This window comes from Crocosphaera chwakensis CCY0110 (assembly GCF_000169335.1).
GTDB lineage: Bacteria > Cyanobacteriota > Cyanobacteriia > Cyanobacteriales > Microcystaceae > Crocosphaera > Crocosphaera chwakensis.
This window is the reverse complement of sequence record NZ_AAXW01000040.1, coordinates 1-46,155: the sequence shown is the minus strand read 5'-3', so window position 1 is coordinate 46,155 and position 46,155 is coordinate 1. Positions and strand designations below refer to the sequence as shown.

Annotated in this window: 42 protein-coding genes and 2 pseudogenes; 20 read left to right on the top strand and 24 right to left on the bottom strand. The window is 35.9% G+C overall.

The window, feature by feature from the left end; all coding sequences use genetic code 11:
- Positions 1–698: pseudogene (locus tag CY0110_RS31450) on the bottom strand (serine/threonine-protein kinase); the annotation flags it as partial.
- A 46-nt stretch (positions 699–744) separates the two neighbouring features.
- A complete protein-coding gene (locus CY0110_RS31445) occupies positions 745–1,167 on the bottom strand; it encodes a serine/threonine protein kinase (protein ID WP_008277297.1) in 423 nt (140 codons plus the stop codon).
- A gap of 201 nt (positions 1,168–1,368) precedes the next feature.
- Here CY0110_RS31445 and CY0110_RS19700 point away from each other — a divergent pair, with 201 nt between their 5' ends.
- The 3 genes from CY0110_RS19700 (at position 1,369) to CY0110_RS19690 (ending at position 6,041) form a co-directional block, all read left to right on the top strand.
- Entirely contained in the window at positions 1,369–2,550 is a 1,182-nt protein-coding gene (locus CY0110_RS19700; RefSeq protein ID WP_008277296.1) for a sensor histidine kinase, read from the top strand.
- Positions 2,551–2,682: 132 nt separating this feature from the next.
- A complete protein-coding gene (locus CY0110_RS19695) occupies positions 2,683–5,379 on the top strand; it encodes a cation-translocating P-type ATPase (RefSeq protein WP_008277295.1) in 2,697 nt (898 codons plus the stop codon).
- A gap of 17 nt (positions 5,380–5,396) precedes the next feature.
- On the top strand, positions 5,397–6,041 hold the full coding sequence (locus CY0110_RS19690) for a DedA family protein (protein WP_008277294.1): 645 nt from the start codon (positions 5,397–5,399) through the stop codon (positions 6,039–6,041).
- Between the two features lie 168 nt (positions 6,042–6,209).
- Here the strand turns inward: CY0110_RS19690 and CY0110_RS19685 are convergent, their stop codons facing one another.
- Entirely contained in the window at positions 6,210–7,454 is a 1,245-nt protein-coding gene (locus CY0110_RS19685; RefSeq protein WP_008277293.1) for an FAD-dependent hydroxylase, read from the bottom strand.
- Positions 7,455–7,475: 21 nt separating this feature from the next.
- Entirely contained in the window at positions 7,476–8,234 is a 759-nt protein-coding gene (locus CY0110_RS19680; protein WP_008277292.1) for a TerC family protein, read from the bottom strand.
- A 220-nt stretch (positions 8,235–8,454) separates the two neighbouring features.
- On the opposite strand from CY0110_RS19680, the gene CY0110_RS19675 reads away from it, so the two are divergent.
- On the top strand, positions 8,455–9,402 hold the full coding sequence (locus tag CY0110_RS19675; protein WP_008277291.1) for a hypothetical protein: 948 nt from the start codon (positions 8,455–8,457) through the stop codon (positions 9,400–9,402).
- Here CY0110_RS19675 and ppk1 read toward each other — a convergent pair.
- The 3 genes from ppk1 to CY0110_RS19660 form a co-directional block, all read right to left on the bottom strand.
- Positions 9,399–11,570: a polyphosphate kinase 1 gene (gene ppk1, locus CY0110_RS19670; protein WP_008277290.1), complete on the bottom strand. Its 2,172-nt coding sequence runs from the start codon at positions 11,568–11,570 to the stop codon at positions 9,399–9,401. The genes CY0110_RS19675 and ppk1 overlap by 4 nt on opposite strands.
- A 152-nt stretch (positions 11,571–11,722) precedes the next feature.
- Entirely contained in the window at positions 11,723–12,451 is a 729-nt protein-coding gene (locus tag CY0110_RS19665) for a peptidylprolyl isomerase (protein WP_008277289.1), read from the bottom strand.
- A 106-nt stretch (positions 12,452–12,557) separates the two neighbouring features.
- Complete coding sequence (locus tag CY0110_RS19660) at positions 12,558–13,109, bottom strand: photosystem I assembly protein Ycf4 (RefSeq protein ID WP_008277288.1); 552 nt, start codon at positions 13,107–13,109, stop codon at positions 12,558–12,560.
- 220 nt (positions 13,110–13,329) lie between these two features.
- On the opposite strand from CY0110_RS19660, the gene CY0110_RS19655 reads away from it, so the two are divergent.
- A complete protein-coding gene (locus CY0110_RS19655) occupies positions 13,330–13,593 on the top strand; it encodes a hypothetical protein (protein ID WP_008277287.1) in 264 nt (87 codons plus the stop codon).
- A gap of 140 nt (positions 13,594–13,733) precedes the next feature.
- Here CY0110_RS19655 and CY0110_RS19650 read toward each other — a convergent pair whose 3' ends face one another.
- The 4 genes from CY0110_RS19650 to CY0110_RS19635 all read right to left on the bottom strand — a co-directional run bounded on the left by CY0110_RS19650 (position 13,734) and on the right by CY0110_RS19635 (position 17,507).
- Positions 13,734–14,699 (bottom strand): ACP S-malonyltransferase, encoded by a 966-nt coding sequence (locus CY0110_RS19650; protein WP_008277286.1) that lies wholly within the window; start codon positions 14,697–14,699, stop codon positions 13,734–13,736.
- Between the two features lie 489 nt (positions 14,700–15,188).
- Positions 15,189–15,671, bottom strand: a complete 483-nt coding sequence (locus CY0110_RS19645; protein WP_035800090.1) for a chemotaxis protein CheW — start codon at positions 15,669–15,671, stop codon at positions 15,189–15,191.
- A 105-nt stretch (positions 15,672–15,776) separates the two neighbouring features.
- Positions 15,777–16,136, bottom strand: coding sequence for a response regulator (locus CY0110_RS19640; protein WP_008277284.1), 360 nt, complete (start codon positions 16,134–16,136; stop codon positions 15,777–15,779).
- A gap of 120 nt (positions 16,137–16,256) precedes the next feature.
- Positions 16,257–17,507 carry a response regulator gene (locus tag CY0110_RS19635; RefSeq protein WP_008277283.1) on the bottom strand — a complete coding sequence of 417 codons (1,251 nt, stop codon included), beginning with the start codon at positions 17,505–17,507 and terminating at the stop codon, positions 16,257–16,259.
- Between the two features lie 613 nt (positions 17,508–18,120).
- Here CY0110_RS19635 and CY0110_RS19630 point away from each other — a divergent pair.
- Positions 18,121–20,637, top strand: coding sequence for a DNA gyrase/topoisomerase IV subunit A (locus CY0110_RS19630; protein ID WP_008277281.1), 2,517 nt, complete (start codon positions 18,121–18,123; stop codon positions 20,635–20,637).
- A 152-nt stretch (positions 20,638–20,789) separates the two neighbouring features.
- Positions 20,790–20,972 carry a hypothetical protein gene (locus CY0110_RS19625; RefSeq protein WP_008277280.1) on the top strand — a complete coding sequence of 61 codons (183 nt, stop codon included), beginning with the start codon at positions 20,790–20,792 and terminating at the stop codon, positions 20,970–20,972.
- Positions 20,973–21,003: 31 nt separating this feature from the next.
- Here the strand turns inward: CY0110_RS19625 and CY0110_RS19620 are convergent, their stop codons facing one another.
- Both CY0110_RS19620 and cofH read right to left on the bottom strand, forming a co-directional pair.
- Complete coding sequence (locus CY0110_RS19620) at positions 21,004–22,164, bottom strand: FtsW/RodA/SpoVE family cell cycle protein (RefSeq protein ID WP_008277279.1); 1,161 nt, start codon at positions 22,162–22,164, stop codon at positions 21,004–21,006.
- A 110-nt stretch (positions 22,165–22,274) separates the two neighbouring features.
- Positions 22,275–23,429: a 7,8-didemethyl-8-hydroxy-5-deazariboflavin synthase subunit CofH gene (cofH, locus tag CY0110_RS19615; RefSeq protein ID WP_008277278.1), complete on the bottom strand. Its 1,155-nt coding sequence runs from the start codon at positions 23,427–23,429 to the stop codon at positions 22,275–22,277.
- Between the two features lie 84 nt (positions 23,430–23,513).
- Here cofH and CY0110_RS19610 point away from each other — a divergent pair, with 84 nt between their 5' ends.
- Entirely contained in the window at positions 23,514–25,163 is a 1,650-nt protein-coding gene (locus CY0110_RS19610) for a glycosyltransferase family 39 protein (protein WP_008277277.1), read from the top strand.
- 227 nt (positions 25,164–25,390) lie between these two features.
- On the opposite strand, the gene CY0110_RS19605 is transcribed toward CY0110_RS19610, so the two are convergent.
- From CY0110_RS19605 to CY0110_RS19580, 6 genes are all read right to left on the bottom strand, one after another.
- Positions 25,391–26,086 carry a PEP-CTERM sorting domain-containing protein gene (locus CY0110_RS19605; protein WP_008277276.1) on the bottom strand — a complete coding sequence of 232 codons (696 nt, stop codon included), beginning with the start codon at positions 26,084–26,086 and terminating at the stop codon, positions 25,391–25,393.
- 319 nt (positions 26,087–26,405) lie between these two features.
- Positions 26,406–27,806, bottom strand: coding sequence for a ferredoxin:protochlorophyllide reductase (ATP-dependent) subunit N (locus tag CY0110_RS19600; protein WP_008277275.1), 1,401 nt, complete (start codon positions 27,804–27,806; stop codon positions 26,406–26,408).
- Between the two features lie 3 nt (positions 27,807–27,809).
- Positions 27,810–28,181 (bottom strand): DUF5331 domain-containing protein, encoded by a 372-nt coding sequence (locus CY0110_RS19595; protein WP_008277274.1) that lies wholly within the window; start codon positions 28,179–28,181, stop codon positions 27,810–27,812.
- A 95-nt stretch (positions 28,182–28,276) separates the two neighbouring features.
- Positions 28,277–28,654, bottom strand: coding sequence for a DUF5331 domain-containing protein (locus CY0110_RS19590; RefSeq protein ID WP_008277273.1), 378 nt, complete (start codon positions 28,652–28,654; stop codon positions 28,277–28,279).
- 155 nt (positions 28,655–28,809) lie between these two features.
- Positions 28,810–29,679 carry a ferredoxin:protochlorophyllide reductase (ATP-dependent) iron-sulfur ATP-binding protein gene (gene bchL / locus CY0110_RS19585; RefSeq protein WP_008277271.1) on the bottom strand — a complete coding sequence of 290 codons (870 nt, stop codon included), beginning with the start codon at positions 29,677–29,679 and terminating at the stop codon, positions 28,810–28,812.
- 487 nt (positions 29,680–30,166) lie between these two features.
- Positions 30,167–30,442 carry a hypothetical protein gene (locus CY0110_RS19580; protein ID WP_232285756.1) on the bottom strand — a complete coding sequence of 92 codons (276 nt, stop codon included), beginning with the start codon at positions 30,440–30,442 and terminating at the stop codon, positions 30,167–30,169.
- 227 nt (positions 30,443–30,669) lie between these two features.
- Here CY0110_RS19580 and CY0110_RS19575 point away from each other — a divergent pair.
- Positions 30,670–31,305: pseudogene (locus CY0110_RS19575) on the top strand (Uma2 family endonuclease).
- On the opposite strand, the gene CY0110_RS19570 reads toward CY0110_RS19575, so the two are convergent.
- Positions 31,306–31,821 (bottom strand): pentapeptide repeat-containing protein, encoded by a 516-nt coding sequence (locus CY0110_RS19570; RefSeq protein ID WP_008277267.1) that lies wholly within the window; start codon positions 31,819–31,821, stop codon positions 31,306–31,308.
- Positions 31,822–32,038: 217 nt separating this feature from the next.
- Between CY0110_RS19570 and infC the strand changes: the two genes are divergently transcribed.
- The 6 genes from infC to CY0110_RS19540 all read left to right on the top strand — a co-directional run bounded on the left by infC (position 32,039) and on the right by CY0110_RS19540 (position 39,177).
- The gene (gene infC / locus CY0110_RS19565; protein WP_008277266.1) at positions 32,039–32,590 is read left to right on the top strand and encodes a translation initiation factor IF-3; all 552 of its coding nucleotides are present in this window, start codon (positions 32,039–32,041) and stop codon (positions 32,588–32,590) included.
- 137 nt (positions 32,591–32,727) lie between these two features.
- Positions 32,728–33,711: a GTPase ObgE gene (gene obgE / locus CY0110_RS19560; protein ID WP_008277265.1), complete on the top strand. Its 984-nt coding sequence runs from the start codon at positions 32,728–32,730 to the stop codon at positions 33,709–33,711.
- 49 nt (positions 33,712–33,760) lie between these two features.
- The gene (gene pgsA / locus CY0110_RS19555) at positions 33,761–34,297 is read left to right on the top strand and encodes a CDP-diacylglycerol--glycerol-3-phosphate 3-phosphatidyltransferase (protein WP_008277264.1); all 537 of its coding nucleotides are present in this window, start codon (positions 33,761–33,763) and stop codon (positions 34,295–34,297) included.
- A gap of 25 nt (positions 34,298–34,322) precedes the next feature.
- A complete protein-coding gene (crtH, locus tag CY0110_RS19550) occupies positions 34,323–35,843 on the top strand; it encodes a carotenoid isomerase (protein ID WP_008277263.1) in 1,521 nt (506 codons plus the stop codon).
- A 262-nt stretch (positions 35,844–36,105) separates the two neighbouring features.
- Entirely contained in the window at positions 36,106–37,482 is a 1,377-nt protein-coding gene (locus tag CY0110_RS19545) for a sensor histidine kinase (RefSeq protein ID WP_008277262.1), read from the top strand.
- A 12-nt stretch (positions 37,483–37,494) separates the two neighbouring features.
- Positions 37,495–39,177, top strand: a complete 1,683-nt coding sequence (locus tag CY0110_RS19540; protein ID WP_008277261.1) for an ABC1 kinase family protein — start codon at positions 37,495–37,497, stop codon at positions 39,175–39,177.
- A 31-nt stretch (positions 39,178–39,208) separates the two neighbouring features.
- Here the strand turns inward: CY0110_RS19540 and CY0110_RS28055 are convergent, their stop codons facing one another.
- Positions 39,209–39,952 (bottom strand): formylglycine-generating enzyme family protein, encoded by a 744-nt coding sequence (locus CY0110_RS28055; protein ID WP_008277260.1) that lies wholly within the window; start codon positions 39,950–39,952, stop codon positions 39,209–39,211.
- Between the two features lie 156 nt (positions 39,953–40,108).
- Here CY0110_RS28055 and CY0110_RS19530 point away from each other — a divergent pair, with 156 nt between their 5' ends.
- Together CY0110_RS19530 and CY0110_RS19525 are read left to right on the top strand one after the other, a co-directional pair.
- On the top strand, positions 40,109–41,602 hold the full coding sequence (locus CY0110_RS19530) for a TM0106 family RecB-like putative nuclease (RefSeq protein WP_035800086.1): 1,494 nt from the start codon (positions 40,109–40,111) through the stop codon (positions 41,600–41,602).
- A 264-nt stretch (positions 41,603–41,866) separates the two neighbouring features.
- Positions 41,867–42,103, top strand: a complete 237-nt coding sequence (locus CY0110_RS19525; protein WP_008277258.1) for a hypothetical protein — start codon at positions 41,867–41,869, stop codon at positions 42,101–42,103.
- A 109-nt stretch (positions 42,104–42,212) separates the two neighbouring features.
- Here the strand turns inward: CY0110_RS19525 and CY0110_RS19520 are convergent, their stop codons facing one another.
- On the bottom strand, positions 42,213–42,413 hold the full coding sequence (locus tag CY0110_RS19520) for a hypothetical protein (RefSeq protein WP_008277257.1): 201 nt from the start codon (positions 42,411–42,413) through the stop codon (positions 42,213–42,215).
- 143 nt (positions 42,414–42,556) lie between these two features.
- Here CY0110_RS19520 and CY0110_RS19515 point away from each other — a divergent pair, with 143 nt between their 5' ends.
- Together CY0110_RS19515 and CY0110_RS19510 are read left to right on the top strand one after the other, a co-directional pair.
- Positions 42,557–43,225: a Fe2+-dependent dioxygenase gene (locus CY0110_RS19515; protein ID WP_008277256.1), complete on the top strand. Its 669-nt coding sequence runs from the start codon at positions 42,557–42,559 to the stop codon at positions 43,223–43,225.
- Between the two features lie 384 nt (positions 43,226–43,609).
- Complete coding sequence (locus tag CY0110_RS19510) at positions 43,610–44,248, top strand: ABC transporter ATP-binding protein (protein WP_035800083.1); 639 nt, start codon at positions 43,610–43,612, stop codon at positions 44,246–44,248.
- Between the two features lie 4 nt (positions 44,249–44,252).
- Here CY0110_RS19510 and CY0110_RS19505 read toward each other — a convergent pair whose 3' ends face one another.
- Both CY0110_RS19505 and CY0110_RS19500 read right to left on the bottom strand, forming a co-directional pair.
- The gene (locus CY0110_RS19505; protein ID WP_008277254.1) at positions 44,253–44,873 is read right to left on the bottom strand and encodes an ImmA/IrrE family metallo-endopeptidase; all 621 of its coding nucleotides are present in this window, start codon (positions 44,871–44,873) and stop codon (positions 44,253–44,255) included.
- A 3-nt stretch (positions 44,874–44,876) separates the two neighbouring features.
- Positions 44,877–45,224, bottom strand: a complete 348-nt coding sequence (locus CY0110_RS19500; protein ID WP_008277253.1) for a helix-turn-helix domain-containing protein — start codon at positions 45,222–45,224, stop codon at positions 44,877–44,879.
- 174 nt (positions 45,225–45,398) lie between these two features.
- Between CY0110_RS19500 and CY0110_RS19495 the strand changes: the two genes are divergently transcribed.
- A partial coding sequence (locus CY0110_RS19495) for a hypothetical protein (RefSeq protein ID WP_008277252.1) occupies positions 45,399–46,155 on the top strand: 757 nt, incomplete at its 3' end.

The window sequence follows — 46,155 nt, the reverse complement described above, 5'->3', positions numbered from 1 at the left end:
GCTTCTAATTGTTCAATCTGATTATCTTTTTCTTGCACTGTATCTTCAAGTTCAGCAATTGTTTGATTATTACTATCAATTGCTGCTTTTAGTTCTGTGAGCATATTGGTTACAAAATAGCTACCAATAGCAACACCAAGAACAATAATACCTCCTAAAAAAAATAAAGATACTTTTTTAAAATTTCCTTGTTTTTGACTCTCATTAGATACCGAATTACTGGTATTAATCGGAGGAGTGGGATCAATAACAGTCGTTGGTAATGGAGGTGTGGGGGGTTGAATATTTTGATGATAATCTAGACCATTACCAGCAATTTCAGTTGTTTTGATTGACTTTTTCGGTTGGGATGAATGCAAATCTTGATACATTTCATCCGCCGTTGTATAACGATGACTGCGATCGTCTTTTATTGCTTTATCAAGAACTTTTTCTAAAGTTGGATCTAAGTTAGGAATAGATTTTTTCCAGTCTAAGTCCCCCGTTTTTGGATCAGGTTGAAATTCTACGGGTAATTTATTCGTTAAAGCGTAAATTAGAGTAAAGCCTAAAGCGTATAAATCGCTACTAAAAATAGGACGACCCACACTTTGTTCGGGAGACATAAACCCTCTAGTTCCAATAATCACAGAACTAATGACTGATCCTGAAGATCGGCGCACTTTTCCCATAGAATCTTTAACCGCACCAAAATCAATTAATACAGGTAACCCATCACTGCTACGGATGATAATATTTTCTGGTTTAATAGTCGCGATGAATGAGTCCTTTATCTTGTATGTATTGTAAAGTTCTCAATAGAGACGTAAGAATAGAAAAAGCTTGTTCTTGAGAAATGGGACTAATATCGGCTAGGGTTTGGCCTTCAATGTATTCTTGAACTAGATAAAAATTGCCCCCATCTTCAAAATAGTCATAAAGTTCAGGAATATTGGGGTGATTGCGACCTATTTCTTCTAGAATAGATGCTTCTTTTAAAAAAAAGTCTTCAATAATTTTATGGTCAACTTTATCTGTATTACTGGGTTTTAGCTTTTTGATAACGACAGTTCTCTGGGAAGGCATTCGGGTATCCTTAGCTAAAAAAGTGACACCAAAGCCACCGCTTCCTATCTCTTTTTCGATCTGATAGCGATCGAGTAAGGGATGAGATCCCACTTGATTCATCTTGGTTATCTCCTTATAAAATCAATATTGTACCCATAGATTAAATCGGGTTAAATAATTGGCTCACTCCCCTGTGACACTTTTTCTCGATGTCACAACAACTATTTCTTAGATAACCTTAATTAATTGAATTGTCCAGAGCGTAGTAAAATTACTCTAATATCATAACGAACGCACATATTTTTAATCATTTTTTGAGAAATGAATGACATCGGCTATGCCTTGCTGACTAAAATAGAAATAATTACCGATGATTGGATCGGAGCTATTCGTACAGATATCGAGATAGAAAGTGCCAAAGGTCTTGCTTATAAATCAGTTCGTAATAGTATTCCTTACGTTGTAGAAGCTCTGGCTAGTTTACTCTCTGAATCTCTAAAAGATAAACCCAAAAAGCTAGAAAGAAAGGGGTTGGATCATGGCATCATCAGAGCAGAGCAAGGTTATGATGTGGCTGAGATAGTACGAGAATATAGTTTATTAAGAACAGTTATTATTAGTGTTTTAAAATCCGATTTGCTCTCTGGTTCCCCAGAAGAAATATTATCGATGATTGAAGTGATTGATTCAGTTATCGATCAGGTTATTTGTTGGTCTTTAGACAGTTATATTGAACAGCGATTAGAAGAACTTGAACAGGTACGAACTCAGCTATTGCTTACTAATGAAGAATTAGAGCGCCTAATAGCAACGCAAAAGGAAGATATTTCTGAGTTAGCACACGAATTAAAAACACCTCTTAATTCGATTATCGGTTTTTCTAGATTGCTACAACAACAGCAACAACAAGCAAATCAAGACCCGGATACTTCTTTAAATTTAGAGCTTACCCAAAAGGTAATTAACAACGGGAGACAATTACTTCGTTTAATCAATAATGTTCTTGAAATATCTCGCTACGAAGCTGGAAAAATATCCCTCAATTTAGAACCGACTAACTTGCGTTTTCTGGTTCAAGCTGTGGTTGAAATTTTAGAACCCAGTGCTACACAGAAAGACTTAGACATCAGATTTGACTTTGACCAAACTCCCGAACAGATAATAACCGATTCGCTAAGATTGAGGCAAATCATTACCAATTTAGTAAGCAATGCCATTAAGTACACTGACTCAGGAACGATTGAAATAAAATGCCAGACAGAAAACGACAATCAATGGTCACTCATTGTCACTGATACAGGAATTGGTATTTCACCAGAAGATCAAGCTCAAATTTTTAAACCTTATTATCTAGTTAAGTTAAAAAATAGAAACTTATCTGATCGTACTGGTTTAGGATTAACTATTGTTGATAAGTTAGTCAAACTGCTTCAGGGGGAAATTAACCTAGTTTCCACGCCAGGAGAAGGATCGACTTTTACGTTAACCTTCCCAGTATCTTAACAGTCTACTTCCTGGCTTTTTTTCAAAATTACTCTTTTAATTGGCTCTGTCTAAACTTAATACTAAAGAAGGATTAAATAAAGATAAATCTGCGACAAAATTTAAGCAAGCATTAAACAATGAATTGAAGATATGAGTCAAGTCGCACCGAAAGTAGACCTAGAAGAAGCCAGTTCTCTACAAACCAATGATGTTCTTCAACGTTTATCTGTTGATATTAAACAAGGATTAGATTCATCAACAGTCAAAAAACGACGTAAAAAATACGGCGAAAATCGTCTCCAAGAATTTCAACGTCGTAGTGCTTGGCAAATTCTCATTGCTCAATTCAAAAGCCCCATTATTGCTTTATTAGCCGTAGCTGCGGTTCTTTCCTTTGCCTTTCAAGAATGGATTGAAGGGATCGCGATTATTATTGCTATTCTGCTCAATGCGATCATTGGCTTTGTAACAGAAACGAAAGCCGTTCGCTCTATGGAGTCTCTGCAAAAACTGAGTAAAACTAAGGCGAAGGTGCGACGAAATAATCAAGTACAAGAAATAGATGCCGAGCAATTAGTTCCAGGGGATATTGTTATCTTAGACGGTGGGGACTTAGTCGCAGCCGATTTGCGCTTGTTAGAAGCCTCAAAATTACAAGCAGATGAATCGGCCTTGACAGGGGAATCCGTTCCCGTTAGTAAAACCATAGAACCCCTCGAAAAAGAGCTAGAAATCGCTGATCGCCGTAATATGGTCTTTAAAGGAACTGCAATTACTCGCGGAAGTGGTGAAGGGGTAGTAGTCAGTACCGGCATGGACACCGAACTCGGTCATATTTCCTCTTTAACTGCTCAAGCAGAAGAAGAAATTACCCCCTTAGAAAAAAGATTAGATAGTCTTGGGAAGCGGTTAATCTGGATTACTCTGTTAATTGCCGTTGTTATTGCCGGTGTGGGGATTGTTAGTGGTCGTGATCTCTATACAATGGTAGAAACCGCGATCGCTTTATCGGTGGCTGCTGTCCCTGAAGGTTTACCCATTGTGGCTACCGTAGCCCTGGCCCGAGGAATGTGGCGCATGGCCAAACGCAACGCTATTATTAACCGTCTCTCAGCAGTAGAAACTTTAGGGGCAACCAGTATTATTTGCACAGATAAAACGGGAACCTTAACGGAAAACCGTATGACGGCCAGAGAAATTATGTTATGGTCGGATTCTATTGAAATAACAGGGGAAGAACAAACCAAAGGTCAATTTCGCCGTGATGACCAAACCATTGACCCCTTAGATAATTCTATTCTTAGGAATCTCTTAAATGTTTGTGTGTTGTGTAATAATGCCACTTTAGCCGTAGAAGAAGGGGGGAAAGAAAATCAAGATGTGGGAGATCCCACCGAGATCGCTCTGGTTGCTTTGGCTGCTAAAGCTGACTTAAACCGTAATAAACAGCGAGAACAAAAGCCAGAAGTACGAGAAGAGGCGTTTGATACTCAAACTAAAATGATGGCCACCTTTCACGAGGTAGAAGGTAGATATTGGGTAGCGGTTAAAGGGGCCCCGGAATCCGTGTTACCCGTTTGTTCTCATTACGCAACTATAGATCAAACCCAAGAGATGGACACGGAAACCTATCAAACTTGGCAAGATAAATGTCATTCTTTGGCTCAAGATGGACTAAGAATTTTAGCGATCGCTCAAAAAACCGTTGATAACTCAGATAGTGAACCTTACCAAAATTTAACCCTGTTAGGAGTGGTAGGATTACTCGATCCTCCCAGAGAAGCGGTGAAAAAAGCCCTCAAAGCTTGTCATGAGGCTGGTATTCGTCCCATAATGGTCACCGGCGATCAACCGGTTACGGCTCGTAATATTGGCTTGGCCGTGGGCTTAACCACCGAAAAAGAACGGGATGCCCAACTCGGAAAAGCCCTCAAAAATCCTGATGATATACCCTCAGACCAACAAGAAGCCCTGCGACAAGTGCCAATTTTTGCAAGGGTCAGTCCGGAACAAAAACTTAATTTAATTACCCTCCATCAACAAGCTGGGGCTGTTGTAGGGATGACTGGGGACGGGGTAAATGATGCCCCGGCCTTGAAAAAAGCCGATATCGGTATCGCGATGGGCCAGCGAGGGACTCAGGTGGCTAAAGAAGCAGCAGATATGATCTTGCAAGATGACGCTTTTTCTACCATTGTGGCAGCCGTGGAACAGGGAAGGGCGATCTTCAATAATATTCGTAAATTTACCATTTATTTACTCTCTGGTAATGTAGGGGAAATTATGGCGGTGGCCTTTGCTTCTTTAACCGATGCACCCTTACCGTTATTACCGTTACAAATTCTCTTTTTAAATGCGGTGAATGATGTCTTTCCGGCTCTAGCGTTAGGGGTAGGTGAGGGAAACCCTCATTTAATGGAACATCCTCCCCGTGATTCAAAAGAGCCTATTTTGACTAAAGGACATTGGTTAGCTATTGTTCTTTACGGTTTACTAATTTCGGCTCCAGTGTTGGGAATATTTTTCTACGCTTTTTATCGGTTGGGGTTTGGGGAACGACAAGCGGTGACTATTTCTTTCTTGGCTTTAGCATTTGGCCGCTTATGGCACGTCTTTAATATGCGTGATACCGATGGGGGTTTAATTCATAATGAAATTAGCCAAAATCCTTATATTTGGGCGGCGTTGTTGATTTGTACAGGATTGTTGTTATCTGCTGTTTATTTACCCGGACTTTCTGGAGCCTTACAAACCGTTGACCCTGGTGTGAAGGGTTGGGCAATGGCGATCGCAGCGAGTTTTATTCCTGTGATTGTTGGCCAAATTGTCAAATTGATTCGTAAATAGTTTATTTTTAGAGTATTATGCTTGATTGGATTGTTAATATCGTCGATGGATTAGGATATGTTGGAATTGCTTTATTAATGTTGTTAGAAAATGTTTTTCCTCCCATTCCCTCAGAGTTGATTATGCCGTTAGCGGGGTTTGTGGTGACTCAAGGTAAATTACATTTTGTTTCCGTGGTTATCGCCGGGGTGATCGGTTCGGTGTTGGGGGCATTACCTTGGTATTATTTGGGAAAATCTCTCAGTTTGAAGCATATTAAAGGTTTAGCGGATCGTTACGGACAATGGTTAACGGTTTCGAGTGAAGATATTGACAGAGCCAAAGATTGGTTTGAGCGTCGAGGGGAAATCGCTGCTTGTGTCAGTCGTTTGGTTCCGAGAGTACGCACCTATATTTCCGTGCCTGCCGGGTTGAGTAATATGGCGTTATTGCCTTTTCTTTTCTATTCAACTCTAGGAACGGCTATTTGGGTGAGTTTATTGACTTTCGCCGGGTATATTTTAGGAGCTAACTATGACCGAGTTAAAGAGTTTCTCGGGCCTTTTAGTATTGTTGTGGCTGTTGTGATAGTTGTGGTTTCTGTTGGTTGGGTGATTCGACGGAAACGAAAATCCTCAAGGCAAGAGGCAAAAGGCAAGAGGCAAAAGTCAATAGATAATTAAGCTTGGCTGAAAAAGTGCAAGAGTAAGAATAAGAATAAGCAAAAGGCAAGTGTCAACTTTAAAGAATAATCCCTCTAGTCTAGTTCATGTGTCCTGTTTACGTTTCCTAAATCTCCGTCGAACTCAGGTTTGATAATAGCTGCTGTCATAGATTCTAACGTTAAATTCTTAAAAATTCACTGATAAGGGGCGTTTTCCTAATAACCCTGTCATCAACTGCAAGGCTAACTTTTTAAATGGTGGTAATCCCATCATCAACCGTAACCCTAACCGACGAATCATCATTATCGGTAATATCTGGTTAGAAAAGAAGCGATCTAAAAAGTCCGTAAACCCTAAAATCACCCAATTCTCCCATCTTCGCCAACGTTCATACCGTTTTAAAACCTTAATATCTCCAATATCTTCACCATCTTCATAAGCTTTTTGAATCACTTGGGCTAAGGCTGCAACGTCTCTAATGCCTAAGTTTAATCCTTGTCCTCCCACCGGATGACAACAATGGGCTGCATCTCCCACTAAAGCGAGACGAGACTGGGTATAATGGTCACTCTGCATCAATTGTACAGGGAATAAATAGCGATCGCTGTCTAAGGTAATCTCCCCTAACGATCCTTGGGTTCGTTCTTGTAATTTTTCTAAAAATTCTTTCTTATCTAACTCTAACAATTCTTGGGCTTGGGCGTGGGGGGCTGTCCAAACGATCTGACAACGATTTCCTGGTAAGGGTAAAATTCCCATGGGTCCACTGTAGCAAAACCGTTCAAACGCTATGTCGTTACGGGGTGCCGTATGTTTAATGGTAAAGGTAATGCAAGACTGCCAATATTTCCAGCCTTGGGTTTTGATCTGGGCCAGAGAACGAATGAATGATCGTGGACCATCAGCCCCAATGACTAACTTGGTGTGTAAAGATTGGGTCATACCGTCTTTTTCTACCGTTACGATCGCTTCTTTCTCACCATATTTTACATCCACTACCTTCGCTGGACATAACCATTCAATGTTAGGGCAATCTGCGATCGCTTTTTGTAGGGTGCGTAAAATGACCCCGTGATCTCCGACGTATCCTAAATAATCTGTTCCGAGATCGGCGGTTTCAAAAGTTACCACTCCTGGGTAATCTGCATCTGAGAGGCGGATATGACGAAATTTGCCAATCTGAGGCAATATTTCTGACCAGACCCCAATCGAATCAAAAATCTTTCCAGACAGCAGAGAAAGGGCATAAGACCGCCCTCTAGAAGCCACTTTTTCTAGGGATTGCACCTCAATAAGCTTAATTTTCAATCCTGAATCTTTCAGGGTTAACGCCAAGGTTGCCCCAACGATACCACCACCAACGATGGCTAAATCACAGTTTAAGGGGGTAGTCGGATCAGTTTGGGGTAAACTAATGGTTTCTACAGTCATACTCAAGATAACGGTAACTATCTACACTTCGGAGGAAATTTTTTTGGGTTCAGAGCTAATTTTATTGTCCACAGATTCGCCAAGAATTTCAACGTCATCTTCACTGTTTGGGTTACGCTTAGAAAAACCCCAAACAAAAATCGAAGCAATTACCCCAATCATTAACCATTCTGGGGGAACCCATTCAGGGTTAATTACTCGAACTAATAAGCGTAATCCTACAAAACCAACGGTAATAAAACCTGCATCTTCGAGATGAGTATATTCTTGTAACCAACGAATAAATAATTCTGCTAAAAATCTTAGGGTAATTACGCCAATGGTTCCCCCTGCTAAAATTAACCAAATTTCATCTGCTAAGGCGATCGCTGTGGTTACACTATCTAAGGAAAAGGCCAAATCTGTAACCGCAATCAGAGGGATCGCTTGCCAAAGAGAGGTAAACGTTGGGCCATGATGCTCATCTTGTTCATTCTCTTCGGAGGTAAAATAATTAAATACTAACCACAAGAGATAAGTTGCTCCTAATAGTTCAAATTGCCAATATTGAACCACCCAGGTTGCTGTTAAAATTAAGGACATTCTTAGAACATAAGCCACCACTAACCCTACATTTAGGGCGGATCGTTGCAATTTTGGATCTTTTAATCCTCTGGCAATGGCAGCCAAAGCGATCGCATTATCGGCCGATAACACCGCTTCTAAGGCAATTAAAATAATCAGTAAAATCGGGGTTTTGAGACTGAGAGCGAGAGAAGAGTCAAGAATCTGGTCTAACATTCAAAATTTAGGGATGTATAAGTGCAAGCAACAAAATAACGACAGTAAAAATGTCGTTACTATGTTATGGTCTGAGGATTCCTTAAATTAATGATAATGTATTTAACAAAATCTCGTCAGATTTCTCATTTTTCTTTGATGGTAGTCTAGAATTTTTTGAACTCATCGGTTAACATACTCTCAAAACTTTTCTTTGAATGGACTGAGATAATCAAACAAGATGAATGATAGTTCCCAATTTCCTAATCCGATGCAACCTTTTAATGCCAAGAGGATCATCACTGGTGCATTGAGATTATATAGGGATCGTTTTAAAGCATATTTTTGGGTATCACTACAAGTTACGCTTTGGTCTATTCTCCCTTTCATTTCTTTTTTAGGCTTAATTATTCTTTTTACTTCTTTAGTATTTTTATTTGATATTAATATCATCAACGCTGCCTTAATAGCTTACATATTGATTATCATTGTAACTCTAATTCTTTGGGCATTATTTAGTGTTTATTGTTGGTGTCATGGGTCTAAAAATTCAGCACTAATATCCCGTTTAGCTTTTAGAGAAATCATTTATCAACCAGAAACAACTAAACAGGCTCAAGAAAATATTAGAAAATTTTGGTCTTTTTATGGATTACAAGTCGTTATTAGTCTAATTATCTCAGGAATTAGTATAATATTATCCATGATTCAATGGATAGCTATTGACTTACCAAGTTATTTCATTAACCAACCTATTATTACTGATCTATTGCGATTAATTGGAACTATATTATATTCAATTGTTTATCTCTGGTGTTACAATCATTTTTTTATTGCTGAAACTATTTTTGTTATTGAAGACGACCAAGAAATTATCAATTCTATTAAAAAAAGTTGGAAACTAACTAATCCTTACATTTGGCCTATTTTATTAGTTATATTTTTGTCTTTTTTAGTTACTCTTCCCGTTTATTTAATCTCAGCTATTCCCATCTTATCAGTCATCCCATTTTTCAATATTAATGAAAACACTGACTTTACTTTTTATGGGATAATTGCTTTGGGATTTTTGGGTTCAATCTTCTTATTTTGCTTACTAAATCTTATTACTTTACCCTTTTGGCAAATAGTAAAAGGCATTATTTATTATGCCCTTACTATCAATAAGAACCATGAAAATACTAACTAAATAGCGTCTTTTGCAGATTGTAACGCCATCTCCCTAAACGTTTTTTGAGAACTTTGCTCATGATTTTTATTTTGAGGTTGACGTTGAATATAACTACCATCCGTTTGTAATTCCCAAGCTTGACGATTATCAGATAACATCACCCCTAAAATTTCTTGTAATTCCTGAGCAATGTTAACATCTTCTACTGGTGTAACCGCTTCAACACGACGGGAAAGATTGCGCGTCATCCAGTCTGCACTACCAATATAAACTTGTTCTTCTCCTCCATTATGAAAGTAAAAAATTCGTGAATGTTCCAAAAAACGTCCAACAATACTAATCACATTAATGTTGTCACTAACTCCCTCAATACCAGGTCTTAAACAACAAATTCCCCGTATAATTAAATCAATTTTTACCCCTGCTTGGGAAGCTTGATAAAGGGTTTCAATAATTTGAGGATCGACTAAAGAATTCATTTTAGCAACAATACGACCACTACCTCCATTGCGACAATGTTCTGCTTCTCGATTAATCATCGATACCATACGATCGCGCATATTTACAGGAGCAACTAATAGTTTGCGGTAAGATTTTTGACGGGAATAACCTGTTAAAAAATTGAATAAATCTGTTAAATCTTCCCCTAATTCTTCTCGACAACTAAATAGTCCTAAATCAGTGTATAATTTTGCTGTTTTTGGATTATAATTTCCTGTTCCAATATGTACATAACGCCGAATTTGTTTACCTTCTCGGCGGACAATTAAAATAATCTTTGTATGGGTTTTTAATCCTACCAAACCATAGACCACATGAACCCCTGATTGTTCTAAACGACGGGCCCAAATAATATTGTTTTCTTCATCAAATCTGGCTTTTAATTCTACCAAAGCGGCCACTTGTTTTCCGTTGGCTGCAGCAGCAATTAAAGCACTAACAATGGGAGAATCTCCTGATGTTCTATATAAGGTCATTTTAATGGTTAAAACATCGGGATCATAAGCTGCTTGAGTAATAAATTGTTGAACAGAAGAACTAAAAGTATGATAAGGATGATGAACTAAAATATCCCCTTGACGAATAATCGAAAAAATATCCTCTCCTTGCCGTTGAACTTTTCCTTCATCATTGTCATCTACTATCTTTTTTACTGATTGTAATGCAGGAGGAATCACTGCACTCCAAGGTTCATCTTTTAAGTCTGGACAAGGAAGGGACATAAAATAAAATAGGTCTTTTAATCCTAATAATCCCTCGATATCATAAACATCAATTTCTTCTACGTTTAAATCTTCTATAAGTTGATTTCTAATCGGTTCGGGGGTACTGGTATGAATTTCTAACCGTACTGCCGATTTACCAATATGTCGCTTTCTTAATTCTTGTTCGATGGCTAATAATAAGTCATCGGCTTCATCTTCTTCTACCGATAAATCAGCATTTCTTGTCACTCTAAACGGATGACATTCTTGAACAATCATACCAGGAAATAAAGCTTCAAGATTATGGGCAATGACTTGTTCTAAAGGAACTCCAGTCCAAATAGCAGTTTGATCATCTTCTTGATGTCTTAATTCTGAAGGCAGTGCAACAAAACGGGGTAATACACCAGGAACTTTTACCCGTGCAAAATGTTCTTCGTTTGTGTCAGGATCACGTACTACGACCCCTAAGTTTAAACTAAGATTAGAAATATAAGGAAAAGGATGAGAAGGATCAACTGCTAAAGGCGTTAAAACAGGAAAAATATTATCATCAAAATACTGATGTAAATAAGTCCGTTGTTCTTGATCAAGGTCTACATAATTAATTAAATAAATTCCCTGATTAATTAATAAATTTCTTAAAGTGTATTCAAAGAGATGATCTTGTTCTTTGACCAAAGGGCGTAGCCGATCGCTAATAGCGATTAATTGTTCTAAAGGCGTTCGTCCATCGGCGGTTAACTTGGTTACGCCTGCTTCTACTTGTTGTTTTAATCCGGCTACCCTGACCATAAAAAATTCATCTAAATTGGAGCTAAAAATAGCAGCAAATTTCAGTCTTTCTAATAAAGGAGTCCGAGAGTCTAGGGCTTCATTTAAAACACGATAATTAAATTCTAACCAACTCAATTCTCGATTAATATAATACTGAGGATCTTTAATATTAATGTTGGTTTCTTTAGCTTTTGTCTGTGCCATAATTTTAGTGGTCTCCTAACTCATAGACTCCTAAGATTTAGGTTTGTTTAAAGAGGGTGTCAGGTATGAAGTTTATGATAGTAGTAACTGCTCTCGATTTTAGCTTAAGTTAGCATCGAGAGCTTTATTATTCGGTTAAGGAAAAATAGTGCCTATTTTTTCAAATTTTCCAAACCAGAAACCACTTTAGCTGAGTCGATGCGATCGCCTTGTTGAATGCTATCAACCACGTCCATTCCCTCGGTAACTTCCCCAAACACAGCATAGTCTCCATTGAGAAATTCTAAATCTGATAGGGCAAAATAGAATTGAGACGAAGCGGAATCAGGCATTCCTGAACGCGCCATAGCCACGGCTCCCCGTTCATGTTTAAGAATCACGGGTTGAGACATAGCAGTACGGTTTCCTTGTTGTCCGAGTGCTTTACTATAGGTGGGTTTTTCGTCTTCTTCTAGCTTAATTTCTAGGGGAATGCGTCTTTCTTGTTTAGTTTCTGGATCAACAAAGCCACCCATTCCGGTTCCTTGAGGATCACCCCCTTGGGCTACAAAGGGTTGAGGATCTTTAACCACACGATGGAAGGTTAACCCATCATAAAAACCCCTCTGAACTAAATCCACAAAATTTCCGGCGGTAATGGGGGCATCTTCTCCTTTGACTTCGATGGTGACAGGAGAACCATTAATGGTCATTTCAACCACAGCATTACCTTCTAATCTAGGATAATTATCCATATTTAATTGACTCACTTGTTGATTTTCATTTGGACTAACGACAGTCTCAGAATTACTATCGGTATTAGAACACCCACTTATCATGAACCCAGAGACTAAGATAAGACAGGCTAAAGTTGTTAACCAACGTTTTTTTAGATTTCTCATAGATATCTTTAAGGTTAATCTTGGTTTGAGTCTTCTGTGTACTTCTCAATGTTACTGAGTGGGGTGTGACTGGGAGAAAATATATAGGTGATATCTCTTAGTCTCCTTACAACCCTTCTAAGGGAACCCCCATGAAACTGGCTAATTCTGCCCCTTCATTTTCTAATTCTGAAAGGGACATGGGTTGGCCAATACGGGTTAGGGGAACATCGCGTTTTTGTTTAACCTTTAAGTAGAGTTTACGTTTGGTGTTTAATCCTTCTTGAATCTCAGCCTTAACTGCTTGGACATCTTCTAAGGGACAGGTGAATTCAACTCGGCGATTTTTCCCAGGAAATCCCCAACGAAAAATCTTAACTTGATTGGTTTGCTTATTGAATTCGTTATAACCTCCACCAACATTCAAGATAATCATCAACCATTGATAGGATGCCAAAAGAGACCCGGCTATCCCATAGAATAGTAAAGCGACTCCTTGAGGGATAAATTGAAGGGAAGAGGTATCGCTGACCATGAGTATATTAGTGTGTAAATAACTCGAAAGTCCTGCTAAAAGAAAACCAATACCGCCAATGGTTGAAACAGTCGCCCACCAGTAATTACTGAAGCGACGAGAACCAATTACGTCTTGACGAAAAATGAGGCGATCGCTTGTCATAGCCGTTGCCTTTGTCCGATTTTTCCTACAGATGATCAATCGCATTTTATCATTAAAAGGAAAGCCCAACTCTATGATGTTGGCTATTGCCCATAATTGAAACAATCATTTTCCCTATCAATAGTGATCGGGATCAATATTTATTTTTGTGAATATCACAGATTTAATCTCAAAAACTGGGCATAATAAGGGTTAATAGTCCTTCATTATTACTCTAAATATGCTTTCAAATACAGCAATTGAGAAATTTATTGTCAAGCTTCGCCTTCAAGCCGTAATTGAGGGAATTGATGAAAACGCTGCTTTGAGATATGCTTCTGTGAGGCTCCGTTTAGCAACAGGAGAGATTAGTGAATATGAGTATTCTAGTTTAATTGATGATATCGATCATATTTTTGGAAGCGCATTAACATCAAAAGATACTCAACCTTCTATGCTTAATCATTGGATTGAAAAACAAATCTATGAACTTCAAACAATTTAATTATTAGTTATAGCAGTTTCCATACTTGTGAGGTATAAAAGTTTCACTTTGAGGTAGAAGGCACGAAGCGGGTGTAAAATGCGCCTAATGATTCCGAGAAACACTATACATCAATAATTAATTGGATGATAAAAAGTTAATTATCTTTCTACAATTTCTGGATTAGCAATAAACAATTTTTTGAGTTGATCCCGAATTACCATACTATCGATATCAGCAGTAGAACCAATATTATCAATTTCTAAATTGGAATCAATTTGCTTCATTGATTTTAGTAAGCCTTGGCCAGAACCAATTTGCCAAGCTTGTTTAATGCCTTGTTCTACTAGAGTTCTAGAAATCATTTCCCATCGAACTGGTTGACTAATTTGCTCAATCAAGTTGCGTTTAACCTGATTAATATTTAAACTCAAAGTACAGTCTACACTACAAAAAACAGGAATCAAAAAAGGTTGAAAATCAACCGAGTATAAAGTCTCCTGAAATTCTTGGGCTGCCGTTTCTACTAATGGTGTATGAAAAGCTGCACTAACGGATAAAGGAATCACACGATTCACTGAAACTTGAGATAAAACAGAGGCAATCGCTTCAGACGTACCTGAAACAATGGCATAGCTTAGGTTATCATTAGCCAACCAAACATTAGGGGTATTAAGCACCACTTGTTTAAGTTTTTCTGGGTCAAAGCCTGTTAAGGTTGTCATAGAACCTTGGGGTAAACGAGACATAATTTCTGCCCGTTTTTTAACCAGTTTTAAACCTGTTTCAAAATCGTAAGCTCCTGCAGCATATAAAGCAACATATTCCCCAAAACTATAACCAGAAACTAAACCAGGTTGATAGCCTGAACGCTTCAAAAAATCAACCAAAAGTGTCATAAAAACATAAAGACAAGGTTGGGTGTACTGAGTGCAAGATAATTGCTTGTCATCACTTTGCCATAATTTGCCAATAGACCAACCCAGAATAGACTCTGCTTGTTGTAATCTCCATTGCGTTAAGGGAAACTTTAATAGTTCTTGTCCCATTGCTAACTTTTGAGAACCTTGTCCTGGAAAAACCCAAACTGTCGGATTTTTCTTGTTTTGTAAAGAAGGAAATAACATGATGTGAAATTTCTGTAAAAAAAGTTTTGATTCCTAGATTCTTCTTAATTGTAAATATGAAAATTCTAAAGAGCCATCGTATATTCACTGACTTTTTTTTTAATTTAAGGAAATCAAAAAAAATCAGTATTTTTACTAAGTTGTTGTGCTTGTTTTTCAATTAATTACTAATTCTTACTACAGATAAAATCTGTGAGTTCCGTAATAATACAGGGATTTGCGTAGAGAACAAAACAACTATATTAAGAAAAAGTTAACAAAATTTGATTGTCTGGTAATTAAATCCACTGCAGTAATGAGGAATATACTTAGTCGTCAGCAAAATTAGTTTTACCGACTTCTTGTGTATCTTACAAATAAATTTAAGAATCATAAAAAAACACTCCAAGATCACTCCGTTGTTGTATCGTGAAGTCATCTCTGAGTGTTGGTTAATTTTCGAGAAGTTCTTCCCCTCTTTAGGGGTAATTAGCAAGGTTTATAGAAGGTTTATAGACTGAGAATCGGTGAATTCAAAATGGCTTCAGGGTCTAAAATAAAAAAAAGTTGTTTTTCTTGAGGGATACAACCTTGTAAATAAGGAATTAAATCTGATTGGACGGTATTAAAAGGCGATTCTATTCTTTCTTTAGAAAAACGGGTCACTCCCATCACCTTTTCTACTGCTAATGCTAATGCTTTTTTTCCTGAATGAATAATAGCGATAGAATATTGTTGACTATCTAATTTAAGTGAAGATAAATTGAGGAATTTTCCAAGATCCACCACCCAAAAAATACGACTACGTTGATTTAATAATCCTAAAAAAAATGAAGGCATATTAGGCATAATAGTTAATCGACTAGAAGGAATAATAAATACTTCTTTTGTCATTGTCATAGGTAATAAAATTTGAGTTTGACTATCAATCTGTAGATGAAGATAAGGATCACCAACTGCTCTTTGATTAGACAAGATTTGAGTTTCTATCATAGGAATATTTGGAGACTGTATTAATAAATGATATAAAATGCTAAAATGAATAATTAACAATTTTCAAAATCAAATAATTATTAATTATTCATTATTGATGATAAATTATTCCACGGATCTAATAGCCCGAACTAATTGTTCTTTACTAAAGGGTTTAGTAACATAAACATCCGCCCCTTGTTTCATAGCCCACATTCGATCTAAGTCTTGATCTTTTGAGGTACAAACTACAATAGGTAAATTTTGAGTGTCGGGGTTTTTGCGAATACTACGACATAATTCTAAGCCATTCATACCAGGCATAACTAAGTCCGTAATAATCACATTGGGTTTATGTTGATTAATTTTTCCTAGGGCATCTTTAGGATCAGTAGTTGCTATCACAGTGTAACCACTATCTCGCAGATAATTACTGATTAACTCCATCTCAGATGCTGTATCTTCTATGACTAAAACTTTAGACATTGGTAAATATCCTCAAAAAAACCGTGTAAATTTATGAGTTGAAAAACTTTTCTAATCCTAGAGTTCCCATAATTATCGTAAAAATTGACACCGTTATTTTAAAAGGGTAGTTATTTTAATTTAGCTTAAATAACGAAATACCATTTTTAATAAGTCTGATTGAGTAAAGGGTTTAGTTAAGTAATCTGAAGCTCCTGCAACTCTGGCTTTGGCACGATCTACTAAACCTCGGTTCCCAGTTACCATAATAATAGGAGTTGTTTTAAAGAAGTGATGATTTCTGATTAGTTGGCAGAGACGATAACCATCAATTCCTGGCATTCCCACATCCAATAAAATAATATCAGGTTTAAATCTAATTATTTCTAATAAGGCTTTTTTAGAATCATTAATGGCGTGTATAAGTAAATCTTCCTTGTCAAGAAAACGATTAATTTCACTTAAAATAGTAGGACTGTCATCGACACAGACTAATTTATATTGTTTAGTTTCATTCCTATTATATTGAAGGTTCCCAACGTAATTGTTTCTGACAGTCTTATTAGGGATTGTCTGAGCATTTTCTGTCTTCGCTACGATCCGAGGAAGTTGATCAAAAGGAGTTTGAGGATCATGAATGATGATGTTTTTACTTTGGATAAATTTATAAATATATTGAGCAATTGTTATCTCATCTTTATCCGTCAAAACTGCTAATTGTCTAAAATTAAATCCCCTTAAAAGTTTACTAAATTTTTTAGTCTGTTCAGAAGATAATCCACTTGTTTTTTGATTATTAGTAAAAAAATAAGGTCTTTGTTCAGGGGAAGTAATTAAAGGTGCCAAACTTTGCCAGGATTTTAATCTTTGTTGACATTCAATTATCACATTTTTAAGATCCAGCTTAACTATCCCCAGGGAAACACCAGTATTCTTGATAAATGTATAGTCAGCATCAGTTAATAATAAAAACAATTCAATGACTTCTTTATTTAGGGATGTTACTAGGTTAGCTGCTTGATGATCTTCTAAATAGTTTTCTTTCAATAACCAATTAATTGCTTGATATTCGAGGGGTGTATTATCTTTATCTTGTTTTTCATTTTCAAAATTCAATCGCGCTTGATTTCGTACCGATGCTGTTAAAGAAGATACTGTATAACTTAACCGTCGTAAATGTCTTTCTAATCGTTCAAAAGAATCGAGGGAATGGTTAGCATAAACTAATCTTCCTTGAGCAACATAAATTTGCCATTTCACTGATTTAGAAGATACTAATAAACATCCAGTTTTTTTAGCATTGCAAAGTTTTTCTAATATATCTACAGGAGAAAAATTAGCTGATTCTTTAACTAAAACTGAGGATTCTTTTGGGTAATTTTTGATATTCATAATAAAAGTTGTAATCCCATATAACAATAAGTAAACTATTGATGAAATTGCAATTAACTATAAATTGGTTGGTAATTGGCAATCAAAAAAATTTGAAGAAATATTTCTATACTTCAAATAATGGATGATTTTTTCTAGTTGAGTAATCTTGAAAGTTAGTATATAGAATGAGTTTATAGAAAAACATCAAAGATACTAATCTTAGCTATACTGTAATTTAATTTTACTATCTTTCAATAATAAAAACTTCTGTATTTATACTGACATTTTGCCATTTCTTCAAATAATATTGTGATGTTTATCTTAACTTTAATCAAGGCTCTTTTCCATGAGTAAAATTACCAGTAATAATTGATAAATATGATCCTTTTAGCTTATTACTCCCCTTATCGTAGGTTTAAGTTGAGTAGCAAATGTTTTTAAATTAGGGAAAATGGGCAAGATACAGCAGAGATAGAAGAAAAGGAAGATTTATACCACTATCCACAAAAGTTCTGCTACAAATATACTATTGAGGATGTACCCTAAAAATAGTTGTCAAAAAACGCAAGGGATGTATGGTAAATAAAGGGACATCCCTATAATGTGATTGATTCAATAGGAAAGGAAACTTATGGCAAAACAGTTAAAACTCGTAGGAACTGGTGAAATTACTCCCACAGCGTTACACGCAGAGATGCAACGTTCCTATCTTGAGTATGCCATGAGTGTGATTGTGGGACGAGCCTTGCCAGATGTCAGAGATGGACTCAAACCCGTTCATCGTCGTATTCTCTACGCCATGCACGAATTAGGGTTAACCCCCGATCGCCCGTTTCGTAAATGCGCCCGTGTGGTGGGGGATGTGTTGGGTAAATACCACCCCCACGGAGATCAGGCAGTGTATGATGCCTTAGTACGGATGGTTCAGGATTTTTCAAGTCGTTATCCCTTGTTAGCTGGACACGGTAATTTTGGATCGGTGGATAACGATCCCCCTGCGGCCATGCGTTACACCGAAACTAGACTGTCGCCTATTGCTGATCAAGCAATGTTGACAGAGATCAGCGAGGCAATCGTTGATTTTAGTAGTAATTTTGATAATTCTCAACAAGAACCCGTCGTTTTGCCAGCGCAACTCCCTAATTTACTCCTCAATGGTTGTACGGGAATTGCCGTAGGAATGGCAACTAATATTCCCCCCCATAACTTAGGGGAATTGGTGGATGGGTTAATCGCCTTAATTGATAATCCTGAGTTATCGGACGAAAAGTTATGGAAAATTATCCCTGGACCTGATTTTCCCACTGGAGGCGAAATTATCCAAACTCAGGGCATAGAAGACGCTTATCGTCATGGAAAAGGCATTATTCCAGTGCGTGGGGTGGTGAAAATTGAACGCATGGATGTGGGCAAAAAACGCCGTAAGGAAAGAACAGCCATTATTGTCACAGAATTGCCCTATCAAGTCACTAAATCCACTTGGATCGAAAAAATTGCCGATTTAGTCAACGGTGGTAGATTAGATGGCATTGCTGATATTAGGGACGAAAGCGATCGCACCGGAATGCGAGTGGTGATTGAGTTAAAACGGGACGCTGTAGCGAAAACAGTTCTTAGGGAATTGTACAAAAAAACAGCCTTACAACAGAATTTTGGGGCAATTATGTTGGCTTTAGTAGATAATCAACCCCGTCAGTTATCCCTACGTCAATTATTAGAAGAATTTCTAAAATTCCGAGAACACACCTTAACCCGTCAATACAATTATGAGTTAGAAGAATGTCGTAATCGGTTACATCTTTTGGAAGGGTTATTAATTGCCCTTGAAGATTTAGACCGCATGATTGATATTTTGCGTCATGCTGCCGATGGAACTACTGCTAAGGCGCAGTTTCAACAAGAATTGAATTTAAGTGAAGCACAAGCAAATGGTATTTTAGCCATGCCGATGCGTCGTTTAACAGGATTAGAACGACAAAAATTGCAGGCCGAATACGATGAGTTAGCAGGGCGCATTAATGAGTTAGAAAATCTTTTAAATAATCGTCCTGAATTCTTAAAAGTCTTAAAGAAAGAATTGCGATCGCTTAAACGTAAATACGGGGATCAAAGACGCACTCGTATCGTGCAACCGACTCCTCAAAAGAGTTCATCAAAAACAGCACAAACCACTAAAAAACAAAATAATAGTCAAAACTTAACGACTGCAACATCAGATAAAGAAACAGAAAAAACCACTCGACCTTTTAGCCTATTTACTCCCCAAACTCCCCCAAAAAATGCCATCTTAGAAATGACTTATCAAGGAACCATTTGCTGGCGATCACCTGATACTAAAGTTCCTGATAATCATGTTTCAATTTATAGCGAGGCTATCCAAGAAAGGGAGCAATTTATTGTTATCACCGATATCGGAAAAGCTTATCCTGTCAATGTGGCTGATGTTCCCCCGATTGATATTCAACCCATTCCATTGCTAAGCTTATTATCCAAAACCGCGCAACGGGATAGTAAAAAAGTTGTTTCTCTTTTCTTCTTATCCGATACTACAGACAATAAAGATTTATTATTATTGACAAATCAAGGAAAAATAAAACGAGTTCAATTATCAGAATTAGAAGGATTAACTAATCGAGGGTTAGTGTTAATTAAACTTAAAGAGCAAGATTCTTTAGAGTCGGTTTCTATCACAAAAGAAGGGGAAGAAGTTGCGATCGCAATGTCCAGTGGCCGTGTTTTACGGTTCCCTGTTGTTGATGAAGTGATTCCTATTATGGGTCGTAATGCTCAAGGAAATCAAGCATTAAAATCACGCTATGGAGAAACTATTGTTAGTTGTGTGACTCTTGATGAAAATAAGATAGTTTTATTAGTGTCAAAATTGGGCTATGGTAAGCGATTAAATATAACAGGGTTACGAATGACAAAACTAGGAGATATTGGTACACAAGCCTTACAATTTACCAATAAACAGGATAGTTTATTGGTAATGATTAAGGCTACAGATTCTAAGGATATTACCTTGCTAACCAACCAAAAGAAAACCTTTAATATAGTAGCCAAGGATGTGAAAGTTTGGAGTAAAGATGGTCAAGGCGATCGCTTAATTAAATTATCCAATCAAGAGGTGATTGACCATGTAATTTAAGAAAAAACTTAACTTTGAAATGGTCTAACTGATTTGATCATCAGAGAAATTGATTAAAAATCTTAAACTATCCCTAAAGTTAGAGAAGCGAAAGACTTATAATGGTAGTAAGCAATCGTGTCTTCTTAACTTTTTTGAGGAGGTAATTGACAATGTTAGATCATCATAGTAATTATCTGACAATTTTATGTCATTATTTATTCTATTTAATTTTAGTAGGCTTACTTAGTTTTAGTCTTACTTACATTATGAATAATAAGCAAAATAGTGGCATAAAAACCAATATAGACCAAACAAATAGCTTAATCCTAAAACAAGCAGAAAATGCACCTTAATGACTCAGTAATAACTGGTAACTGATCACTGTTAACTGCTAACTGTTGTTTTCAAGGGGAGGATTTCTGCTTCATTACTTTCCCTAGCCACTCGAATGAGTAAGCCCGCTAAGGTTAAACTAGCTAAAGTAGAACTTCCCCCATAACTCCACAAAGGAAAGGGTAAACCCGTCGTGGGTAAGGCCCCAGTAGCAACTCCAATGTTTAATAATGCTTGGCCTACCATCATCACCATCACGCCAATAGCAATTAAACGTTTCACCCTGTGAAGACAGTTAATCGCAACCCTTAAAGCAAAGGTTGTATAAGTAAATAATAATAACAGTAGAAGAATGCTACCGACAAAGCCAAATTCTTCAGCATATACAGAGAAAATAAAATCGGTGTATTGAATGGGAAGATAAAATAATTTTTGCACAGACTGACCATAACCCACCCCAAAGGTTCCCCCTGATCCCACCGCCATTAAACTTTGTACTAACTGATAACCATTCCCCAACGGATCGGCCCAAGGATCGAGAAATGCTGTGATCCGTTTACGCTGATATTCCCGTAAGCTGATGCTGACAAAGGCAGTTAATAAACCTCCTAATGCTGTAGTGGTTAAATACATCATGGGAATACCCGACGCTAAGGCAATTAACCATAAACTCATACCACATAAGGCAGTTGTACTTAAATTCGGTTGTAATAAGATAGCAGCTAAAATTACCCCAAAAATTCCCACCCATTGCAGTCTAACTCGCCAAGGATGACGATGCCAAAAACCAAAAATGTAAGCACTTTGCAGCACTAAAAAAGGTTTCATCAGTTCTGAGGGTTGGATCAAAACGGGGCCTAATTTAATCCAACGGGTGGCCCCATAAACTTCGTGGCCTAACCCTGGAACAAGGGTTGATAAAATTAATCCTAAGAGAAGAAAAATGCACCAAGGGGTTAGTTTGATCAGGTATTGCAGAGGCGATCGCACAATTAAGTTAAACCCTTGTAACCCGATCCAGATCCAAATGGTTTGACGGATAACATAATACCAACCGTTCCCAGTTTCTGCTAAAGCAACGGGATAAGACGCAGAAAATAGGGCAATTAACCCTAAAGACAGCCAAAGAAAAGTTAACCAGCGTAAAAAGCGGGCTTCTCTAGACCAGTCTTCTACTGTCGGATCGAGAATGGGGATAAAGTACCTTAACATTAATCGTTTTTGACTCTCAGATTGAAGATGACTCCGTAGCCTAGTCGGGTAAATAGTCTAGTTTTATAGGATGAGAAAACATAGCTAAGAGTTCCCATATGAATTCGGTATTAGGACTTAGAAGTTAGGAGACTGTCATACAAGGTGCTTCGTTGTTGATAGGGACGGTTTAAAGAAGCGATCGCTTGTTGTAGGGTTTCGACTTCCATACAAGTTCCCCCCATTGCTCCTGCCATAGTGGTAATATGTTCTTCCATAAGAGTTCCGCCGATATCGTTACAACCCCATTGCAAGGCTTCAGTTGCACCGTTCAAGCCTAATTTTACCCAACTGGGTTGATGGTTAGGTATCCATTTTCCTAAGAAAAGTCGGGATACTGCGGTTAGTAATAAGGTATTTTTTAGACTGGGTTGATCTCGTTTGACACGGTTTCGTAAGGCTAAAGGAGCATCCTTTCCCACGAAAGGTAAGATAATAAATTCTGTTATTCTAGCTGGATAATTTTTTTGAATCGCTGTTTTTTGTAAGTTTCTTAAATGAGTTAAATGTTGTATCTGTTGTTCGGGGGTTTCTATATGTCCAGATAACAGGGTACTGGTAGTATATAATCCTAGGGAATGAGCTAAGCCAATAATCTCTAACCAAGTTTGAGTGTTGATTTTTTCAGGACAAATAATTCGCCTAACTTGATCATCTAATACTTCTGCTGCTGTCCCTGGTATTGACCCTAAACCAGCTTTTTTTAAAGCCATTATTACCTCAGTATAATTTAAGTTGTCTTCCCTAGCAATAAATTGGATTTCTTGTGGGGAAAAAGCGTGTAAATGGAGGTTAGGAAATACTTTTTTTAGATTAATAATTAATTGTTGATAGTATTGGAGAGAACTACCTTGTATTTTAGCTTCGGGGTTTAAACCTCCCTGCATACAAATTTCTGTCGCCCCTTTTTTTACCGCATCCGTTGCTTTTTCGATAATTTGTTCTATATTTAGCCAAAATGCTCCCTCATCTTCTGCATCTCGTCGAAAGGCGCAAAAGTTACAATGTTGCTCACAAATGTTGGTAAAGTTTATATTACGGTTAATAATATAAGTGACAGTGTTTCCTACTTGTTTTTGACGGAGTTTATCGGCAGTTTGACGAATTTGATTAATTATGTTTTCATCAGTTTGATAGAGGAGTGTAACTGCATCGCTTTCCGATAGTTCTCTATCATTTTCTACGTCTTCTAAAATAGTTTTTATTGTTTTTATTTGATCAACCATAGGAGAAGAAAAATTAAAATATAAATAAGTATTGTTAAATTATTATATCAAATATTCGATTATTTTTAACAGGTCAATTAATTGATGAAAATTTCAACAAAAACCATTAATATAATTCTTTTAGCTGCGATCGCTTGTGCTGTCATTTTCAGAATTATGAATTTAAGCAGTCGGGAATTTTGGTATGATGAGGTCTTATCTTTACTCCTTTCGACTGGACAAAAACTGCGATATCAAACCCCTCAAGATATTCCTGTTACTTTAGATAATTATACCCGTTTATTAAGTCTTCCTGTTGAAAATAGTTTTTCTAATATTCTTGTTACTTTTGAGAGCTTTCTTAAAGGGTTAATGGCCGAACCTCATCCTTTTCTTTTCTTTTTAGAGCAACATTTTTGGTTAAGATTATGGGGGAATTCTGAAGTAGCAGTACGCAGTATTATTGTTTTATTTAGTCTGGGTTCTTTAGGCTGTGCTTATGGTTTAGGCAAAAAACTATTAGGATTTCAAGGTGGTTTATTATTCGCTGCTTTATTGGGTTTAAATCCTTATTATCTTTTTCATTCTTTAAACGTAAGGATGTATGGTTCATTAGTATTTTGGGTTTTACTAAGTAGTTGGTCTTTGGTAGAATTAATTAGCTTAAATACTTCAGAAATCAATAAAAGTAATTCTAAACTATTTAAGATTTTCTGGATAATATTATTGATTTTCTCAGCAGCATCGGGATTTATGACCTTTTATTACTTTGTTGTATTTTTCTTAGTATTTGCTACTTTAGTTTTATATTTAGATCGACAAAGATGGTGGCAGTATGCACTTTATTTAATCAGTAGTATTATTATTACAATTCCTTGGCTTTGGTGGGGAACTAGACAACAATTAAGAAATGCTGATTTAGGTCGATTTTCTAGTAAAGATGGCTTTTTAGCTGCAATGATTAAACATTTACAAGAATTTCTTGATGTTTTAGGAATTCATTTATTATTGGGTGATTGGTCAAGTATTTTGCCAAATTTTATAATAACGATTTTAGGATTTTTAGTTTTTATTGGTTTACTTTATTGTAGTTATAGTTTATATAAAAATAATCAAATTGAATTATTAAATATTGCTTTATTATTGGGTCTATTTCCTTTATTCTTAATGTTAATGATAGATATTATTACAGGAAAATTCACCTTAGCCTTTGGGTTTGGACGTTCTGTCATTTTTATTTTACCTGGTTGTTTATTATTATTAGTTATTTGGATAGAAAAAGCAGGTATAAAGTTTAAAAATTTCGCTATTTTAGGATTATTATTATTATATTTAGGAATTAATATCGCTGATTTTAGTCTACGTTCTCGTCAGATGTTTCATACGGTAGCAGATATCATTAATCAACAACCCAACACACCTACTTTAATTATCATGAATTCTCAAGCTTGGGGTCATGTATTAAGATTAGCTTATTATCTTCCTACTACTTCGCCTATTAGTTTACTAGCACAAAAATCTAATAATTTATCTCCTATTTTGGCTGAAAATTTAAGTGAAAATACTGAACAGTATCAACGAATTTTATGGTTAGATAGTCAACGTCCGGTTTGGGGAAAACCCAGTACCGAAGAACAAAAAGGAGAGGTTAAAACTATATTAGATAATGGTTATAATTTAGAAAGTTCTCAAAGATTAGTAGGAACGTGGGAGTTAGATAATTTTGATTTGAATGTGTATGAAAAAAAGATATGATTTAATTCAAAATATTAAAGATTCATATAGCACTACGTCTTATGGTTAGGACATTCCCAACTGCTGAAATGCAGTGACGGAGGCTGTTCCCTAGCACGTAATGCTATATGACATTCTATTATAGAGTATTGCTGTATGACAAAAAACAAAACAAAAACCCCATCAGATCCCAAAAGAGTTTGATGAATAATAATTAGAGAAGTAGGGAACAAATAGATAACTCATAACTAAGACACCTTACGGCGAGTGGCTAAACCAGCAGCACCTATAACTAACAAACCAATCATGGTTCCAGGTTCAGGAACTCCAGCAGGTGTGAATTCTTCCACTGTGGTATAACTATTGGTTAAACTAAAAATTACATCACCGTTACTGGAAAGACTATCCGTGATCCTAAGGGTTCGTGCCAATGGGATGACAGCAGAGTCATCTGTGGAACCATTTGTAGAAGTTAAGTTAATGACTTGACCTTCGCTTGTAATAACATTTTTCGTAACTTGGTATACTCCGGGGCCTTGAACGTCACTGTCAAGTGCTGCAAAGTTAAAAAGAGTTGTTACAACATTACCATTGGGAAGAACAGTTTGATCGCCAGTTATATCATAAGAGAATGAGCCATTTATTGCGTCAGGACTAGGGACGGGATTAAAATCGAAGAAGTATTGGTTAATTAGAGAAGAAAAACCGATCTCAAGATCATCACCAAAAAACGTTCCGTCAAAGTTGAAATTATCGAATAATACATTTTCTGTCTGAACTGCAGTATAATCCATACCGCCGAAGGTGATTGTCGTTGCATCTTTGATAGTTCCATTAAAATTTCCTATAAAGGTTTGAGCTTGTGCTGTAGGACCAATGACCAAAGATAAAGCTGCAATGGAAGCAGATGCTATTATACCTAGACTGTTTAAGTGAATTGTCATTATAATCTCCAATTAATAAGTGCTTGTTCTGAGTAGAAACTACTTAGAGCTTTTTCCCTAGGTAGTTTCTACCTACGAACTATTATGTAGAAGATTCTAACAACGTCAAGAGCAAATTACGTCAAAATAACGTATAAGAATATTTAATGTAGTATTTTAGTAACGCCTCTTGACAATCAGTCTTTTTTGTCTGTTGGAATGAAGATTCATTGTTTTAGGTTTTTTTATCCTTGAAACAAGATTAAAAAAAAGGAGACATTGTCTCCTCCACTCATGCCCTGGAAAAAACCAGGTTTTATCCCCTGTTGTCTAGATGATTTTAGATTTTCGCCTCTTCTTTAACTAATTTCTCCCACCCTAATTCTTTGAGGTTATTATTACGACGTAAGGGACGAGTTGCTAACTCTAAGATGTCTCTGGCGTTGGTAAACCCATGAATTTGTGCAAAGGTAAATTCGACAGACCATTTCGTATTGATTCCCCTTGCTTCTAAGGGGTTTGCATGGGCCATTCCTGTAATAACGAGGTCAGGTTTTAACTCATAAATACGTTGAATTTGATTATAATTATCAGGTTTTTCGACAATTCTAGGAACAGGTACACCCATTTCATTACAGGTTTTTTCGAGGAAATCTAATTCCGCTTTTTGGTATCTTTTATCCATATAAGGAATACCAATTTCAGGGCAAGTCATGCCACAACGAATGAGGAAACGAGCTAAAGAAATCTCTAATAAATTATCACCCATGAAGAAAACAGACTTACCACGAATGAGTTTAATATACTCTTCTAAACTCTCCCAAATTTTTGCTTCTCTTTCTTCTAACCCTTGGGGTTCAATATTGAAAACAGAGCATATTTTTTCTATCCAAGCGCGAGTACCATCGGGACCAATGGGGAAAGGTGCGCCGATTAATTTACACTTACGACGACGCATTAAAGTCGTAGCAGTTCGTGATAAGAATGGGTTAACTCCACTAACATAATAACCTTCGTCAATTACTGGTAATTCTGTATATCGTTTTGAAGGCAACCATCCCGAAATTTTTACCCCTTGTTTCTTCAATTCTAGGGTTAAATTTGTTACAACTGGGTCAGGTAACGAACCAAATAAAACTAAGGGAGGATGTTCTTTATATTCGGATTCTTCTTGACTAATATCTTCTTTCTTTCTACCGAAGTTTAATAACTTATGAATAGCATTTCTTTCTTCTTTTTCTTCCTCTTCTTTGACACTTTTAGGACATTTATGAGCCATTGCAGCTAAAACAGTATCTTCTCCTTGAGTAAAGGCATAATCTAAGCCATTTGCTCTTGCTGTAACGATAGGAATACCGATTTCAGACTCTAATTTAGGAGCTAATCCTTCTAAGTCCATTTTAATAATTTCAGTGGTACAAGTACCAATCCAAACAATTACACTAGGATTGCGATCGCGTTTTATTTGTAAGCACAATCTTTTTAGTTCTTCGTAATCTTTTAATTGTGCAGAAATGTCTCCTTCTTCTAATTCTGCCATTGCATAACGGGGTTCAGCAAAAATCATCACTCCCATTGCATTTTGTAGAAAGTAACCACAGGTTTTTGTCCCGATGACCAAGAAGAAACTATCTTCTATTTTTTGATATAACCAAGCAACACAACTAATGGGACAAAAGGTGTGATAATTGCCGGTTTCGCATTCAAATTGTAAGGATGTAGATTCTTGTGCCAGTGTCATAATTTAGAGTTCTCCTTTACTTAATTGTTGTCTAATTCGTTCAATTTCGTCAGTATCTGATGAGTTTAGTTGTGGATTTTTGGCTCGTTTTTCTGATCTTTCTTTTAGTTTTCGATCTAGATCCAGATAATCTACTTCTAAAACTCTAAGTAAGTCTTGAGGGTCTTGATTAAGTTCAGAAAAAGGCTCTAAAAACTCTTTTACTTTTGGTTCTATTGCTGCTATTACTCCTAAGATAATGTAAGCTAATATGCTAGAGTCCATGTATCCATTACTATTGGTTGGGAGTTCTTTTTTCAGCCAAGAACGATTTCCCTCATAATAGTCTAACCATTTATCATTAAGAGTTACCTTTAATTTTTCAAACTCACTCATCAGAAGTCTCCTTAATTAACAAGAGTTACTATTTTTAGTATTCCCTTGTTAATCAAATTTAATGTCATTCATTTACCTCCTTTCATACTTTAAAATTATCCTGTTTGTAATTGTTTTCTAATGCTTTCAAGTTCGTCCGTGTCTGATGAATTAAATTGTGGATTTTTGGCTTTTTCTTCTTCACGGTTGTTTAGTTCAGTTTCTGGATCAAAATCTAATCCTAAAACCTTAACAAATTTATCTTGATTAGGTTCAATTTCACAAAACGGTGGTATCCAATAAGCCAACTCTGGTTCTAAAGCAGTAATAGCACCTAGAATGATGTCAGCGCAAGGTCTTTTTCCACCATTATTAGGAATTGGTTTCCACAAATTTCTAGAGTCCATTAAAGGCTTAATCCAACACCGATTAACTTGATAGTAATTTAACCATTTATCAGATAAAGTTGCCTTAATTTGTTCAAACGTCATCATGAATTTTATCCTAATCACAAAAGTTACTATATTTAGTGTTCCCTTGTTAGATAAAATTCTAACCCGTAGGTTGGGTTGAGGAAAGAAACCCAACACCAACGAACAAAATTGAGCTTATTTTGTTGGGTTACGCTATCGCTAACCCAACCTACTTTTTAAACCATCATAAGGTCTAATTCATCTTCTTCTGTTTGTTTAGGTGCTTGAGGATTAAGATAGAAATCAGATAATAAAGTGAATAATTCTCTGTCTTGAGCATCATTAGGAACCACACCTTCTGGCATTGCTAATAATTGGTCAGCAATGTTTAAATAGTAATTGCAAACATAGTCAAGAGATGGGTCATTTTCTGTCATCTCAAACAAGGTTTTACCTTTAACTCGTGATACCCGAATATCCTCAATTAACGGTAGAATTTCTAATACTGGCATGGGAACCGCTTCTACATATTTATCAATTAAATCACGCTTAGAGGTACGATTACCAATTAACCCGGCTAAACGCAAAGGATGGGTTCGCGCTTTCTCTCTTACGGAAGCAGCGATGCGGTTGGCAGCAAACAACGCATCAAAACCATTGTCCGTGACAATTAAACAGTAGTCTGCGTAGTTTAAAGGTGCAGCAAACCCACCACATACAACGTCCCCTAATACGTCAAATAGGATGACATCGTACTCATCAAACGCATTGAGTTCTTTGAGGAGTTTAACGGTTTCTCCTACCACATAACCACCGCAACCGGCACCAGCAGGAGGTCCCCCTGCTTCTACACAGTCAACCCCTGCATACCCTTTGTAGATAACGTCTTCGGGCCAAATATCTTCATAGTGAAAGTCTTTCTCTTGTAGGGTGTCGATGATGGTAGGAATGAGAAACCCAGTTAGAGTGAATGTACTATCATGCTTGGGATCACAACCAATCTGTAGTACCTTTTTACCCCGTTTTGCTAATGCGGTGGAAATATTGCAACTGGTGGTTGATTTGCCGATACCACCTTTTCCGTAAACTGCGAGTGTTAAAGTCAAGGGTTTAATCTCCTGTGTGATCAAATATAAAGCTTGTTATTACTGCGTTGTGACGACAGCAAGTCTGTCAATCTCATTAATCGCATTATGAAACAAGTCGCCAACAATTCCAAGAGGTGTTAAAGATAAACTAGGTAGTAATTTAAAGTAAAATTTTAAATATAAAAGTAAAAATACTATAAAAGCGATAAAAACAATTTTTAAGCTTTAAAAAGTAATTTTATTATTTTTTGTGTTGCGCATTTATATAATTAGGAACAATATAAAAAAATGGTGGTGTAAGCGATCGCTCATTTTTAGAGCAAAATCGCTAGAAGTATTATTATATAAAGTTTACAGGGATTTACTATTGCAATAGCGTTATAGTTAAAAGTCCCTAAAAATTAAGTGATGTAACAAAAAAGGGTCATTTTTCCTGAGTCCAGGGACTAAAAAAGGTATCAGAAAGAATTTTATAAAGAATAGTTACAATTGATGAGGACAAGATTCAGTCATACTTTATTACACAGTCCCCAGATACTTCTTTTAGTTTTTTATCCTCTGCTGAAATGAAAGTATAGCCATCAGAATTAGATTCTGAGAATACTTTTCCATCAGTTTTACCTGAATAGATGAGTTTACCTCCAGAATAACAGGAAATTTCGGCAGTTCGATTTCGCCAATCAGAAGCCGTTCGTGATAATCTTGTTCTTAAGGAACTACAACCAGCAGTTGTCAACAAAAACAAACTAAAAGCAACACCCCAATTAAGACCATAAGACATCCGAATTGGATTGATATTTAATAAAAACATTGAAACAAATCTCCCTAGCTTCAATTTGATTAAATCTAATCTCTAAATCAGTGAAAACTTATAACTATTTTTAGTATATTTTAATATCAATTAATGTTAAAATAACAAAAATGTAAATATCATAAAGACAAGAGAAAACTTTAAAGTTGTCCACCGAATAATTAGTTATATTTTAAGTATGAATTGAGACATAAATCATGCCAATAATTCAGAAAAATGTGACAGAAAATCGAGTTATTTTAAATAATATTACTTGGGAAACTTTTAATCAACTTCTCAAAGAATTAGGAGACAAAAGAGTAATTCGTTTAGCTTATGATCAAGAAATTGTTGAAATTATGACTCCGTTTGGACAACATGAATATAGTAATCGTTTTATTGATAATTTAATTTTAGTAATTGCTTTAGAACTCGATTTGAATATCAAAACAATGGGGTCATTAACCTTAAAAAAAGAAATAATTTAAAAAGGAGTTGAACCTGATTCTTGTTATTACTTAAATAATGAACCTTTAGTAAGACATAAACAAGATATCAGATTAGATATTGATCCACCGCCTGATTTAGTATTAGAAATTGATATGAGTAATAGTTCTCTTAATAAGTTACCTATTTATGCTGCTTTAGGTGTTCCTGAAATTTGGCGATATGATGGTAATCAATTAATTGTTTGTATCTTAAATAATTACAATTATGTTGAATCTGACTATAGTTTAACGTTTCCTTGGTTGAAAATAGCTGATCTTTTACCTTTTATTCAACAAAGTTTAAAACAAGGAGAAACAGTAACCTTAAAAAAATTCCGTCAGTGGGTTAAACAACAAACAAGCTAATTATTCCCAAACTGTATTTTTATCAGTTTTAATTCCTTTTAAATGAGTTTCTTCTAAATCTACTCCTATTAAAGTAGCTCCTTCAAGATTAGCATTTTCTAAATTGGCTCCTTTAAGATTAGCATTTTCTAAATTAGCTTCTTGCAAATTTGCATTGATTAAATTAGCTTCTTCTAAATCGGTTTCACTAAGATTAGCTCGAGTTAAATTAGCATTTTCTAAAATAATACTAGATAAATCAGATTGATATAAATTAGCATTAGATAAATTTGCCCTAGTAAGATTAACTGGTGTTGCTTCATCAATCCCGAAAGGTGTAACAGATAACGGTGAACTACTACGAGGAATACGATATTTAAGACCGAAATTTTCTCTAGGTAAATTAACGCCTTCTAAGTTGCAACCAACACATTCTCTATCTAATTCCAAGCGATATAAATTATTAGTTGTTTCCGTGCAACCTATCAACATAAAAGGAGTGGATAATAAACAAATAACAAAAGGAATATATTTCATAATTCTCAAAAATCGGACATACATTAACAAATCTCTCAGAAAAAGTGATCATAGACTAAAATGATCGTTTTTATTTTCTCTTTGGGTTCATCACTAGATTTAATTATATCGAACCCCGCATTAAATCAAGACAGACTTGCAATAATTTGTAGTACATGATATGATACAGTCAATCAAACCTAAAAATTGTTGTTAAATTTAGGAGGAATCAAGTAGTTTGGGACGACCCAGAAGAAGAAATAAACCCTTTAAACCTTTCAATCAATCTAATAAACATCGAGTTAATAATCGAATTCGAGCAGAAGAAGTTAGAGTTGTTGCTGAAAATGGGGATCAAATAGGCATCAAACCCGTAGCAGAAGCGATAGACATAGCGCAAGAGGTTGGCTTAGACTTAGTGGAAGTTGCTCCTAACGCTTCACCCCCAGTGTGCAAAATCATTGATTACGGTAAGTTTAAGTACGAACTACAGAAAAAAGAGTCTTTAGCTAAGAAAAACCGTACAGAAAACACTCTAAAAGAAGTTAAGCTAAGATACTGCACCGATACAGGTGACTTAAATACAAAACTTAGACAAGCAAGAAAATTTCTTGAGAATGGCTCAAAAGTTAAGTTCTCTATGAGATTTAGAGGTAGAGAACGAGCATTTATGAAGCTTGGCCGCGAAAAATTAGACAACATCGTAGATAGACTATCTGATGTTGCTAATCAGGACGGAAATAGCAACTACAATGGTCATCAACTCTCTATCATACTCGAACCAAGTTAATTAACTAGAATCAGCATGATTTATCGTAGGGGTTAACAGTTGTTAACCCCTACTGTTGTATAAAATAGCCAAAGGAAAACAGCAATGCAAAGAGAGACTACAATCAAATAAGGATTACATGAGTTAGAAGAAATAGAATGCAGTTTATTGATCGCGCGGAAATCGAGGTTGAAGGGGGAAAGGGAGGGGATGGTATTGTGGCCTTCCGACGAGAAAAATATGTTCCAGCAGGAGGTCCAGCAGGAGGAAATGGGGGGAAAGGGGGATCAGTTATCTTAAAAGCAGAAGAAAACCTACAAACCTTATTAGACTTCCGTTATGCTCGTCGTTTCAAAGCAGATGACGGTAAACGAGGAGGCCCTAATAACTGCACTGGGGCCATGGGTAAAGATATTATTATTGAGGTTCCCTGCGGTACTGTGATATATGACTTAGAAACAGAAGAAATATTAGGGGATTTAGTAGAAAACGGTCAAACCCTATGTGTTGCACAAGGGGGAAAAGGGGGGTTAGGAAATAAACACTTTTTAAGCAACCAAAATCGGGCCCCAGAATACGCTTTACCAGGGTTAGAAGGGGAACACCGTAACCTCAGATTAGAATTGAAGTTATTAGCAGAAGTGGGGATTATTGGCTTACCTAATGCTGGAAAATCAACGCTCATTGCTTCGTTATCCGCTGCTCGTCCTAAAATAGCTGATTATCCCTTTACTACTTTAGTGCCTAACCTGGGAGTGGTACGAAAACCCACTGGGGACGGAACCGTATTTGCTGATATTCCTGGATTGATCGCAGGGGCCCATGAAGGAATTGGATTGGGCCATGAATTTTTACGACACATTGAGCGCACCCGTCTCCTATTGCATCTGGTAGATGTCACCTCTGCTGATCCCATCGCGGACTACGAGGTGATCCAACAGGAATTAAACGCTTATGGACGAGGATTAAGCGATCGTCCACAAATTATTGCTCTCAATAAAGTTGATGCTTGCGATCAAGATACCCTAGACTTGATAAGCAAGGAATTACAACAGTTAAGTGAGTCTCCCACTTTTGCTATTTCTGCTGTTACTAAAACTGGAGTTGAGGAACTTTTACAAGTCATTTGGGTGATGTTATAGATTTTGGTAGTGTTATTTAAGTAGTGAAAATAAATCTACGTTTTTAACCATGAATTTACCCACTTGGATCACGGTTTCCCGTTTAATAGGACTGCCTTTTTTATTTTATTTCCTCAACACTCCTACCCCTTCCCATCGTTGGATATGTGTCGTTATTTTCCTCATTGCAGCGTCTACAGACTGGGTAGATGGTTATTTAGCGAGAAAGTTAAATCAAGTTACCGAATTAGGGAAATTTCTTGACCCTTTGGTAGATAAATTATTAGTCCTTGCACCCCTTTTAAGTTTAATTTCTTTGCAACAAGTTCCAGCTTGGTCTGTCTTTTTAATTCTAGGCCGAGAAATAGCGATCGCAGGATGGCGTATTAACCCCAACCTCACGGGAAATACTGCCATTCAAGGAGCAAATATGTGGGGAAAATTGAAAACAGTCACCCAAATAATCGCGATCGCACTTTTAATTGCACCCCTTCCCCAACCCTGGGAAACCGTTTCGATTACTGTGTTTTGGTTGTCTGTCGTGTTAACCTTAGTTTCTGGGATTATTTACTTACTTCCTACTGGTAACCTTGAAAAGATAAACTAGAAAAGTTAAGGAATTATAATCAAACATGACTGGGAAATCAACGGCGATCGCAACAAATGATTACGATGTTATTATTATTGGTTCAGGAATGGGAGGATTAGTGACGGCCACCCAACTCGCTGCAAAAGGGGCCAAAGTATTAGTGTTAGAAAAATATTTAATTCCTGGGGGAAGTGCCGGTTATTTTGAACGGGAAGGTTATCGTTTTGATGTCGGTGCGTCCATGATTTTTGGCTTCGGAACAGAAGGGACTACTAACTTGTTAACTCGTGCTTTAGATGCGGTTAATGTCAGCTTAGAAACCATTCCTGATCTTGTTCAAATACATTACCATTTACCCAACAATTTAGACCTAAAAGTACACAAAAATTATGATAAATTTATTGACAAATTAACGGCTAAGTTTCCCCACGAAAAGGTAGGAATTCGCCGTTTTTATGATGAATGTTGGCAAGTTTTCAATTGTCTTAATGCAATGGAATTGCTTTCCTTAGAAGAACCCAGATACTTGATGAGAGTTTTTTTTCAGCATCCTTTTGCTTGTTTAGGATTAGTGAAATATTTACCCCAAAATGTAGGAGATATTGCTCGTCGTTATATCAGTGATCCTGAACTTTTAAAGTTCATTGATATGGAATGTTATTGTTGGTCAGTGGTTCCTGCCGATAAAACCCCCATGATCAATGCTGGTATGGTATTTTCAGATCGGCATTATGGAGGAATAAATTATCCTAAAGGAGGAGTAGGAACTATTGCTGAAAAATTAGTAGAAGGATTAGAAAAATTTGGCGGAAAAATTGAATATAAATCTCGTGTTACTAATATTTTAATGGAAAAAGATAGAGCGATAGGGGTTAGATTAGCCAATGGAAAAGAATATCGAGCAAAACGTATTGTTTCTAATGCAACTCGCTGGGATACTTTTGAAAAATTATTACCTAGCAGTAGAATGCCGAAAAAAGAGATCAAATGGCAACAACGGTATGAAAAATCCCCTAGTTTTCTCAGCCTTCATTTAGGGGTTAAATCTGAAGTTTTACCCACAGGAACGGAATGTCATCATATTTTACTGGAAAAATGGGAAGCAATGGAAGATGAACAAGGAACTATTTTTGTCTCAATTCCTACTCTCCTTGATCCGAGTTTAGCACCTAAAGATCATCACATAATTCATACTTTTACTCCGAGTTATATGAAAGAATGGCAAGGATTTTCTGACCAAGAGTATCAACATAAAAAAGAAGAAGCTGCTAGTCATTTAGTTGAACGGTTAGAAAAGGTTTTTCCTGGATTAATTGAAGGGTTAGACTATCAAGAAGTGGGAACCCCTCGTACACACCGACGCTTTTTAGGCCGAGATCAAGGGACTTACGGACCGATTCCCAGTCGTAAATTACCAGGGTTGCTAGGAATGCCTTTTAATCGTACGGTTATCCCTGGGTTATACTGTGTTGGAGATAGTACCTTTCCGGGTCAAGGACTCAATGCTGTGGCTTTTTCTGGGTTTGCTTGTAGCCATCGTATTGCGGTGGATTTGGGACTATAAACTATTTCTGTAATAGTTGTTATATTTCTTTGCATTTCTTTATGTAGATCTACTGTTGAAGAATAGGGCATTATTGTTGATGATAAGTATATGTTGGTAACTTCTAAAGTTTCGAGTTAATTCTGTTTTTTCTTGGTTATGATAGAAATTGAAACCAGTCACTAAAATGAAATTGATTAATCATAGGATTAGCTCTGAAATCAGTTATCGTCAATTTCCTTCAGATAATTCAACTTTTTATTAGTAAAATGTTCTTAGTAAAATGTCATATCATTCTAAAGATAATGATCTTGAGAAATCTCTACTTCAAGAAATCTTAAACACATTGGATTATGATAAAAATCTTGAAAATTTGACTCAGATTATTACTAACTTTTTTTTAGTAGATTTCTGCTTAATTATTTCTGACTTCAATAATTTAAAATATTTTTATACATTAGAAAACTCTATTAATCACAATTCAGTTATTTCTTTTAAAACAGTATCTAATTTGATGCAAAGCTTTTGGATGATTAATTTAAAATATGAATCAAAAATAAATTCTGTTAGTAACTTAAACCACAAAAAATATCAAAAATTATTACCTTTTTTTCAAGAGATCGAAGTTAAAGCTTTGCTAGGAATAAGTACAAGCTTTAAAGAACAAACTAATGGTATTATCATTTTAGGTAAACAAGAACCTTATCAATGGAGTCAGAAAGAGAAAAAAACATTACAAGAAGTTTCTTCTATTGTAGGAATGGCTTGTTACTTAAGTCAAATAAATACAATTATTAATGAAAAAAATATTAATAAAGAGTCTCCTCTTTTTCAGAGTAATACTCCTAAACCCATAGAAGAAAATCCTATTCTAAAATTTTGGTGGCAAAGCACAAAAAAACAATTAGATAAACAGTTAGAGTGGAATAGAAAAGTTATTTACAATATGATTACTATTATGAGTGATCAAACCCGTAATCCTCTAGCTATTATTAAAATGGTGATCACTGTTTTACGAAGTAAAGAATTATCTCCAGAAGACTTGAACAAACGATTGGCAATGTTAGAAGAAGCTTGGAGTAAGCTGAATAATATAAATGAAAAAATTTTACAATTAAAACATTTAAAATCTCAAAATTCTAGTTGTAATTTAGTTTCTATAAATTTAAAAGAACTGATTATAAGTATCACTGATACTTACCAAAATAAATGGCAAGAAGATGCTAAAAATTCTCTTACACTAAGCATCAACTTTAGTCTTCAACCTCAACAATCGATTAAGACTGATAGTCAACATCTTACAAGGATTATAGAAGAACTATTAATAAATGCTGGTAAATTTTCCGTTCCGAACTCTCATGTTACCTTAGAAGTAAACAAAGAAAATAAAACTAATAATTCACCAATTATTATTACTTTATCTAATCTCAGTGAGTATGGTTGTAAAGACAATACTAATGAATTTTTTGAACCTTTTTATCGAGAACAAATTGTTATCGATAGTGGAATTCCTGGTATCGGAGTAGGATTGAATATTGTTAAAGATTTAGTGGAACTCCTTCAGGGAAAAATTACCATTCATTGTCTTCCCACAGAAAACCCTAAACATTGTAAAATTGTATTTAGATTGGTTCTTCCTCAATCATTATCCTCATCGTAATTTAAACGTTGTATGCTAACTAAACGCGGTTCCTCTAAGTCACTGCGCTGGCAACATTCTCGATATTCGGCCCTTGGCCGTCAATGGGAAGTGTCCTTATTTACGTTTCAATTCTTACTCTTTCTATTATGGGATAAACTATTAAAAAATAATAGCTCAAAACAACGACAAAAAAGAGCAAGATGGTTAGTTAAAAATTTACTCCAACTAGGACCAACCTTTATCAAAATTGGTCAATCTTTATCCACTCGTGCTGATTTAATTCCCTTAGAGTATATTCAAGAATTAAGTCAACTTCAAGATAATGTTCCTCCTTTTAGTACCGAGGAAGCGATCGCAATGATTGAAAGGGAGTTAGGTCAACCGGTTTATGATTTATTTGACAGTTTTGAAATAGAACCTTTAGCCTCAGCAAGTTTAGGACAAGTTCATCGGGCAAAATTATATTCAGGAAAAGAAGTTGTTGTCAAAGTACAACGACCTGGGTTAGAAAAAATTTTTAATTTAGATTTTGAGGTTGTTCACCGTTTAATTCGTATTTTAACTCGTTTTTTTAACTCTTTTAAAAAGTATAATCTAGAAGCAATTTATGAAGAATTTTTTGAACTCTTATTTCAAGAAGTTGACTATATCCATGAAGGAAAAAATGCAGAAAGATTTCGTGATAATTTCAGAGGTTATTCTCAGATTAAAGTTCCTAAAATTTACTGGAAATATAGTACCAAGAAAATTTTGACTTTAGAATATTTACCAGGAATTAAAGTAGATGATCGAGCAGCATTAGAAGCGAATAATGTTAATTTAGATCGTATTATTCAATTAGGAATTTGTTCTTATTTAAAACAATTATTAATTGATGGTTTTTTTCAATCAGATCCTCACCCTGGTAATATGGCAGTTGGTCAACGGGGAGAACTTATTTTTTATGATTTTGGCACTATGGCCGAAGTCAAAACCTTTGCTAAGGATCAGATGATTGAGGTCTTTTTTGCTGTTTTAAAAAAAGATACAGATAAAGTTGTCAATAACTTAGTTTATATGGGATTAATTGAACCCTTAAATGATATGACTCCAGTGAAAAGAATTGTTGCTTTTTTATTGGAGAATTTTCGTGATAAACCGGTTGATGTTCGCGCCTTTGAACAAATTAGTGATGAAGTTTATTTAATGTTCAAAAGTCAGCCATTTCGCTTACCTCCACAAATGACATTTATCCTCAAATCTTTGACCACTTTAGATGGTATTGCCAGAGCATTAGATCCGCAATATAATTTATTAGCAGCGAGTCAACCTTTTGTTAAAAATTTAGCCTTAAGTGGTGGTCGAGGTAGCTTAGTTACAGCCATTGTCAAACAGGCAAAAGGTGTCATTAAAGATACTTTTAGCCAAACTAACACCTCTGAAATATTTCTGAGAGGTTTAGAGGAAAGAATAGATAGAGGAGAGTTACAATTTAGAATCCGCTCTCTAGAAAGTGAAAGATCATTAAAACGAATTAATTTAGGAATAAAAAGTTTAATCTATGCTTGTTTGACAGGATTTGTTTTATTATCTGCTTCTATTTTAATGACAACAATTTATATTAAGTTTGCTTTCATTTGTTTTGGTTTTGCAGGACTATTTAGTTTGTTTTTGTTTAAGTCTTTAGTCTCTTTAATGTTACAAGAAAAAGTAGATCGCTTACTGGAAAAGTAGCATTATCATTAGATATATTTTACTTCAAAAACTAAAGATTAAGTACCATTCTAAAACCTAGTCTATCATGACAAAAAGAAGGCTTCTGAAACCCTCTATGACTACATCTGGGCCATCCACTCGACTGGTATAGGTCTATCCCTCCTCGCCAAATTTTATACTCTCCTATTTCAGGGCCTGTTGGGTTTATTGTTTTAGTTGGGTCGTTGTAACCGTATGTTTCGCCGTAACTATACATTTCCTCATCATACCAATCCAAACACCATTCAGCTATATTCTGCCACATATCCAAACAACCATAGGGACTTTGCCTATCTAGGCGCACACCTACTGGTAAGAGTGTTGTAGAAACTGGAGGAAATTCATACCAGTCTTCTGGTTCTTCATTTCCCCAAGGATAAAGCTGTCCACATTCTCCACGACACGCTTTTTCCCATTGTGCTTCTGTTGGTAGTGCATACTTATCTCCTGTTACTTCTGAGAGCCATTTGGTAAATTCATAAGCATCAAACCAAGTTACATAAGTAATTGGATATAGCTTCCCGTCAGTCTCTTGTTCTATTTCTTTAGGAAAACTCCAATGGTAAGTAGTTGATTGAAGAAACTGTATCCATAAATCTATAGTAATTGGAGTTCGTTGAATTTTATAAGTTGATAACCATATTTTCCTTTCTGGTTCTTCATCTGTTTCAGCTTCAACATCAGTATCCATGTTAGCTCCCATTATAAATGTTCCTTCTAGAACTTCTACTAAATCTAATTTTATTTTGTCCATTTTAATCAAAAAAATCGGCTACTTTTAATAACAAAATTATTAAATTAGCATGAATGTCAGCAAACTCCCCAATTCCTGAAAGAAGAACTCCGAACTAAAGTTACCTTATTTACCTAAACCCTGATAATAATAGAGATAGGAACCTTGTTGACAAAAATGCTAATTACTGATTCTCTCCTACTGGATTATAAACGATGTTCACGCCGTGCTTTTCTCAATATGTATGGTGACCCTACGCAACAAGATCCAGAAAGAGACTTTTTGCAGAAGTTGCGACAAGAAAATAAACGCCACACTGCCTTAGTCTTAAATACTTTCTACCCTCATTATCAACAATCTCATGTCTCTGGACTTAGTTGGAGAGAAAAAGCTGAGGCAACAGAAAAACTTATGCAGCAAGGAGTTGATTGTATCTATAAAGGAATATTAATGGTTGATGATACCTCACAATCAAATTATTGCTCAGAAGAGTCTTTAAGCATTTTTCCTCTGGGTTATGAATATCTAGGGAAACCTCATTTATTAATTAAACAACCCGGTGAATCTAAATTTGGGAATTGGTCTTATTATCCTGTCAGTATTCATCTGGGACGCAAAGCTAAACCAGAATATAAGCTATTAGGGACATTTTATGCTCAATTGTTGGCCATTATTCAACAAACGACTCCTCCTACTCCAGAATTAATTGTCCGTCCCTTGAAACATTCCTCCGTTGATATTATTCAATGGTTACCAAAGTTACAGCTAGTTTTAGACGAATGTGTAACAATGCTTGGAGCAGTCCAAGAACCAGAAGTCTTTATTTCTAGGCAACGGTGTAATCTTTGTCGCTGGCACGGCTATTGCTATAAGATCGCTCAGTCTCAGCAACATCTCTCTTTAGTTCCAGGGGTGACACCGAGTCGTTATCAGTCTTTACAAGAAATTGGAGTCCATACTACTGAGTCTTTAGCGAAAACTAACTTAAACACCATAGAAGAACAAATCGGTAAAAATCTAGCTGAAAAACTGCAACAACAAGCGCGATCGCTAGTTCATAATCGACCTATTCACCATCCTCAATCTCAATATAATCCATCGGACGCACTTTCTAATCAAACCGTTGAACTCTATTTTGATATTGAAGCCGAACCCGAACGAAATTTAGATTATTTATTAGGGGTTGTGGTGGTTAATCGTTTGAACCAAACCCAGACATTTTATCCTTTGTTAGCAGAAACTCCTCAAGAAGAAGGTATCATTTGGCAACAATTTCTAGAGTTAGTCAATCGTTATGATCAAGCGCCTATTTTTCACTTTTCAGACTACGAAAAAGATACCATTCAACGGTTAGGAAACTTATACCAAACCCCTGACTCCCAAATTAAACCTTTACTGTCCCGTTTAGTTGACCTTCATCACTGTGTAACTACCTCCGTAATTTTCCCAGTTGAAAACTACTCTCTCAAGTCCTTGGCCAACTGGTTAGGGTTTCATTGGCGAGATGCTGGAATCAGTGGGGATCAATGTGTTTGCTGGTATGACCAATGGTTAACCACTGGGGATCGCAATTGTCTAGCTTCTATTTTGCGTTATAATGAAGATGATTGTTTAGCCACCCTTCACCTCAAAAACTGGTTAGCTGAGTTCTTCAGTAAAATTGAGTTTTAATGCTAGTAATAAACCCCTAAAACTATAGGAATACCTCAACATTTATTTATAAAAAGAGCTTTATTTTAGGGATAAGTTTGGTCAAGCTTGAAGTTATGCAAAGATTTTTTACAAGATCACCCATAGATAATATAAATTACCTAGATTTTTAGAAAAGTAATGTTATCCTTATAAACAAGACACACACATATTGGGGAATGAGACGTTACGAATCATTTCTTAAGTAATAATCTAATCCAGCCCAACCATTAAAAGGTACCCGCTATGATACTCCCAATTTTCCCACTCTTATTCTTAATCACTTCCATCGGGAGTGTACTTTGGTATCAACGAACAGGAAATGATATTTTCGGAGTCTTAGCGGGTGCCAGTGCTTTAGCTTGTGTTATCTGGGGACTGGTCATTTCCCATTGGTTAATTCATATCCTAAGTTTAATCATTTTACTGAAATTTAGAACGCCTATTCTCAGTGCGATTCAAGTTAAGGTAAATAATAAATAATCCTTTTTTTCTCTCAATTTTGAAGCTTAAAAAGCTGTTGGTAGCCCTGATGTTTTTCAGAAGTCAACCAACAGCTTTTAGTTAGCTAGGGGTCAAAAGGTAATTAGGATTATCCTTCACCACCTTCACCACCTTCAGTCCCTTCAGTCCCTTCTTCGGTAGCTTCAGGTTCAGTTGGGGTAGTTTCCTCGGTAGCGTCTCCAGCAGGAGCATCAGTAGGGTCAGGTGTATCAGTACCACCACCGCCACAAGCACCAAGAGAGGTTACTAAACCAAGGGTCACTAATAGTTGAACAGCTTTAGAATTCATTAATGGTTTCCTCAATTAATCGGATCTTAACTTAAAGCCTCTATTTTAAAAAAGACTCCAAAAAATTGCCAATAAATTTATCTTATATATAACTCATAACTTGGGATAATGGAAAGACATCCACCCATAACTCAATATTAAAGATGATTTTGACCATTGACAACATTCTAACCGCCGAAGAACTAACCCAATTGACGGATACTCTTTCCCAAGGTAACTTTGTTGATGGCCAAACCACCGCAGGATGGCACGCTAAATTAGTTAAACAGAATCGCCAACTCGATAGCACTTCCCCCGATATTAAACCGTTAGAAGAACTGGTTGTTAATGCCTTACAACGGAACTTATTATTTAAACTGGCTATTAATCCTAAACATATTCACTCATTACGGTTCAGTCGCTATGAACCCAATATGCACTACGGAAGTCATACAGATAATGCTGTGATGGGGGGTAAGCAATTTTTTCGCTCTGATGTTTCCTTTACCTTATTCCTGAGTTCTCCTGAGAGTTATGAGGGGGGAGAATTAATCATTGAACAACCGGAGGGTGATCTTTCCTATAAGTTAAATGCAGGATCGATTATGTTGTATCCTTCCACCTTTCTGCATCGGGTAGAAACCGTCAAGACAGGAACAAGATTAGTGGTTGTCGGATGGGTTCACAGTTTAATCCGAGATACGGCTAAAAGAGAAATTTTGTTTGATATTGACACGGTACGCCGTTCTATTTTTGCAAAAGAAGGTAAATCTGTAGAATTTGATTTATTAGCGAAAACCCATGCTAATCTATTACGTCAGTGGGTTGAGTAATGAAGTCAGAAGTCAGAAAAACGCTAACTTTTACACCCTATGAATGTTAGTATGGTTACAAATCATACGCCTACTTACTTCAACATTTTAGCCCCTCATGAAGATGCGATCGCCATGTTTAATAGTTTTATGAGTGAAAACTAATATGAAAGAACTTTACCTGAGACTGGTGAATACAAAATCCAAGTTTACATGATGGGTAGTGCTGCTAGACGTAATGAGAAAGCCAATTATCGTTTTGAAATGATCATCGAGTAATTAATTACAAATGCACGGGTTTAGGAACAATAGAATTAAACCTATCTTGTCTGAGAGTAATTTTAATTTTACTTCTAAAAATAAAGTCTTTTAACATAAAAAATATTGGTAATCAATTATTAAATTATGCTGTATCTCAAAGATATTATGTATCATCCGCCTGCCACTGTTGAGCCGATTTTGAAAACAACTAATTTAGAATTAGGGTCACAAGAATTAGGACTGGTTGTCGGTCCAAGTGGTTCGGGGAAAACAACGTTATTAGAAATTTTAGCAGGGTTAGCCCAACAAACAAAAGGACGCATTTTTTGGCGAGATCAAGAATTAACCTTTTTAGAATTACAACAACTCTGTGGCTTAGTTTTCCAGTTTCCTGAACGGCATTTTTGTGGCAGTAATATTTTAGAGGAATTACGCTTAGGCCATCCAGAAATTACAACTGAAAATATTAGAAATGCGTTAGCAGAAGTTGGTTTACAAGATATTCCCCTTAATACTTCTCCTCATAGACTAAGTGGCGGACAACAAAGACGTTTAGCTTTAGCAGTTCAGTTGATTCGTCAACCTAATTTATTATTACTAGATGAACCAACAGCCGGTTTAGATTGGTCGATGCGGTTACAATTAGCTAAACTTTTATCTAAATTAAAGCAACATTGGACTTTATTAATTGTCTCTCATGATCCTGATGAATTATTGTCCATTGCTGATCGTAGTTGGCGAATTAATAAGGGAGAATTAGCCTCAGTTAATTCAACAGTTTAATCAACTATTTTTTTAATTCAATTTGACGAGAATTTTCTTTTAAATCAATCCATCCTAAATCTTTTAATCGATGAACTAAATTAGAAATAGTTACCCCCAATTCTTCAGTAAGATTATATAGTTCTCTCCACTGTTGTAAGTTGCGATTTTGACATACTTCTTTTAATTTAAACTGAGGCATTAATAAGCAACTAGCAAAATATTGTGCTTGCCATTCAATACCGTTCAAATTCACTTCATTACGACACAATAAGGGGTCAACTTGAATCTTATTTGTATCAGTTAATAAACAGTTTTCCACCCTATTTTGATCAATATGTAATACCCAATGTCCGATTTCATGAGCAATAGTAGATTCTCCAAACCCTCCCCTTAATTCTGGAATTAATTCGTTAATTTCAATGAGTTTTTCTAAGGGTAGAATTCTCGCAGCAATTATGCCTTTTTCATCATTGGGAATACTATCCCAAACTACGTCTAACCCCAAAAATTCCGCGACTCGACTGGCATCTATGGGAAATTTTAAGTCATAGTTAGATGTCTTTTTCATCTCCTGCAAAATGCTATCTGCTTGCTTTTCAATGCTTTTTTTGGGAATAAAACGAAATGGTTTAAATATTTGCATGGTTTACCCCTTCCCATCTTCTTGTATCGCTTGATTAAATATTTTTTCTGCAAATTTGGGATTTTCTTTCATTCTTCTAAACAAAGTGGGCATACTTTTATAGTGTTCTCGCAAAAAGTCTTCATTGTCTTCGGGGAGTTTCCCTGCTAAAAAAATTAACTCGTCTGCATCTAAGTCTAGATAGGCTGCTAAATCTCTAATAATGTCCTCTTTTGGGGAATATTTAGCCCTATCGTTTTCTAACTTGGATAAGTAAGTAAAATCTATCTCTAGCTTTTCGGCTAACTCTCTTTGACTATATCCCTTGTTTTTACGCCTTTGACGTATCACTTGACCAAAACTTTGACTCACGGTTTCTCCTGGGTAACTTTTTTCTTAATCACACTTGACTAAAAAATCAATATTAGTTTACCATAAGAGTGTTGACTAAAAAATCAACTCATCAAACCATTCTCAAGAGTCGAAACAACCTCACCGAAGAGGTTTCCTATTTTTTCAGCATTTAATACCAGGAAAATTACAATTATGGCACAAGAAACCTTAACAGGGACAAAAAAGCAAATTTTGTCTAATTTTACGCAATTCTTAGACAAATATCATCAACAAGAATCGAGTGTTATCACTAAAGAAGAGGAATTAGAAAAGGAAAAAAATAAGCAATTATTAGAGAAAGCTGGTGAATACACCGTTAACAATATTGTTAATAGTATGGCTTCCCTACAATTAGACTTTGGACAAATTATACAAGATTTATCCCAAAATTTAACAACAGAATCCACTAAATTAGATGAACTCAAAAAAGCCATTACAGTTAAACAAGAACAACTACAAAAACTACGTCAAGTGAGATTAGTGGCTGATGCTTTTTATATTTTAAGACAGGAATATGAAGAGAAATCGAGACGATTACAAGAAGAAAGTAATCAACAAAAAGAAAGCTTAGAAAAAGAACAAGAAAAAACAAGAAATATTTGGGAAAAAGAATCTGAAGAATTTACCACAAGAATAGAAGAAGAAGCCGAGTTAATCAATAAGCAAAGAGAACAAGAAGCAGCTAACTATCAATATGAAATCCAAAAATTACGAAAAATGGAACAGGATGAATATGAAGAGAAAAAACGTCAGCAGGAAAGAGAATTACAGTTACTAAATTCAGCTAAAGAAAAAGCTTGGAAAGAACGAGAATCTATATTAGCTCAAAATGCAGAACAATTTGAAGCTAACAAGCAAAAAATAGATGAACTAGAGGCTAAAATCAAAGAAGAGTACAATAAAGCTAAAG

Coding starts and splice junctions, on each gene's coding strand:
- CY0110_RS19525 (WP_008277258.1), top strand. CDS start 41,867: ATGATACTCCCAATTTTCCCACTCTTATTCTTAATCACTTCCATCGGG.
- CY0110_RS19675 (WP_008277291.1), top strand. CDS start 8,455: ATGAATGATAGTTCCCAATTTCCTAATCCGATGCAACCTTTTAATGCC.
- CY0110_RS19630 (WP_008277281.1), top strand. CDS start 18,121: ATGGCAAAACAGTTAAAACTCGTAGGAACTGGTGAAATTACTCCCACA.
- CY0110_RS19690 (WP_008277294.1), top strand. CDS start 5,397: ATGCTTGATTGGATTGTTAATATCGTCGATGGATTAGGATATGTTGGA.
- cofH (WP_008277278.1), bottom strand. CDS start 23,429: ATGGTTGATCAAATAAAAACAATAAAAACTATTTTAGAAGACGTAGAA.
- CY0110_RS19580 (WP_232285756.1), bottom strand. CDS start 30,442: ATGTCTTATGGTCTTAATTGGGGTGTTGCTTTTAGTTTGTTTTTGTTG.
- CY0110_RS28055 (WP_008277260.1), bottom strand. CDS start 39,952: ATGGACAAAATAAAATTAGATTTAGTAGAAGTTCTAGAAGGAACATTT.
- CY0110_RS19520 (WP_008277257.1), bottom strand. CDS start 42,413: ATGAATTCTAAAGCTGTTCAACTATTAGTGACCCTTGGTTTAGTAACC.
- CY0110_RS19610 (WP_008277277.1), top strand. CDS start 23,514: ATGAAAATTTCAACAAAAACCATTAATATAATTCTTTTAGCTGCGATC.
- CY0110_RS19640 (WP_008277284.1), bottom strand. CDS start 16,136: ATGTCTAAAGTTTTAGTCATAGAAGATACAGCATCTGAGATGGAGTTA.
- CY0110_RS19540 (WP_008277261.1), top strand. CDS start 37,495: ATGCTAACTAAACGCGGTTCCTCTAAGTCACTGCGCTGGCAACATTCT.
- CY0110_RS19590 (WP_008277273.1), bottom strand. CDS start 28,654: ATGATGACGTTTGAACAAATTAAGGCAACTTTATCTGATAAATGGTTA.
- CY0110_RS19695 (WP_008277295.1), top strand. CDS start 2,683: ATGAGTCAAGTCGCACCGAAAGTAGACCTAGAAGAAGCCAGTTCTCTA.
- CY0110_RS19680 (WP_008277292.1), bottom strand. CDS start 8,234: ATGTTAGACCAGATTCTTGACTCTTCTCTCGCTCTCAGTCTCAAAACC.
- CY0110_RS19595 (WP_008277274.1), bottom strand. CDS start 28,181: ATGAGTGAGTTTGAAAAATTAAAGGTAACTCTTAATGATAAATGGTTA.
- CY0110_RS19515 (WP_008277256.1), top strand. CDS start 42,557: ATGATTTTGACCATTGACAACATTCTAACCGCCGAAGAACTAACCCAA.
- ppk1 (WP_008277290.1), bottom strand. CDS start 11,570: ATGGCACAGACAAAAGCTAAAGAAACCAACATTAATATTAAAGATCCT.
- CY0110_RS19545 (WP_008277262.1), top strand. CDS start 36,106: ATGTCATATCATTCTAAAGATAATGATCTTGAGAAATCTCTACTTCAA.
- CY0110_RS19600 (WP_008277275.1), bottom strand. CDS start 27,806: ATGACACTGGCACAAGAATCTACATCCTTACAATTTGAATGCGAAACC.
- CY0110_RS19530 (WP_035800086.1), top strand. CDS start 40,109: ATGCTAATTACTGATTCTCTCCTACTGGATTATAAACGATGTTCACGC.
- CY0110_RS19570 (WP_008277267.1), bottom strand. CDS start 31,821: ATGAAATATATTCCTTTTGTTATTTGTTTATTATCCACTCCTTTTATG.
- CY0110_RS19605 (WP_008277276.1), bottom strand. CDS start 26,086: ATGACAATTCACTTAAACAGTCTAGGTATAATAGCATCTGCTTCCATT.
- obgE (WP_008277265.1), top strand. CDS start 32,728: ATGCAGTTTATTGATCGCGCGGAAATCGAGGTTGAAGGGGGAAAGGGA.
- CY0110_RS19660 (WP_008277288.1), bottom strand. CDS start 13,109: ATGACAAGCGATCGCCTCATTTTTCGTCAAGACGTAATTGGTTCTCGT.
- pgsA (WP_008277264.1), top strand. CDS start 33,761: ATGAATTTACCCACTTGGATCACGGTTTCCCGTTTAATAGGACTGCCT.
- CY0110_RS19635 (WP_008277283.1), bottom strand. CDS start 17,507: ATGAATATCAAAAATTACCCAAAAGAATCCTCAGTTTTAGTTAAAGAA.
- CY0110_RS31445 (WP_008277297.1), bottom strand. CDS start 1,167: ATGAATCAAGTGGGATCTCATCCCTTACTCGATCGCTATCAGATCGAA.
- CY0110_RS19650 (WP_008277286.1), bottom strand. CDS start 14,699: ATGTTATTTCCTTCTTTACAAAACAAGAAAAATCCGACAGTTTGGGTT.
- CY0110_RS19620 (WP_008277279.1), bottom strand. CDS start 22,164: ATGTTAAGGTACTTTATCCCCATTCTCGATCCGACAGTAGAAGACTGG.
- CY0110_RS19665 (WP_008277289.1), bottom strand. CDS start 12,451: ATGAGAAATCTAAAAAAACGTTGGTTAACAACTTTAGCCTGTCTTATC.
- CY0110_RS19505 (WP_008277254.1), bottom strand. CDS start 44,873: ATGCAAATATTTAAACCATTTCGTTTTATTCCCAAAAAAAGCATTGAA.
- CY0110_RS19625 (WP_008277280.1), top strand. CDS start 20,790: ATGTTAGATCATCATAGTAATTATCTGACAATTTTATGTCATTATTTA.
- CY0110_RS19645 (WP_035800090.1), bottom strand. CDS start 15,671: ATGATAGAAACTCAAATCTTGTCTAATCAAAGAGCAGTTGGTGATCCT.
- CY0110_RS19685 (WP_008277293.1), bottom strand. CDS start 7,454: ATGACTGTAGAAACCATTAGTTTACCCCAAACTGATCCGACTACCCCC.
- CY0110_RS19510 (WP_035800083.1), top strand. CDS start 43,610: ATGCTGTATCTCAAAGATATTATGTATCATCCGCCTGCCACTGTTGAG.
- CY0110_RS19700 (WP_008277296.1), top strand. CDS start 1,369: ATGAATGACATCGGCTATGCCTTGCTGACTAAAATAGAAATAATTACC.
- crtH (WP_008277263.1), top strand. CDS start 34,323: ATGACTGGGAAATCAACGGCGATCGCAACAAATGATTACGATGTTATT.
- CY0110_RS19655 (WP_008277287.1), top strand. CDS start 13,330: ATGCTTTCAAATACAGCAATTGAGAAATTTATTGTCAAGCTTCGCCTT.